Origin of the sequence: Gordonia caeni (assembly GCF_039537105.1) — a bacterium.
Classification (GTDB): Bacteria; Actinomycetota; Actinomycetes; order Mycobacteriales; family Mycobacteriaceae; genus Gordonia; species Gordonia caeni.
Genome location: NZ_BAAAZW010000004.1, coordinates 225248 through 280696 on the forward strand (window position 1 = coordinate 225248; position 55449 = coordinate 280696).

Below are 55449 nucleotides of genomic sequence, written 5' to 3' on the forward strand. Positions count from 1 at the left end.
CCCGGTTGGCTTCCCCGTAGGTGAGCGTCTCCCCCTCGAACCGGACGAACGGGCGGTCGGGATGCTTGGCGGCGAGGTTCTCGAAGATGCTGCCGATGGTCTTCTTGGCATCCGGGGACCGCAGCACCAGCCCCGGGGCGTGACGGGCCATCGAGAGGGCGTCCGGCGCCATCTGCGCGACCCCCTTGAGCAGGTCGGTGATGCCGACGCGGTTCCGCCCGAGAGCGGGGTTCGTGCTGTCCGTCTGGGCCATAGTCTGGCTCACTCCTTGTCGATGCAGTGAATCGTGTCGCTACCTTACCGTCGAGTCAGCTACCGCTACCGCCGCACCCAGATCTCCCACCACCTGCAGTCTCGCCAGCGCGTGCGGGGCGACGAACCCGCGGCTCGCCAGATCTTCGAGCCAGCCGAGCATCGGGTCGTAGAAACCGTCGTGATTCAGCAGTGCGATCGGCTTCTCGTGCACTCCCAGGAATCCCCCGGTCCAGGTCTCGAAGAGCTCCTCGAGGGTGCCGATTCCGCCCGGGAGGGTGATGAAGCCGTCGGCGAGCTCGTCCATCAGCCGTTTCCGCTCGCGCATGCTGTCGGTGACGATCAGTTCGTGCGAGTCGGTGTCGGCCACCTCGGCGGCCATCAGGTGCTCGGGGATGATCCCGATGGTGTAGCCGCCTGCGGCCCGGGCACCACGCACCAGCGCACCCATCATCCCGACGTTGCCGCCACCGGAGACCAGGCTGTGGCCGGCCTCGGCGATCGCGGCGCCGGTCTGCGCGGCCAGGTCCAGGTAGGACTCGTCGACCCGGCCCGAGGCGCAGTAGACGCAGATCGCGCTCATCGGATCCCGGAGGCGCGCACCACGTCGACCGCCTCTTCGGGGGTGTCCACCATCGTGATCAGCCCCATGTCTTCGGGACTGATCATCTGGGCCTCCAGCAGCGCGTCCCGGAGCCAGTCCAGCAGCGGACCCCAGTACGTCTTCCCGATCACGACGATCGGGAAGCGGGTCACCTTGCCGGTCTGCACCAGGGTGACCGCCTCGAACAGCTCGTCCAGGGTGCCGACGCCCCCGGGCAGACAGACGAAGGCCTGCGCGTACTTGACGAACATCGTCTTGCGGACGAAGAAGTAGCGGAAGTTCATCCCGAGGGTCAGGTACGGGTTCATGTGCTGCTCGAACGGCAACTCGATGTTGAGGCCGATCGACTCCCCGCCCGCCTCGTAGGCACCCTTGTTGGTGGCCTCCATGGCTCCCGGACCGCCGCCGGTGATCACCGCGTAGCCGGCATCGGCCAGTTGCCGGCCCAGTTCCACCCCCATCTCGTAGGCTTCGCTGCCCGGCGCCACGCGAGCAGAGCCGAAGACGGTCACCGCCTCGGTGACTTTGTCCAGGGCATCGAAGCCCGCCACGAACTCGGACTGGATGCGCAGCACCCGCCAGGAGTCGCGGACGGTGCGCTCGAGCATGAGGGCCCGGTCGCGGGGGTCGACCCATTCGAGCAGCGTCTCGTCGCTGGTGACGTACTCCTCGCCCTCGGGAACACGGAGCTGGGCGGCACCGGCGTACCGGACCTCCGAGTCGTTCACGGGCACATCGTCGTCGAGCGGCTCGGGTGTCACGTCGGTCATGCGATCACGCTAGCAATCCCCCGGCCCCGCCTCCCGGTCACGCGGTGAGATAGGTGCGCAGGAGTTCGGTCACCTCGTGGATCTGGGCCACCGGCACGCGCTCGTCGGCCCGGTGGGCCAGGCTCGGATCGCCCGGTCCCAGATTCACCGCGGGTACGCCGAGCGCAGCGAAGCGCGACACATCGGTCCAGCCGTACTTGGCCCGGAAGCGGCCGCCTGCGGCGTCGACGAGAGCCGCGGCCGCCGGATGGGACAGCCCCGGCAGCGCGCCCGCCGCGGAGTCGGTGATCTCGGCCGTCAGCGAGCCGTCGGCCAGGTCGGCGCCGAAGACCTCCTGCACGTGCTCGAAGGCCTGCTCGGGGCTGCGGTCGGGGGCGAAGCGGAAGTTGACGTCGAGCTGGGCCGCGTCGGGCACCACGTTGCCGGCCACGCCGCCGCCGACCGCGACCGCCGACAGGCCCTCCCGGTATTCGCAGCCGTCGATGTCGACGCGGCGCGGAACATACTCGCCGAGCGTGGTGAGCACCCGGCCCAGTTTGTGAATGGCGTTGTCGCCCATCCACGCCCGCGCCGAGTGGGCACGCGTCCCACCGGCGGTCAGCCGCACCCGCAGCGTGCCCTGGCAGCCGGCTTCGATCAGTCCACCGGTCGGTTCGCCGAGGATCGCGACATCGCCCCGCAGCCACTCGGGATGTTCGCGTTCGATCACCCCGAGGCCGTTGTACTCGGCGGCGATCTCCTCGCAGTCGTAGAAGATCAGCGTGAGGTCGTGTGCGGGATCGGCCAGGGTGGCCGCCAGGTGCAGGAAGACCGCCAGGCCCGACTTCATGTCGACGGTGCCACAGCCGTGCAGCACCTCGCCCTCCTCGGCGGTGTCGGTGCGCCACGACGGGACGTTGCCCGCGATCGGCACGGTGTCCAGGTGCCCGGCCAGAATCACTCTGGTCGGCTTGTCCCGGTCGGTGCGCGCCACCACCCGGTTGCCCACCCGCCCGATCGCGAAGCCGCGGGTCTGCGCGCGCAGCGCGGCCTCCACGGCATCGGCGATGAGCGATTCGTCGTGACTCACGCTCGGCAGGTCCACCAGCGCGGCGGTCAGTTCGGCGGGGTCGGCGGACAGGTTCAAATCGGGGACGCTCACCCGCCCCACTCTAGTGTCCGGGGACGGCGGGGGCGCCGCTGCCGGCAACGGTGGCGGCGGCGTCGCCCGAACGGGTGATTCAGCACCTCGGGCTTGTCGGAGCGGGACGTCACGGGTGACGATGCAGCCCATGCCGAGCGACGAGGGGAACTCACCGGAGGGCGACTCTCCCGGGGGGAATTCCCCGGGCAGCCCAGACCTGCCCTCGAAGTACCACCAGCACGCGGGCGGTTCGGCGAACTACGACCCCGATGCGGTGCATCCGCAGCGTCCGGCCGGCACCCCGCCGCCGACGAAGAAGAAGCATCGCACGCGCAATCTGATCTTCAGCGCCTGCGGCGCGGTCCTGGCACTGGCGGTGGTGATCGGCGTGATCGCCGCCTACGCCGGTGGCACCGGCAGCAGCTCGCCGCAGAGCGCCCCGTCGAGCACCGGGTACCAGTTGCCTCCCCGGCCCGCCGACTGCACCGACGGGGTCCCCGGGGGACGCCACCGCGCCGACGGCCTGGAGTCGGGCGGCGTGCAGGTCCCGGCGGCCGCGCTGCCGAAGGGCTGGCGCACCACCGACGAAGCGCTGCCGCTGGCCGCACGCGCGCAGCTGGTCGCCCCCCGGGCGGCCGAGGCCACCGGCACGGCGCCGGTGTTCGGCCTGATCACCCTCCCGAAGGGCGCCGGCACCGACCTGCGCGCCATCGGCGACACCTTTCTGCGCTGCCTGACCTACCTGCCGCGCTACGACGGCACCGACCCGCTACCGCCGGTGGTGACCAATGCGCAGAACGAGGTCACCGAGAACGACGTGAAGTACGTGCACCTGGCCGCCCGCCTCTCCACCGGCATGGGCGCCGACCGGGGCGGCGACGCGGTGTACCTGGTGGTACTCGGCACCGCACCCACCACGATCGCCGTGGGCATCGCGCCGCTCGACGATGAGAACGGCCAGAAGCAACTGCAGAAGGCCCTGTCGGGCATTCAAGTCCGCGCACCGCGGTGAGCCGGTGCCGCCGGTCAGGCGAGCGCCCACCGCGGCCGGGGCGACGATAGAATCACGGCCGTGACTACTCAAGGTGCTGCTGCCATCGGAATCGCCACGCTGACCGACGACGACGTCGTCCTGGACACCTGGTACCCCAACCCCGAACTGACCACGGACACCGGTGCGACCACCGGCACCACCGTGCTGAGCGACGTGGACACGCCGGCCGAGCTGATCGACGCCGTCGGCATCGACGGCGCCCGCGGCGTCAAGACGGTCGCCGTGCGCACCGTGATCGCCAATCTGAACGACGACCCGATCGACACGCACGACGTCTACCTGCGGCTGCACCTGCTCTCGCATCGCCTGGTCCGCCCGCACGGGCAGAACCTCAACGGCATGTTCGGGCTGCTGACCAACGTCGTCTGGACCAACTTCGGCCCGTGCGCCGTCGACGGCTTCGAGGCCACCCGCGCACGCCTGCGCCCCCGCGGTCAGGTCACCGTCTACTCGGTGGACAAGTTCCCGCGGATGGTCGACTACGTGATCCCCGGCGGCGTGCGCATCGGCGACGCCGACCGCGTGCGGCTCGGCGCCCACCTGGCGCCGGGCACCACCGTGATGCACGAGGGCTTCGTCAACTTCAACGCCGGCACCCTGGGCACCTCCATGGTGGAGGGCCGGATCTCGGCGGGCGTGGTGATCGGCGACGGCTCCGACATCGGCGGCGGCGCATCGACCATGGGCACCCTGTCCGGTGGTGGCAAGGAGATCATCTCGATCGGCCGGCGCTGCCTGCTCGGCGCCAACGCCGGCTGCGGTATCCCGCTCGGCGACGACTGCGTCGTCGAGGCCGGCCTCTACATCACCGCGGGCACCAAGGTGACCGGCCCGGACGGCACCGTGGTCAAGGCCCGCGAGCTGGCCGGCCGCAACAATCTGCTGTTCCGCCGCAACTCGGTGAGCGGGCGCGTCGAGGTGACCGCTTCCCAGGGCGACGGCATCGCCCTCAACGAGGCGCTGCACGCCAACGACTGACGCCTTCGCAGCGCTCCCTGCCGGTCGTGGCGGTCACCGGGTGACGGCCACGACCGGCAGCGCGCTGAGCAGGGCGGAATTCGGAATGCGGTGCGGTATCACCGATTTCAGGCATTGCACACCGTGGTGTGTAGGGCGTTCAATGTTGACGAAAGCGCCTACCATGTCGAATCCGTATCCACCTGTGCCGCCGCCGGGAAGACCTGGGCGATACCGCTCCAGAATGCCCCCGCCACGACCTCCCCTCCAGCAGCCCTTCCGGCCGCAGGGCAGGCCTCCGATGCCACCGCCACAGCGAGTCGGCACCCCACCGCCGACAGGCCGACGGCCGCCCAGCCTCCCCGTAGGGGGCCCACCGAAGTCGCCGCCCCTGTGGTGGAAGTCCCCTCCGTTCCTCACCGCTGCGGCGATCGCACTCGGAATCAGCTTGATTCTGATGATCGTCCTGATTGCCGGCAGCGGTTCTGGAGGCAGCAGCCTGGCCGCCGAAGACACACCGAGTTCGGAAGTATCGTTCGAGGACGCACTCGATGCCGTCTGCAAGCCCGGAACGTACCGAAGCCCGAACCCAAGCTCCCATCTGCCGAACGCCGATACAACGGCCTGGTGCACATCCAGGTTGACGGGGGGCGCGCCTATCAACATCGGCACATATGACAGTACCTACGCGGCCAAGAACGACACGGCGTTGCCTTATGTCGGCGCCTACGCAACGACCACCCTGTCCGGGGGAGACGTGGCAGTCTTCATGGTCGGGAAGCATTCGCGGGCCGCAGCCATCCTAGAACCACTCGGCGACATGGGATTTCAGGTCCGTTCGCGCTAGCCCGATTCCCCGAGGGCAATGTGCACAGCACGCACTAAGACGCTGCGCTGTCGAGACCGCCGGCCAGCCACCGTCGTTCCAATGGGGACAGCGCCTCAGGCCAGGCGCTCGACGGCGGTGTCGACACGTTCGTCGGTGGCGGTGAAGGCCATCCGGATGTGCCGGGCGCCGCGCGGGCCGTAGAAGTCGCCGGGGGCCACCAGGATGCCGCGCTCGGCGAACCAGTCGAGGGTCGCCCGTGAGTCGTCACCCCGGGTGGCCCACAGGTACAGACCGGCTTCGGAGTCGTCGATGGCGAAACCGGCCGACTCCAGTGCGTTCTTGAGCTTCGCGCGGCGCAGGCGGTAGCGCTCACGCTGGGCATCGACGTGGACGTCGTCGTTCAGGGCGGCGATCATCGCGCCCTGCACTGGGAACGGCACGATCAGGCCGGCGTGCTTGCGGACCGCGAGGAGTTCGGCGATCAGGTCGCGGTCGCCGGCCAGGAAGCCTGCGCGGTACGACGCGAGGTTGGAGACCTTCGACAGCGAGTGCACCGCGATCAGGCCGGTGTGGTCGCCGTCGCAGACCGCCGGATCCAGGATCGAGACGGCCGGCTGGTCCCACGCCAGTCCCAGGTAGCACTCGTCGGACACCACCACGACACCGCGCTCGCGGGCCCAGGAGACCACCTTGCGCAGATGATCGACGGGCAGCACCTTGCCGGTGGGGTTCGACGGCGAGTTCAGGAACAGCAGCGCCGGCGCCTCGGGACCGATCGCGACCGTCGAGTCGGCACGCAGCACGCGGGCGCCGGCCAGCAGGGCACCGACCTCGTAGGTCGGATAGGCCACCTCCGGGATCACCACCAGCTCACCGGCGGGGACGCCCAGCTGCGAAGGCAGTCCCGCGATGGCCTCTTTGGTGCCGATGACGGGCAGGATCGCGTCCTGGTCGACGTCGTCGATCCCGAAGCGGCGGGCCAGGGTGGCGGCCGCGGCCTCGCGGAGTTCGGTGGTGCCGACAGTCGCCGGATAGCCCGGGAACTCCGATGCCTGCGCCAGGGCCTGCCGGATCACCGGGTCGACCGGATCCACCGGGGTGCCGACGGACAGGTCGACGATGCCGTCGGGATGTCCCGCGGCGCGGGCCTTGGCTTCGGCGATGGTGTCCCAGGGGAAGTCCGGCAAGCCGTCGCTGACCGGCTGCAGTCGCCGCGCGGTCACCTACTCCCCTTCGCCCATCGGCGGCAGGTTCTTCACGAACGGCGGGTCGTAGTCGGTCTTGCCGATCTTGCTGGCGCCGCCGGGCGAACCGAGCTCGTCGAAGAAGTCGACATTCGCGCTGACGTAGGGCTCCCACTCGTCGGGGACGTCGTCCTCGTAGAAGATGGCCTCCACCGGGCAGACCGGCTCGCAGGCGCCGCAGTCCACGCACTCGTCGGGCTGGATGTAGAGCATCCGGCCGCCCTCGTAGATGCAGTCGACCGGGCATTCCTCCACGCATGCCCTGTCCAGCACATCGACGCAGGGTTCCGCGATGATGTAAGTCACGACTCTCTCCTTCGCACGCGTCAGGTCTCCGGGGCGTGGGCTGATCGCACCGGGGACATCGCTGACAGACCAGTACAGCCTATCTGCCCACTACCTGGCGCGCCGAACCCGGCGGCGCACGGCACCGGCCACCTGAGTCCGCGACCGGCCCAGACTTTTACGCAGCCTGAGGAAAAGCAGCGTGCGAGGGCTCCGCGCAACTCCGTATACCCCCTAGGGTATATTGTCGGTGTGAAGGAGGCACCATGAGAATTGTCGTGATCGGCGGCGTCGCCGGCGGAATGAGCGCGGCGGCCCGGGCCCGACGCCTGGACGAGGACGCGGAGATCGTCGTCTTCGAACGTGGCGACCACCCGTCGTTCGCCAACTGCGGCCTGCCCTACTACGTCAGCGGCGAGATCACCGAGCGCGAGGACCTGCTGGTGCAGACCCCGCAATCGCTGCGCGAGACGCTCGACATCGACGTCCGCGTCCGCCACGAGGTGGTGGCCGTGGACCCCCACGCCAAGACCGTTGCGGTCCGCAGCGACGGCGGCGAGGAGACGGTCACCTACGACGCCCTGGTCCTCTCCCCCGGCGCGAAGGCGGTGCGACCACCTCTGCCGGGCCTGGATTCACCTCGCGTGCAGACGCTGCGGACCGTCGGCGACGCGGTGACGCTGCGCGAGCGGATCGACCGCGGCGCGCGCCGGGCCGTCGTGCTCGGAGCCGGATTCATCGGCCTCGAGGCCGCGGAAGGACTGCGCATGCAGGGCCTGGCGGTCGACGTCGTCGAACTGGCCCCGCACGTCCTGCCGCCCCTGGAACGCGAGATCGCCTGGCACGTGGCCGCCGAACTGCGCGCGCTGGGCATCACCGTGCACGACGGCGTGGGGGCCACCGCGATCGAGCCCGGCGACCGCGAAGACCTCGTCGTCCTGAGCGACGGGACGGCGATTGCCGCGGATGCGGTGGTGCTGTCGGTGGGCGTCACGCCGGACACCGACGTGTTCGCCGACGCGGGAGTGCAGTGCGAGCGCGGCGCCATCGTCGTCGACCAGCACGGACGCACCAGCGTGAAGGACATCTGGGCGGTCGGCGATGCCGTCCTGTCCACCGACCGAGTGACCGGCCTGCGGCGCCCGGCGCCGTTGGCGGGCCCGGCGAATCGCGCGGGCCGGTTGGTGGCCGACCACATCCTGACCCCTGGCACCGCTCGGCCGATTCCACACCCGGTGGGCACAGCGATCGTGCGCGCGGGGTCGCTGACGGCGGCGCTCACCGGCGCGAATCGCGCGGCACTGGAGGCGGCGGGTATCGACTATCACACGGTGCACCTGCACCCGGACGATCACGCCGGTTACTTCCCCGGCGCCGAGCGGATCCATCTGCTGGTCCACGTGCGCGCCGCCGACGGCCTGATCCTCGGGGCGCAGGCGGTCGGACGTGCCGGCGTGGACAAGCGGATCGATGTGCTGGCCACCGCCATCGCGAACCGGATGACCGGACCGGATCTGATCGACCTGGACCTGGCCTATGCACCGCCGTTCGGGTCGGCCAAGGATCCGGTGAACCTGGCCGGCATGATCATCGAGAACGTGCTCCGGGGCGATCTGGAGCTCTGGTATGCCGATCAGTCGGACGAGCCCGGCCACCTGCTGCTCGACGTGCGCGGCCCCGACGAGTTCGCCGAGGACCACCTGCCCGGTGCCCTGCTGGTGCCGCACGGTGAGGTGCGCGAGCGCCTCGACGAGATCCGCACGGCCGCAGCGGGACGTGGAATCCGGGTGTACTGCGCCAGCGGCAAGCGAAGCTACCTTGCGTACCGGATCCTGCGGGCCGCCGGCCTGAGTGCCGCGAACCTGTCCGGCGGGCTGCTCACCCTGCGCTCGACGGTCCCTGCCGCGCCCGCGCCGATCCGCCTCGTGAACCCATCCCTGTGAAGGAGACCCCATGTGTCAGCAAACGACCTGCAAGACCTGCGGAAAGATCACCTGGCACGGCTGCGGCCAGCACGTCGATCAGGTGATGCGGGGCGTCCCCGCCGCCCGCCGCTGTCCCGGCCATCCGAAACAGCCCGGGCGCCTGAGCCGGATCTTCGGCGCCCGGTAGCCCGCGCCCACCGCCCGCTGACCGGCTCCGCGGAGGCGCCGGTCAGTCGGCCAGCAGGCTGAGCGGGGTCCGTGCGGCGACGGGAGCCTCGACGCGACCGTACTCGGTGGTGCGCTGGCGCGGGGTCCGGCCGATGCCCTCCACGATCTCGTGGAGCTCGGCGACGGTCTTCTCCGAGCCGTGCTGGGAACCGGCCATCCGCGAGATGGTCTCCTCCATCAGGGTGCCGCCGAGGTCGTCGGCGCCGCCGCGCAGCATCGCACGGGTCCCCTCCACCCCCAGCTTCACCCAGCTGGTCTGGATGTGGTCGATCCGCCCGTGCAGCATGATCCGCGCCAGCGCGTGCACGGCCCGGTTGTCGCGCCGCGTGGGCCCCGGGCGCGAGGCCCCGGCCAGGTACAGCGGCGAGGACTGGTGCACGAAGGGCAGGGGAACGAACTCGGTGAATCCACCGGTGCGGTCCTGGATCCCGCGCAGCACGTTCAGATGCCCGACCCAGTGCCGCGGCGAGTCGACGTGCCCGTACATCATGGTCGAGCTGGACCGCAGCCCCACCTCGTGCGCGGTGGTGATCACCTCGATCCACGACGCGGTGGGCAACTTGCCCTTGGTGAGCACCCAGCGCACCTCGTCGTCGAGGATCTCGGCGGCAGTGCCGGGGATGGTGTCCAGACCGGCCTCCCGCAAGCCGGTCAACCAGTCGCGGATGGATCCGCCCGACCGGGCGGCACCGTTGACCACCTCCATCGGACTGAACGCGTGCACGTGCATCGACGGGACGCGGGCTTTGACCGCGCGCACGATGTCGGCGTATCCGGTCGCCGGCAGCTCCGGATCGATGCCGCCCTGCATGCACACCTCGGTGGCCCCGGCGAGGTGGGCCTGGAAGGCACGGTCGGCCACCTCGTCGGTCGACAGGGTGAACGCGTCCTCGTCGCCCTTACGCTGGGCGAAGGCGCAGAACCGGCACCCGGTATAGCAGATGTTGGTGAAGTTGATGTTCCGGTTCACCACGTAGGTGACGTCGTCACCGACCACGTCGGCGCGAATCGAATCCGCCAGCGCGGCAAGGGCTTCCAGCCCGTCACCGTCGGCCGTGGCGAGCGCCAGGTACTCGTCGTCGGAGAGCCCGGCGGGATCGTTCTCGGCGCGGGCCAGGGCGGCGCGCACCTCGGAGTCGAGGCGGCGCGGCACGGACTGGTCGCCCAGCGCGAGCACCTGCTCCCGGATGGTGTCCCAGTCGCCGAAGGCACTGCCCAGGTCGCTGCGGGTCTCGGTGTTGCGGCCGTCGACGTCGATCTCGCTGCCCAGTTCGACGCGGCCGGACGACGTCCAGTCCTCGTCCGGTTCCTGCCACGGCAGGCCCGTCGGCCGTACATCGCGCGCCAGGCCGGTCACCGGATCGGCGAGCGCCGCGACGTGCCCGGCGATCCGCGGATCGATCCAGGGCTGTCCGGCGAGTACGTAGCGCGGCTGGGCGGCCACCCGTTCGGTCAGTGTGAAGCCGGCCGAGGCGGTGATGCGGTCCAGGTCGTCGAGGTTCGGCCACGGCCGTTCGGGGTTGACGTGGTCGGGCGTCAGCGGCGACACCCCGCCCCAGTCGTCGATGCCCGCGGCGATCAGCGCGTGGCATTCGTTCTCCGACACCAGGTTCGGCGGCGCCTGGATCCGCATGCCCGGCCCCAGCAACAGTCGGGCCACCGCGATCGAGGCCAGGAACTCGCTCATCTCCGCGTCGGGCACCTTGCCCATCGCGGTGTCCGGCTTGGCGCGGAAGTTCTGCACGATCACTTCCTGCACGTGACCGAAAGCCTTGTGTACCTTGCGGATCTCTACGATCGAATCGGCCCGCTCGGCGCGGGTCTCCCCGATACCGACCAGGATTCCGGTGGTGAACGGCACCGACAGCCGCCCGGCGTCGGTGAGCACCCGCTTGCGCACCTCGGGATCCTTGTCGGGGCTGCCGTAATGGCACTCGCCCTTGTCGGTGAACAGCCGGCGGGCGGTGGTCTCGAGCATCATGCCCATCGACGGCGCCACCGGCTTGAGCCGGTTGATCTCCTCCCAGCTCATCACGCCCGGATTCAGGTGCGGCAGCAGACCGGTCTCTTCGAGCACCCGGATGGAGGCCGCGCGCACATAGTCGAGCGTCGAATCGTAGCCGCGTTCGTCGAGCCACTGAGCCGCTTGCGGCCAGCGGTCCTCGGGGCGGTCGCCGAGGGTGAACAGCGCCTCCTTGCAGCCCAGTTCGGCCCCGCGGCGGGCCAGCGCGACCACTTCGTCGAGTTCCAGGAAGGCACCCTGCCCGTCGCGGGCCAGTTTGCCCGGCACGGTCACGAAGGTGCAGTAATGGCAGCGGTCGCGGCACAGCCGGGTGAGCGGAATGAAGACCTTGCGGGAATAGCTGACCTGGCCGGCTCGCCCGTCGGCCGCCAGTCCCGCGTCGCGCACCCGGGCCGCCGCCTCGCAGAGCGCCGTCAGGTCGTCCCCGCGCGCGGCCATCAGCACCGCGGCTTCGTCCTGGTTGAGGGTGACGCCGTCGCGGGCCCGGCGGAGAGCGCGCCGCAGCGCCGAAGGTGCCGGATCGGCTTCTACAGTCACGCACCCCACTGTAGACACGCCGCGGCGATCAGCGCGGCCGGGCGGCGACCGACGCCGGAACGCCCAGGCCGAACAGCAGGATCAGGATCAGCGGCAGGCCGGTGATCCAGGCGGACGAACCACCGAGCCCGGGCACCATCGCGATCACGATCACCAGCGCCGACGCCGCCAGTGGCGCGAACCGCCACGGCGACGACGTGTACTGCGCCGCCAGCCACAGAAAGCCGAGGTTGGCCGCACCGGCGATCAGCGCGGTGATCGGGAACGGCACCGCACCGAGGGAGATCATCAGGAAGGCACAGCACAGCACCGTCAGGACTGCATCGGCCACCACCAGCAGCGCCAGTTCGACACCGTCGGCCGCGGTCACGGCAGCCCCGCGAACAGGTCGGTCTCCCGCCCGCCGTCGGCGTCCACGCGCAGGAAGTGCTCGGTCGGCAGGATCGGCTGAATGATGTCGTTGCTCAGGGCGAACTCGGTGCCGGAGGGCGCGACGGTGATCTGGGTGGCGTGCGCGGCCAGCGCGTCGACCTTCCGGCGGTACACGCCGGAGACGTCCAGTTCGGCGCTCACCTGCTCGTCCGGGTAGCTCGGCAGTTCGCCGGGTTCGGGGCGGCGCCAGCCGGCGGGCACGTCGCCGATGGCGGCCAGGCCGGCCTCGAGTGCACTGCGGCCGGTCACCGACTCGTACACCTTGAAATCGTGTCCCAGGCGCTCGGCGGCCTGCGGGACGGCCAGCCGCGAGATCTCGTGGACGCGCCGGTGGTCGGGGTGGCCGTAGGTGCCTGCCGCGTCGTAGGTGACGATCACCTGCGGATCGAAGTCGACGATCTCCTCGGTCAGTGCGGCGGCCAGATCCGCGGCCGCGGCCTGCGCCAGCGCCCGCGGGTGCTCGGCCGACGGGGTTCCGGCCATGCCGGAGTCGCGCCAGCGGCCGGCACCGCCGAGGAAACGCGGGGCCGGCGGCTCACGGCCCGGCGGGGTGAGGGCAGCGAGTGCCGTCGTCAGCTCGGCGATCCGGTAGCCGCCGAGCTGGTCGGCCTCGTCGGCGATCAGGTGGGCCCAGCGTTCACCGATCACCTCGCCCTCCTCGCCGAGGGTGAAGGTGAGCACCCGCACGTCGGCGCCGTCGGCCAGGTACCGGGCGATGGTGCCCCCGGTCATGATCGACTCGTCGTCCGGGTGGGCGTGCAGGACGAGGAGACGCCGACCGCTCACGACTGGTTCCACTGGGCCGCGTCGCCGAAGATCCCGACCTGCACCGGGCCGGTCAGCGGTACCCCGGTGACCTTGTCGGTGACCCCGATGAAGACGTTGTCCTGATAGATCGGCAGGTAGACCGCCTGCGCCGCGAGCAGCGACTCCGCCTCGGTCAGCGTCTGCTCGGGGTCGGTCTCGGTCATCGCCCGCGCCGCCAGGGCGATCAGCTGCGGATCGCACAGCCCGGAGGTGTTGCCGATGTAGGCGGCGTCCACGTCGGACCGGTCGGGCGCACCACTCTCCGGGGGTGCGGTGGGATCGCTGGTGCCCGTCGGGGTCGGGAGGACGCTGTGATCGACGGCCGGGTCGGTCTCTGGCTCGACGGTGTGGGCGCCGGCCTCGGTGCCCTCAGGCGGTGCCTGGCAGCCCACCTGGGAGGCCAGTGCCGTCGCCGGATCGATGCCCGCTGAGTTCCAGCCGACCACGAGGTCGACGGCGGCCCCGCTCAGGGCCTGGCCGTAGAGCTCGGTGTTGGTCAGCGGGCGCACCACCGCGCGCACTCCCTGGCCGCGCAACTGGTCGGCGATGTTCTCGGCCGCCGACATGGTGCGCTGGTCGGTATTGGTGGCGCCGATCCGGACCACCAGCGGAACACCGTCCTTCACGTACGGCGCGACCCCGTAAGGCAGTTCCGGCACGTCCTTGACCTCGCTGGTCGGCGCCGGAGTCGGGGTGGTGGCCGACTCAGACGGCACCTCCGAGCTTCCCGAGACGCTGGGCACGGGCGTGGCCCGTTCGCGGGGAGTGCCCCGCGTGTATCCGGAGGCGGTCAGCCACTGGCCGATCTGCTCGGGCGTCGGACGCGCCCGGTTGACCGGGAAGTAGTCCCGATCCGATGGCATGTAGACGGTGTTGGCGAACCGGGTCACCACGTCGTCGCCGGCGGCGGCGGCGCTGATCACATCGGCGTTGAGCATGCCGAGCACGGCCTGGCGCACCTGCAGTTCGGTCATCACCCCGGCGCGGGTGTTCAGGTTCACCGCCAGCGCCCGGGTGGACGGCATGCGATCGCTGCGCACCCCCGGCACGGCCGCGACCTCGGCGGCACTCGCCGGGCCGGCGGTGAGCGCGACCACCCCGGTGTCGCCGTTGCGGACTGTCTGGGCCATCTGCGGGAGTGTTCCGGCGCGGCGCAGCACCACCTGGTCGAGCTGCGGCGGGGTCCGCCAGTAGCGGTCGTTGCGGATCAGGCGCACCTCGTCGCGGGCCCGGTCGATCGAGTAGACCGCGAACGGTCCCGCGGTGACCGGCTTGCCCTTGTCCATGCCGGTCTGGAATCCGGTCGGATCCGACCGCAGCTTGTGGCTGGGCAGCAGGTTGGCGAACAGTTCTCGCCACGCGGGGTACTCGTCGTCGAAGGTGACCGTCACCACCTTGCCGCCGCCGGAGGTCTGGACCTGGGTGATGGCGCGGTAGCCGGCCTGGCCGACCACATTGGGCTGCCGGGCCATCTGCTGCCACAGGTACGCGAAGTCGTCACCGGTGACGGGCAGCCCGTCGGACCACTGCGCGTCGTCCACCAGGTGGTAGGTGACGGTGAACGGATCGCGGCTGGTCACCTCCGCCGAAGTCACCAGCGCGTCGTTGGGCCGCCAGACCTCCCCCTCCGGGGTGCGCATCGGCACGAACGGGCTCGGCAGCGTCATCGCCGCGATCGCGGTGGTGACGGTGCTCTGGTCCGCACCCAGATGCGGGTTGAATCCGGCACCGATGGGGTCGGTGGCCAGATAGACCGTCCGTTCGTCCGGGTACTCGTTGGGTGTCGGAGTCGGAAGCGTCTCCCGGACCGGCGGCGGTGGATCGCTCATGCAGGCGGTCGCCGTCAGGGCGACCAGCCCGGCCACCGCGAGGGCAGTGCAGCGCCGGCCGAATCGGCTCCTCATCCACACTCCTGTTCGTCAGACGTTCGCGTCGCGTGCCTTCGCGCGCGAACGCTCGCGGGCGCGGGTCGAACTGTCCAGATGCACCTTACGCACGCGGCACACCTCGGGCGTCACCTCGACACACTCGTCGACGGCGCAGAATTCCATCGCGCCTTCCAGATCGAGCTGCATCGGCTTGGCGAGCGTCTCCATCACGTCGGCGGAGGACTGCCGCATGTTGGTGAGCTTCTTCTCGCGGGTGACGTTGATGTCGAGGTCTTCCAGGCGCGGATTGATCCCGACCACGTGGCCCTCGTAGGTGTCGTCACCCGGGTGAACGAAGAAGGTGCCGCGGTCGGACAGCTGGATCATCGCGAACGGAGTCACCGAGCCGGCGCGGTCGGACACCAGCGAACCGGTGTGACGGGCACGGATCTCCCCGGCCCACGGCCCGTACTCGGCGAAGACGGCATTGGCGATGCCGGTGCCGCGGGTCTCGGTCATGAAGTCGGTGCGGAAACCGATCAGGCCGCGCGAGGGAATGGTGAACTCCATGCGCACCCAGCCGGTGCCGTGGTTGTTCATCTGGTCCATGCGGCCCTTGCGAGCGGCCAGCAGCTGAGTGACCGCGCCCAGGTACTCCTCGGGCACGTCGATGGTGAGGTACTCGAAGGGCTCGTGCATCTTGCCGTCGACCTGCTTGGTGACCACCTGCGGCTTGCCGACGGTCAACTCGAAGCCTTCGCGGCGCATCTGCTCGACGAGGATGGCCAGCGCCAGCTCACCGCGGCCCTGCACCTCCCAGGCGTCCGGCCGGCCGATGTCCATCACACGCAGCGAGACGTTGCCGATCAGCTCCGACTCCAGGCGGTCCTTGACCATGCGGGCGGTCAGCTTGTGACCCTTGACCTTGCCGGCCAGCGGGGAGCTGTTGGTGCCGATGGTGACGGCGATGGCGGGCTCGTCGACGGTGATCCGCGGCAGCGGCACCGGGTTGTCGGCGTCGGCCAGGGTGTCGCCGATCATGATCTCGGGCATGCCGGCCACCGCCACGATGTCGCCGGCTTCGGCGGACTCGGCGGGCGCGCGGTCCATGCCGACGGTCTGCAGCAGTTCGGTGATCTTGGCCTTCTGAATCACCGGCTCGCCGTCGACCTCGCGACACCAGCTGACGGTCTGTCCCTTGCGCAGGGTGCCGTTGTGAATGCGCACCAGCGCCAGACGCCCCAGGAACGGCGAAGCGTCGAGGTTGGTGACGTGTGCCTGCAGCGGCGCCTCGGCGTCGCCCTTCGGGGCCGGGACGTTGTTGATGAGGACGTCGAACAGCGGATCCAGGTTGTCCCCGGGCGGCACCTCGCCGTTGGCGGGCTGCTCAGTGCTGGCGACACCGGCGCGGCCGGAGGCGAACAGCACCGGGAGGTCCAGGGCCAGTTCGGCGGCCTCGGCGGCCTCGGAGTCCAGGTCGGACGCCAGGTCGAGCAGCAGGTCCTGGGCCTCGGTGACGATCTCCCCGATCCGGGCGTCCGGGCGGTCGGTCTTGTTGACCACCAGGATCACCGGCAGCGACGCGGCCAGAGCCTTGCGCAGCACGAAGCGGGTCTGCGGCAGCGGCCCCTCGGAGGAGTCCACCAGCAGCACCACGCCGTCGACCATCGACAGCGCGCGCTCCACCTCGCCGCCGAAGTCGGCGTGCCCGGGGGTGTCGATCACGTTGATGACGTAATCGGTGCCGTCGGGCTGGCGGCGGTGCACGGCGGTGTTCTTCGCGAGGATGGTGATGCCCTTCTCGCGCTCGAGGTCACCGGAGTCCATGACGCGGTCGACCAGTTCGGCGCGTTCGCCGAAGACCCCCGACTGGCGCAGCATCGCGTCGACCAGGGTGGTCTTGCCGTGGTCGACGTGCGCCACGATCGCGACGTTGCGGAAGTTGGTGTCAGCGCTCACTGAAGATCTCTCTCGCTCTCTTTGTTTTCACGCACGCCTCGGCGCCCCTCGGGAGCCCGTGGTGAAAATGAACCTCATCAGGGTAGCGGCAACGCCCCCGATTGCGCGATTGGACGGACACCGCTGCTGGTCAGGCCAGCGTAGTCTGGGGGGATGGGGAAACCGGACCCGGCGAAGGTCGTACGACTCAAGCCGAAGAAGAAGTGCTGCAAGAAGAAGACCCGGTGTCTCCGCTGCCCGGTGGTGATCCACCGGATGAAGAAGCTCGACCTGGAGACGATGACGCCGAAGCAGGCGCGCAAGGAACTCAAGAAGGCGCGGAAGAACCCGGCCCGCGTCGGGAGGTGAGCACGTCCGGGCTGACCGACCTCTCCGGACGCCTCACTTCAGAGCGCCTGCGACCGGTCCGACAGACCATCATCCGCGCAGGTCAACACGGCTCTTCGAGGCAGTCCTGCCGGCCGCTCGCAGCGCCGGACCGCCGTCCGACCGGACGTGCCCGGGGGTACACCCGCGGCCCGTGGTGACCACCGCGCCGCCCGGCCCCGGCCCCTCGGAACTTCGGCGCTTTGAGCGACCTCCAGGGTCACTCAAAGCGCCCGAGTTCGCGGACCGCCCTCGTTGTCGCCCGACTCTGGCCCACACAGCCACGTCCTCCACAGCCCGCGCCGTGGAGGACGCCGCATCCGCAGCGCCAAGGCAGCCCGACGGCGCGGAGCCTCGTGCTCCGGCTACGACGAACCTCACACTCGCCAACCGGGCTCAGGCGTACTCGTTGATCCATCGCTGACCCGACAACACGACGATGCTCTGCATCAGCTGGTCGGTCGCTGCGCGGATCTCGGTCTCGGAGAAGTCGATGAGCAGCGGACGTCCGACCACCACCTCGACGCGCCCCGGCCGCAGCCGCCGTGATCCGCAGGGGTTGATGCGCTCAGTGCCTCGGAGGCCGACCGGCAGCACCGACGCTCCAGTGCGGGCGGCGACGCGCATGACTCCGGTACGACCGCGCCGCGCAACCCGGTCCCGCGACCGCGTGCCCTCCGGATGAATGGCCCAAACGCCGCCCGCCGCCAAGATGGCGCAGGCGGTGTCGAGCGCTTCGTCGGCCACCGCGGCACCGGCGCGGTCGATCGGAACTTGCCCGGCCGCCGTGAAGAACCACCGCTGCAGTGCACCGATGAGTCCCGGCCGCTCGAAGTACTCGCGCTTGGCCACGAAACCGAGGCGGCGCGGTAGCACCAGGCACAGGATCAACGAGTCGATCACCGCGAGATGATTCGCGGCGACGATCACCGGACCGGAGGACGGGAGATGCTCGAGGCCGACGACTCGCGGTCGCGCGATCACCCGCAAGAACGGACCGACGAGCACGTATTTGAAGATCCAGTACCACACGGGCGCCCGCATTCCTCTCCACGCCGAGGCAGTAGACACTGTCTACTGCCTCGATGGTAGACACTGTCACCATGAACCCGCCCAGCGGATCCGCCGACACCCGGGAACGCCTCATCCGCGCAGGCGTCGAGCTCCTCGGCGAGGGGGGCGGTCTCGAATCACTCGGACTGCGATCGATCGCCCGCCGGGCCGGCGTTTCGCACGGAGCGCCGCGACGGCACTTCCCCACCCACCGCGCGCTCGTCGCCGCCGTCGCCGCGGCCGGGCTCGCCGACCTCGCGGAGGAGGTTCGCGGCCCCCTTACCGTCCCCGGTCGTCCGCCCGCGGATCGACTGACCGCTGCCGGAGTCGCCTACGTCACCTTCGCCGCCCGTCGCCGGGACATGTTCGAACTGATCTTCCGGCACGACCTGCTGCGGGGCGCAGGCGCCGATCTCCGAGCGACGACGCTCCCACTGCTCAGCGACCTGCATGCGACTCTCACCGCCGCCCTCGCGCCGACCGGAGGGGACGCAGCGGAAACCGAACCATCGAGTACGGGGACGAGCGGTCGAGCGGCCTGGGGGCCGACGATCCGGGTGTGGACCGCCGTCCACGGGATCGCAGTCCTCTACGGCAACCAGGTGTTCGACCTGCTCGGCGACGCCGCAACCGAACCCGGCTCGCTGGTCGCCGCCGCGGTCGATTCAGTCGTCGCGGAGCACGGCCGCTAGCTCGGGAACCCAGACCTCGTCCGCCGGAACCAGCTCTCCGGTCCGCGCCATCCGCTCGAGGTCGTCCGGTCCGACCCATCGCAGGCCTCGGTGCTCGACGGCGTGTGGTGTCCCGCGAAGGATCCGCGCCCACCTCGCCAGCATGGTGAGGTCGTCGCGCAAGACCACGCGCTCCGCGAGCCCGGCCCCCACCTCGACGGTGATCTCGAGTTCTTCGAGCAGTTCCCGCCGCAGTGCGTCGGCGAGGTCCTCGCCGTCTTCGGCCTTGCCGCCCGGCAGCTCCCAGAGGCCGGCGACGGCCTCCGGATAGGACCGCTGGGCCAGCAGGAGTTCGGTGGTGCCGCCCCGCTCGCGGAGCACGGCGCCGGCGACGACGTATCTCACAGTCCGATCACCGCCACATGCGCCGGATCCATGCGCAACCGCACCGTGGCGCCGACGGCCGGATCTTCGGCGGTGACCGCATCCACCTCGCCGAGACCGGCGGTGGCCACCCGCAGCCTGCGGCCTGCAGGCAGCGCCGCCGAATGGGTCACCACCCCTTCCCGGCCGCCCTCGGCGGGCCCGGATCCCCGGGAGTCGGCCAGTAAGGATTCGGCCAGTAAGGATTCGGGGCGCAGGGCCAGCCGGCACGGTCCGGCTGGAAGTCCGCCCGCCAGCGCGGCCGTCGGCACCGCGCCGAACGGGGTCTGCAAACTCGCTCCGTCGACCTCGGCGTCCACCAGGAGGGTGGCGCCGAGGAAGTCGGCGACCCAGTCGTCGGCGGGCCGCTGCCACAGGTGCGCCGGCGGCGCGGTCTGCACGATCGCCCCGTCTCGCATCACCGAGACCTCGTCGGCCAGCAGCGCGGCCTCGGCGCGGTCGTGCGTCACCACGACCGTGGGGGTGTCCGCGGCCCGGACGATGTCGCCGATCGCGAATGCGAGTTCTTCGCGCAGCCGGGCGTCGAGCGCGGCGAGCGGCTCGTCGAGCAGCAGCAACCGTGGACGCGGTGCCAGCGCACGCGCCAGTGCGACCCGCTGCGCCTGGCCGCCGGACAGGTCGGTCACCCGGCGGTCGGCGCTGCCGGGCAGCTGCACCAGCTCGAGCATGTCGGCGACCCGGGCGGCGATGGCGGCGCGCGGCCATCGGCGCAGCCGCAGACCGTAGGCGATGTTCTGGCCGACGGTGCGCCCGGAGAACAGCTGACCGTCTTGGAAGACCACCCCGAAGTCGCGCCGGTGGACCGGGACGTGGGACAGGTCGTGGCCGTCCCATTCGACGGTGCCCGCGATCAGCGGCTCCAGGCCGGCGATCGCGCGCAGCAGGGTCGATTTGCCGCATCCGGACGGGCCGAGCAGCGCGGTGACGGGGCTGCGGGTGGTGCCCACCGCCCAGTCGAGGTGGTCGATCACCGTGGTCGAGCCGTAGCCGACGGTGACGCCGCGCAGTTGCAGAATTCCCATCAGCGCGCCCCCGCCGCGGCCTGCGCACCGCGCGGCGCCGCCAGTTCCACGAACAGGACCACCAGTGCGCTCACGCCGACCAACAGTACGGAGGCGGCCATCGCCGCGGCGAGATTGTCCGCGCCCGGCCTGCCCATCAGCGCGCCGATGAGTACCGGGAGCGTGGTGGTGTTCGCACGCGCCAGGAAGGTGGTGGCACCGAACTCACCCATCGCCATCACGAAGGCGAAACCGGCTGCGGCGCAGAGGGATCGGCCGATCATCGGCAAGTCGACGCTGCAGAACACCCGGACCGGCCCGGCACCGAGGGCGGCGGCGGCATCGCGGCGGCGCGGCGGTACCTCCGCGAGCGCCGGCACCGTCATGCCGATCACCACCGGAATCGCGATGAGCGCCTGCACCGCCGGGATCAGCAGCGGCGACATCCCCACCTCGCGCGGCAGCAGCGTGGTCAGCACCACGTAGCCGAAGCCCAGAGTCACCGCGCTGACGCCGAGCGGAAGGATCGACAGCGCGGCACCGGTCTTGGCCACCAGGTCGCGCCGCCGGGTCATGGCGACCGCCGCGGTCAGCCCGATCATCACCGCGATCAGCATCGCCGCGAGCGCACTGGTCACCGAGTACCGGATCGAATCGGCGACCGACGTCCCGGACTCGGCATCGAACAGCAGCCGGTAGCCGGCGATCGACCAGCTTCCGCCGGGCCGCAGCGAGCGCACCACCAGCGAGCCGATCGGCACCAGCAGCCACGCCGCCGTCCAGATCAGGACCGCGGCGACGGGCAGCCAGCCGAGTCCACGCGGCCGGCGGCGACGTGCGCCCCGGTCGCTGGTCGCCGGCGTCCGCCGGCCCAGCACACGGGCGAGGATCAGCGCCCCGACCACCAGCAGAATCTGCAGGAACGAGAGCGCCACGGCTTCGGGAATGCGGAAGTAGCCGACGCCCTGCTGGTAGATCTCGGTCTCCAGGGTCCGCACCCGGCCGTCGCCGAGAATCACGATCACGCCGAAGCTGGTGGAGCAGAACAAGAACACCAGCGCCGCGGCGGCGGCCACCGCCGGCAGCAGCCGCGGCAGCACCACGTCGGCGAAGGCCCGCCACGGCGAGGCGCCGAGAGTGCGGGCCGCGGCCACGGCTTGCGGGTCGATCTGCTGCCAGACCGCCGACACCACCCGCACCACCACGGCGACGTTGAGGAACACGTGCGCGGCCAGGATCGCCCCGAGACCGGAGTCCATGCCGAGACCGTCGAGCAGGCCCGTGCCGAGGGCCCGGAAGGCGACGCCGACGACGACGGTCGGGAGCACGAAGGGCAGCGTCACCACCACGCGGAGCAGCAGGGCACCCGGGAAGTCGACGGTGGCGACCAGCCAGACGATCGGCGCGGCGACGAGGACGGCGAGGACCGCGGAGGCGGCCGCCTGGCCGACCGTCATGCCGAGCAGCCCGAGGGCTTCGGTGCGCCGCCACGCTTCCAGCGGCGAGACGGCATCGGCGTCGTCGATCGCCCGCTTGACCAGCGCGGCCAGCGGTGCGATGAACAGTGCCCCGACGAACAGCAGCGGGATCAGCGCCGCCAGGGCGCCGAGCCCTCTTCGGCTCAGCGCCGGACGGTCTCGCGCCAATCCTTCAGCCATTCCTCACGGTTGCTGTTGATGTACTGCGGGGACATGGTGACGGTGTACTGCGGCGCCGGCGCGCGGTGCTGCCATTCCGGCGGAAGCGGGGTTCCTTCGGTCACCGGGTACACGAACATCGACGTCGGCAGGGCGGCCTGCACCTGCGGCCCGAGCATCCAGTCGATCACCTTGCGAGCGCCGTCGACGTTGGCTGCGCCCCGCAGGACTCCGATGTACTCGATCTGGGCGAAGCACCCCGACAGGATGGCGCTCGTTCCCGGCGTCGCGGCCGGCGAACTGGCGTAGGAGACCACGATCGGTTTGGTGCCGTGCCCCTCCCCCGCGCTGAAGAGCTGGTTGTAGGCGATCTCCCAGCCGGAGACCACCTGCGCACCGTTGTCCATCAGTGCGCGCCAGTACTCGGGCGCCTTGTCCTGGTAGGTGCCGATGGTGGCGAGCAGGAAGCTCATTCCCGGCGACGACGTCGCCGGATCGAGCAGCACGGCCTGACCGGCGTACCGGGGGTCCTTCAGGTCGTCGAGGCTACTGGGGGCCGACACTCCCTCCCTGTCGTACCAGGCGTCGTCGACGTTGATGCACACGTCGCCGTGGTCGATGGCGGTGAGTTCGTTGTTCGAGTCGGGTACCGCGTACTGATCGGCGCCGCCGGCGGCCAGCGGCGAGACGTACGGTTCCAGCGCTCCGGCCTCGATCGGCCGGGCGGCGAAGGTGTTGTCGATGCCGAAGACCGCGTCCCCCTTCGGCTTGCCCGCGCTCAGCGAGACCACCGACGACAGCTGACCGGCATCGCCGGACTTGACGAACTTCACCGTCAGTCCGGACTCGGCGGCGAAGTCGTCGATCAGCTTCTGCGGAAGCGAGAAGGATTCGTGGGTGAGCACGGTGACCGTGTCGTCCGGGGACTCACCGGCACACGCGGTCACCGTCGCCAGCAGAGCTCCGACGGCGATCAGTGCCACCGGTGTGCGGCGGAACAGCTTCTTCACAAGGTCTCCTGCTGGGGATTCGAAACAACCGGATGCGATACAGCCGAGGAGAAATCTACCGAGCCGGCGGCCCCGGGGATACCCGAGAATCCTCAGGAGACTCCTGGGCCTCAGTAGATAACAATTGCAACACCAGGCTCAGTAGTTTCACAGATGTGTGGATACACTGCCTCGCAGACGACTGTCCACGATTGATAGGAACTCCGCCGTGCACTTTGCACGTTTCCGCCGGCCTCTGGTGACCACCGTGGCTCTGGCCGCCGCCGTCGCGCTCGCCGCTCCGGCCGCTCACGCCGAACCCGCCGCACCGGCTCCCCAGGCCGACCAGAGCCAGGGTCTTCCCATCCCCGATGCCGCGAACGCCCCCAAGGTCGACCGGCAGGTGCTGGATGCACTGGGCGCCTTCGCTCCGGCACTGATCGGCTCCGCGGCCACTCGCGACGAGAACGGCGAAGTGAACACCGACCTGCTCGCCGATGCCCGGAAGCTGGCCGACAATCCGCTGCTGCCGGCCGAGGCCGCGGACACTTACCGTCAGCTGATCGACTTCCTCGGCGAACCGGGCGCCCGCGAGGCCGCTCGGGTCCACGCCGCCGACGATGCCGCGTTGAGCACCCCGGCCGCGAAGAAGGACGAGGATGCGCCGAACATCCCGACCGGCCCCCGCAAGCCGCGGATCCAGCAGTTCCTCTACCCGACGATCGGCCTGGGCTGCATGCCCGGCAACGGCAATTCGGTGGGCATGGCACTGGCGACCGCGGGACCGCAGCAGGCTCCGGCCCCCGGCCCGAAGCGCGGCCAGGCCGGCTACGTCTACACCAGCCTCGGCACCGGCCCGGCGCAGAAGAACACCGCACGCTCACTGTGGGTGTCCTGGCTCAACGTCGACACCGGCCGCACGGGCCAGCAGCGGCTGCAGCCGAACCCGCGGATCAACGCGCAGAAGGGCCCCGGCACCTTCACCACGATCGCCAAGACCGGCCGCGGCCGGATCGTGTCGACGATCTACGGCGACGTGACCACCAAGACCAAGGGCAAGCGGGTCTCCTGCACCATCGCCCCGACCATCGGGACCGCGATCGTCTAATCCACCCCGCCGACTCGACCGCGGCCCCCGCACCCTCCGGTGCGGGGGCCGCAGCCGTCTCCGACGGTCTCCCGGCGGTCGCGATCGGATCACGGGACGGACTCGGCGACTTGCACAAAGACAACAACACTGTTGTTCTTTAACTTGAGCAACATCAGTCACATCCGTCCCAGACCCTTGTCAGGAGTCCTGTCGTGGCCACACGTCCTCGTCTCGCCGCTCGCACCGGCCTCATCGCTCTCGCCGTCGCGGTCGGCGCCGCCCTCGCCTCCCCGGCCCCCGCGCACGCCGAACCGGACCTGTCGACCCTCGGCGCCACCCTGGGCGGCGTCAGCTCTCTCGAATCGCTCTCCCTCGGGTCGATCCCCGGAGACGCCGAGCTGGCCGAGATCCTGCGGACACTCAAGTCCAGCGGCGGCGACCAGAAGCTGATCGAGACGCTCCAGACCATCCTGGGCGCCGAGGGCAGCCCGGACCTGGGATCCCTGACCCCCGGTGACGGCAACACCCCTGACTCGACCACTCCCGAGCCCACGACTCCGGACGCGACCACCACCCCGGACTCGGACAGCCCGGAATCGGCGACTCCGGACTCGGCGACCACTCCCGATTCGACGACCACATCCCCGGGCACCACCGATCCGGCGACGTCCGGCGCGCCGGGTGCCCCGGTGCCCTCGGCCGCGTCCGCCACCGAGGCCGCCGACCCGCTGACCAATGCCGCGACCGGCCTGGAGGCGTTCGAGAAGCTGACCGGCGCCAAGGTGCTGACCCCGGCGTTCGCTCCGTTCTGCGCTCCCACCACCGACGACAACCCGCTCGGGCTGGTCACCGCCCCCGCCGTCGGCGTGCCCGGGCCGTTCCCCAAGGTCGGCAACGAGAGTGTGCGCGACGCGCTCCAGACACTCCTCGACAGCCTGGGCATCGGCCAGCTCGGCGATCTCCTGGACGACGACGAGAACCTCAAGGAACTGACCGCGGCCCTGACCGCCGACCAGACCGCCTTCGCACTGGTCCCGCCGGCCGGGCACACCAACGACCGCTTCCAGGTGGCCTGGTTCAACACCGCCACCATGCAGGGCGGCATGGCCGATCTGAAGAAGCTCGCCGACGTCACCGACTCGCAGGCGCTGAAGGCGCTGGTCGGATCGGCGCCGCTCCGGCTGGCGCGCGTGGACACGGGCCAGGGCTCGATCCTGACCGCGGTCTTCGGCACCACCACCAACGCCGGCCGCACCTGCTACTTCCTCCCGGCCGTCGGCATCGTCGATACCCCGGCCAAGTAGCCCGCGGCACCCCATCTCACACCCAGCCCGTCACATCCAGCGAACAGAGACCGACCCATGACCACCCGGCATCCCCGACTGCGCACCACTCTGGCCGTGACCGCGGCCGCGGCCGTACTGGCCGCCGGCGGTGCGGTGACCGCCACGCGCGCCTTCGCCGCCCCCGAGTCCTCGCCGCAGTCCGCCTCGTCACCGGGGCAGACGCCGGGTGCGGTGTACGCCAATCAGGAACTGCCGGCCACCGGTCTGCCCGCGGCAGCCGCGTCCGGTCAGCGCTACAGCTACTGGACCACCGGCGTGGACGAGCGAGTCCACCTCGCCGTGGCGACCATGCTCGAGCCGGAGGGCAAGGCACCGGCCGGTGGCTGGCCCGTCGTGGTCAACGCGCCCGCCGGCTACGGGCTGGCCGACCGCTGCAACGCCTCGGTGAGCCCGGCCGCCGCTGACCGCGACACCGTCACCCGTCTGCTGCGGCGCGGCTTCGCGGTGATCACCCCGGATTACGGCGGCGTGGGCGCCACCGCCTCTCCCGAGTACATCGACCACTCGGTCACCGCGCGCAACGTGGTCGACGCCGTGCTGGCCGGGGTCGTCGTCGACGGCTCGGTGGCTCCGCGCTGGGCGGTTCTCGGCGATACCCAGGGCGCCGCCGCAGCGATCGAACTGGCCCGCAAGGCCACCGACTGGCAGGACGGCGACCTGGACTTCCGCGGCGCTGCCGCCACCAGCATCCCGGCCGGGCTCGACGATCTGATCAGCGGTCTCGGCCCGAACTCCCCCGCCGTCTCCGAGGCGGTGACCGCAGACGTGGTCTACGCGCTCGCCTCCCTGGACGCCGAGGACGTGAATCCCATCCTGTCCAAGTCCGGCAAGCAACTGGTGGCCAAGGCGAAGACGCAGTGCGCTCCGGACCTGCGCAAGTCGGTCCGCGGCACCGCTCTGGGCGATCTGGTGACCAAGCCGGTCAGTTCCGACTCGAAACTGGCCGCCTCCCTGCGCAAGTCGCTGGGCATCTCCCGCAGCGGATACAGCAGGCCGCTGCTGCTGAGCCAGACGCTGCAGGACGATTCGATCCAGCTGCACGAGGCGCTGCGTTTCCTCGCGGACGCACAGCTGGCCAGCAACCGGGTCCAGTCCCGCAGCTACCTGACCGGTGACGCCGCCGACGGCGTCCGCCAGGAGCAGACCGCCGTGCTGAACTTCCTCGACGACCTGTTCTGACGCGGGCCGGTCAGGCGGGGGCCGAACCGCGGCACGTGGAGTACTGCGGGTTCACCATCGGCACGAAGGCCATCGCACCGATCTTCTGCTTGATGGTGAAGTTCACCCGGCCGTGGCCGGGGTGCAGGACGGCCTGCCAGGTGACCAGCCGGGCCCGGGTGGGCACCCGCACCACTCCGCGCTTGCCGGTGGTGACGTTGCGCCAGGTGACCGTGGTCTCCATGGTGTAGGTCGCCATGTTCGGCAGCAGGCTCTGGGGCCGGGGACTGCTCGCGACCAGCTCGATCGCCGGTCCGGGCAGGCCGTCGGACGGGAACCTGACGTTGTTCCAGACCTCGACGCGGGTGGCGATCCGGGGACCGGGGAACGGGTCGGCCGTGCTGCAGCGAATGGTCTTCACGTAGTTCCGGAGCTCCGGCGCGGCCGCCGCCTGACCGGCGCTCACACCCCCGCCGACGGTGACGGCGGCCAGGGCCAGGACGATCGCGGATCGGGCGGTACGGGTGAGACTGCGCATGTCTGGACAGTCTGCCAGCCCCCATCGAGTGACGTGGCTGTTTAGCATGGCCTCATGGCCGATCTGCATCTGGCGATGGATCCCGTCGCCGACCGACTCATCTCCGACGACCCGTTCGCCCTTCTCATCGGCGGGCTGCTCGATCAGCAGTTCCCGATGGAGCGGGCCTTCGCCGGCCCCGCCAAGATCGTCGAACGCTTCGGCGGCCTCGATCCGGTCGCCATCGCCGACGCCGACCCCGAGGCTTTCGCCGAGCTGTGCGCCACCCCCCCGGCCATCCACCGCTACGGGCGCTCGATGGCCGGCCGGATCCAACAACTGGCCCGGGTGATCGTCGACGAGTACGACGGTCACGCCGACCGAGTGTGGACGCAGGCCGAGACCGGCCGGGACCTGGCACGCCGGCTGGAGGGCCTGCCCGGATACGGCAAAGCCAAGGTCAAGATGTTCGTGGCACTGCTCGCCAAGCAGCTGGACGTGCGGCCCGACGGCTGGGAGAAGATCGCCGGCGACTTCAGCCAGGACGGCTACCGGTCCATCGCCGACGTCGTCGACCAGGACTCGCTGCAGAAGGTCCGCGACCACAAGAAGAGCCTGAAGCGCCGGGCGGCGGCGAAGTAACCGGTGACTGTGACATCGAGTAACGGTAGGGTTCTCGGCTATGAGTGACCCGATGCCCGATCCGCGCGCCCTGGTGACCATGCCGATCCGTCTGGGGTTCGCCGCCACCGGCATCGCCTTCGGCACCGTCGAATCGGCGGTCAACATCGCCCGCGTCGCGGCCAACAGCATCGAGTCGGAGGTCAACAACGCTCTCGGACTCACCGGGGGCGGCGAGATCGCCAACGTCCGCGCTCCCCTGATGCTGCTGGCGCAGGTCGCCGATCTGCTGAGTCCGGAGCGCCCGTTCGGCCGCCTGCTAGCCAGCGGCGGCCCCCTCGACCGGCTGATCAAACCGGGCGGGGTGATCGACCGCCTCACCGCTCCCAACGGGCTGCTGGAGAAACTCACCGCGCACGGCGGTCTGCTGGACCAGATGACCGACGAGAACGGCGCCCTGATGCGCATCGCCGCCAAGGACGGCCCGATCGATCGCCTCACCCGGAGTGGCGGCCCCATCGATCAGTTCACCGAGCGCGACGGGATCCTGGACCGGCTGACCAAGCCGGGCGGTGCCATCGACCTGCTGACCGACGAGAACGGCGCCCTGATGCGCATCGCGGCCAAGGACGGCCCGCTGGACAGGCTCACCCGCCCCGGCGGGGTGATCGACCAGATCACCGAGAACGAGGGCATCCTGGAGCGGCTGACCACCGAGGGCGGCGTGGTCGACAAGCTGACCGCCCCCGACGGCGTGCTGGAGAAGCTGGCCCAGCCCGGCGGGGTCCTGGACCGCGCGGCGAGCGACGAGGGCCTGCTCGACCAGTTGGTCGGCGAGGGCGGAGCGCTGGAGCAGCTCATCGCCGCCGACGGTCCGCTCGACAAGTTCGCCGAGCTGTCGGACACGCTCGCGGCACTGCCCTCGAACCTGGCGGCCATGCAGGAGACCGTCGATCACCTCAACGAGGTGGTGGAACTGCTCAACCGGTCGGTCGCCCCGATCGGCGGGCTCGCCGATCGTCTCCCGAAGCGACTCACGCGCGGGAATCCGCGCGCCGTCACCGCCGCGACGGTCGACAACTACATCGAGTAGCCGCCGGCCCGTCGCGGGCTGCCGGTCACGACCCGGCGGTCAGGATTTGGCGATCCGACGAAGCCGCAGGTTCGCGAACTCGCCGAGGCCCCACTGCCCCAGTTCGCGACCGTAGCCGGAGGCCTTGACTCCGCCGAACGGCAGACCCGGCAGGGTGGTGCCGTGCTCGTTGACCATCGCCATGCCGACGTCGAGCCGGTCGGCGATCTCGGTGGCGCGCTCGACATCGGTGCTCCACACCGACCCCGACAGGCCGTAGTCGACGTCGTTGGCCAGGTCGACCGCCTCGTCGTCGTCGCTGACCGAGTAGACCATCGCGACCGGCCCGAAGACCTCCTCGCGATAGACGTCCATGTCCGGGGTGACACCGGTGAGCACGGTCGGCGCCAGGAAAGCGCCCGGGCGGTCGATCGCTTCGCCGCCGGTGTGCACGGTGGCCCCCTGCTCGACGGCCCGCTTCACCTGCTCGAGCACCTGATCCCGGGCGGCGACCGAGGACAGCGGTCCGATATTGGTGTCCGGGTCGGTCGGGTCGCCCACCGTCATCGCCTCCACGGCCGCGGTCAGGTTCTGGACGAAATCGTCGTACAGGTCCTGGTGCACGATGAAACGCTTCGGGGAGTTGCAGGCCTGCCCGCAGTTCATCATCCGGCCCGCCGCCGCTCCGGCGGCCGTCGCGGCCACGTCCGGGGTGTCGAGCAGGATGAACGCATCCGAACCGCCGAGCTCGAGCACCGACTTCTTCAGGTGCTGCGCGGCGGTCTGCGCCACGGCCGCTCCGGCGCGGCCGCTGCCGGTCAGCGAGACGCCCTGGATGCGCTTGTCGCCGATCATCGTGGCCGCCTGCTCATTGCTGGCGTAGACATTGATGTACGCATCCCGCGGCACCCCGGCCGCATGCGCGATCTCCTCCATCACCTGTGACGAGGCGGCACAGATGGGCGCATGCTTGAGCACGATCGTGTTGCCCAGCAACAGGTTCGGGGCCGCGAACCGGGCCACCTGGTAGTACGGGAAGTTCCACGGCATGATCCCCAGGAGCGGGCCGATCGGCTCGCGGCTGACCGTGGAGCTGGCCGCGCCCTGCGGATCGAGTTCCTCGGTCTCGAGCAGCGCCGGACCGTTCTCGGCGTACCAGTCGTAGATCATCGCGGTCAGTGCCAACTCGCCGAGCGCCTGCCGTACCGGCTTGCCCATCTCGCCGGACACCAGCACGGCCAGTTCGTCGGCGCGGTCGCGGTAGGCCTGCGCGGTGGCGCGCAGCATCCGGACGCGGTCGTCGATCGGCGTCTGCCGCCACTGCTGATAGGCCGCAGCGGACCGGCCGAGGACATCTTCGACGTCCGCGTCGCTCATGGTCTCGAAAGTCTGCTCGACGGTTCCGGTGGCTGGATTCTCGGTGACATAGCTCATGTCACGACACTACGGCCTAGTGCGCTCCGTAGCACTCGGACGAAGCGATCGGCGTCCACCGCCGCCGGATCGGTGGTGACCGAGATCGTGACCGTCCCGCCGAGACCGTGCACGCCGATCGTCATCGCGTGCACCGCCGACAGCGCCGGGAAGCCCGCGGTGAACAGCACGTCGCCGCCGGCCAGCCGGAAGTCGGCCGGCCCGCGGTTCACCGAGGAGACGACGGTGACGCCGGTGACCCGGTCCGGCGCAGGCGCGTTCGCCGCGACCCGGGCCGCGAAGGCGCGCAGCACCGGCGGCGTGACCGCTGCTGCACGCCGGTCGGCTCGCCGGGCCGGGGTCTCGTCGCGGCGCCGCGCATCGGTGATCTCGGCTGCGATCGCCTGCGCTCGCGCGTCCGGCGCCAGGTCCGGGTACAGCCGGACGCCGGCGGTGTGGAACCGGTTGCGGGCCACATCCGAGTGATCGAAGCCGTCGCTGCGGGCGAGGGTCAGTTCGACCGCGAGCGCGGGATCGGCGTCGGGAAGGAAGTCCGTGAGCACCTGGGCGAGCACCGCCAGGACCGAGACGGTGATCGACGCGTCGCCCAGCCGCAGCAACTCGGCGTCGGTAACGACCAGGTCGACCCGGCGCAACGGTCCCGGCCTCCGATTCAGCACCGTCGCCGGCAGCGGCTCCGGGCCCGATTCGGCCGGTTCGGGGCCGGCACGGCGCCACGCGACCAGTCCCAGCCCGAATGCGGCGACCAGGCGCAGCGGCACTTCCGCGGCGCCGACCATCGCGGCGACCGCGCCCGGCGGATCGCCGGGAACCGCCGCGGTCTCCGGAACAGTCCCGCCGAGCAGTGCCCGCGCCAGGTCGGAGGCGCCCCGGCCGTCGGCGAGGGCGTGCGAGATCTGAACCACCGCCACCGTCGCCGGGCCGGAGGCCCGCGGCGCACCGGTCACCGGGCCGAACAGGTGCACGCGCCAGGAGTGGACGGTGGGGTCGAGGCCCTCGGTGAGCAGATCGGCGACTGCCGCACGACACTCGTCCCAGGTGCGCGGCCCGCGGTGGTGGCGGAACTGACCGTCGCCGACCGCCGCGGTACACCAGCGCGGATACGCCAGGTCGCGCCAGACGGGGGCGACGCGCAGGTGGAGATCGGGGATCCGGTCCGCATGCCCACGCAGTTCCCGAATCAACCTGTCGATCGAGGTATCACTGTGCGCGGCAAAGCAATACAACAGGAACTGGTCAGATGCGCGACGCCGTGAACTCCAGAACATGTCCGCGTCGGCAGGCGCCAGGTCGGCCATCACACACCTCCGTCGTGGGTCACTGACCGCGGGGTAAGGTCCCCGATAGCCACCGTACGTAGGGAGTTCACGCATGCCTGAATCGAGCACGGTCACCGGTGCCGTCGACCCGGCGACGCCGGTCCTCGTGGGAGTCGGCCAGGCCGCCGAACGCCTCGACGACCCGGAGTACGCCGCTCTCGGTGAGGCCGATCTGGCGGCGCGCGCGGTGCTGGCGGCACTGGAGGACACCGGAGTTCCGACTGACCAGGTCGCCGCGGCGATCGACGTCGTCGCCGCGGTGCGCTCGTTCGAGAAGTCCAGCCCCGCCTCACACTCCCCGTTCGGGCGACCCGACAACATGCCGCGCGCGGTCGCCGGCCGTACCGGCCTGGATCCGCGACATGCCGTCGAGGAAGTGACCGGCGGGCAGAGCCCGCAGCATCTGGTCAACGAGTTCGGCGCCCAGATCGCCGCGGGCGCGGCCGAGGCCGTCGTGCTGTTCGGGGCCGAGGTGATGTCCACGGTCCGAAACGCGGTGACCTCCACCGACCCCAACCCCGACTACAGCGAACAGGTCGGCGGGCAGTTGGAGGACCGCGGCTTCGGCATCGCCGGAATGATCTCCGTGGAAGAGGTCAAGCACGGCGTCGTGCAACCCACTCCGCAGTACGCGCTGCTGGAGAATGCGCGCCGGCACCGGCTGGGACTGTCCCGCGGGGACTACGCGCGGCAGATGGGCGAACTGTTCGCCCCGATGACCGCGGTGGCCGCGCAGAACCCGTACGCCGCTGCGCCCCGCGAACACACCGCGGCCGAGTTGGCGCAGGCCGGCGCGGACAACCGCGTCGTGGCGGTGCCGTACACCCGGCGCCTGATCGCACGCGATCACGTGAACCAGGCGGCCGCGGTCGTGATGATGTCCGTGCGCGCCGCGACGGCCGCCGGAATCGATCCGGACCGTTGGGTGTTCCTGCACGGGCATGCCGACACCGTCGAGCAGCCGCTGATGGCCCGGCCCGAGTTGTCGCAGGCACCGTCGCAGGCGGCTGCCCTGTACGAAGCGCTGGCCATGGCGGGCATCGACATCGACGACGTCTCCGCCTTCGACCTCTACAGCTGCTTCCCGATCGCCGTGTCCACCGTGGCGGACGCCCTGGGCCTGGCCGCGGACGATCCGCGCGGCCTCACCGCGACCGGCGGCCTCCCCTACTTCGGCGGGCCCGGCAACAACTACTCGATGCACGGCATCGCCGAGATCGCGCAACGCGTGCGCCACGCCCCCGGCTCGTTCGGGATGGTGACCGCCAACGGCGGCATGCTGAGCAAGCTCTCGGTCGGCATCTACTCGACCACCCCGGTCCCGTGGCGCCCGTCGACGTCGGCGCGTGTGCAGGCCGAACTGGATCGGCGCGAACGCGTGGCGCTCTGCCGCTTCCCGGACGGTCCGGGCGTGATCGAAACGTTCACCGTGATCGATCCCGATCGAGACTCGCGGTCGGGCATCATCATCGGCCGCACCGCGGACGGTGCCCGGTTCATCGGCACCGCCGACCCGCAGGACCCGGTGCTGTTCGAGCGGTTGCTCGGTGAGGACGAGCCGATCGGCACGCAGGTCTGGGTCCGCTCCAGCGCGGAACGCAACATCGTCACCGCCGACGAGGCCACGATGGACCGGCTGCATCCGCGCCGTCCGGTCGGCTTCCGCGACTCCTATGACGACGTGCTCGTGCGCCGCGACGGTCGCATTCTGGAGATCGTCATCAACCGGCCGGATTCCCGGAACTCGCTGAGTCCCAGAACCAACCGCGAGCTCGACGAAATCTTCGACGCCTACTTCGCCGACCCGGATCTGTGGGTCGCGATTCTGACGGGGGCCGGTGACAAAGCCTTCTCGTCCGGCAACGACCTCGCGGCCGGTGCCGGCGGCGGCCTGGCGACGCCGGCCAACGGTTTCGGCGGTCTCACCTCGCGACGGGACAAGCCCAAGCCGATCATCGCCGCGGTCAACGGCTTCGCGCTCGGCGGCGGACTCGAGGTGGCGATGGCGTGCCACCTGATCGTCGCCGACGAGGAAGCGAGCTTCGGTCTGCCCGAGGTGAAGGTGGGGTTGGTGGCCGCCGCCGGTGGCCTGGTGCGGCTCCCGCGGGCCGTGCCCGAGGCTCTGGCTCGCGACATGATCCTGACCGGTCGACGCGTGAGCGCGGACGAGGCGCTCACCTACGGTCTGGTGTCGCGGGTCGCGCCACCCGGCGAGGTGCTCGCCCTGGCCCGCGAGGTGGCCGAGCAGGTGCTGGCCGCCTCCCCCACCGCCGTCCGCGCCTCGATCTCGGTGATGGCCGACTCCGACCCGAAGGCCGACACGGTGCAGGCCGTCCAGGACAGCCTGTCGGTTCTGGACCGGGTACTGGTCAGCTCCGACACCCGCGAAGGCATCATGGCATTCGCGGAGAAGCGGGAGCCGCGCTGGACCGGCCGCTGACCGCCGATCTCTGCACACCACAGCGAGGGCCGGGTAGCGTCGGAGGCACCACCTTCCGGTGGTCGACCCGCAAGGGCCGAACCGTGAAGCACACGAGGAGGACCGATGGGAATTTCCGACGACGCACAGAACAAGGCCGACGACCTGAAGGGCCGCGCCAAGGAGGCCGGCGGCGCGCTGACCGGTGACGAGGATCTGAAGCAGGAAGGCAAGGCCGATCAGGGGATCGCCGCCGCCCGCGAGAAGGTCACCGAGGCCGCCGATAAGGTCAAAGAAGGAATCGACTCGGTGAAGGACAAGCTCACCGGGCGCTGAGCAGGACCGGCCACGCTGCCCGTCCTTTCCGGAAGGAACTCCCATGACCGACAACGAGCCGTTCGGGCCCGGTGACGACGAGTTCGACCGCTTCGCCCGCGAAGTCGGCGACGGACTCAAGGATCTGATCGGGAAGTTCCTCGCCGGCCAGGGCGGGCAGATGGCGTGGTCGACGCTGTCCGATGCCGCGACCCGGCCCCGGCCCCGGCGCGAACCACAGCCGCGCCCCGAGTCGGTGGCGGTGAACGCCGACGCCACCAGCGGCGTGTGGGCGATCGTCATCTTCGACGCGTCCGGGCCGACGGTCGAGCAGATCTTCCCCACCGAACTCGAGGCGCTACGCGCCCACCAGCACAACACCGAGCCCGATCACCGCGTCCGTTTCCTGCCCTACGGGATCCCGGTCAGCGCCCTCGACAGTGACTGAGTGAGACGTGGAGTGGCACCTCGACGTGATCGCCAGCGGCAAGGGCCCACTGCTGCTGAGCTTCTGCGCCTTCGTGCTCACTTTCCTGATCACGCGCACCATCACCCGGCTGATCCGCGCCGGTAAAGGCCCGTTCCGCAACATGTCCGCGGGCGGCGTGCATCTGCATCATTCGACCCCGGGCCTGATCATGCTGATCATCGGCGCGTTCACCGCCCTCGGCGCCCCGCCGCACACGCCCTGGCCGTACGTGGCGGCCACCCTGATCGGCTCCGGCGCCTCCCTGGTGCTCGACGAGTTCGCCATGATCTTCCGCCTGCAGAACGTGTACTGGACGCAGGAGGGGCAGCTCTCGGTCAACATGGTGACCCTGGCAGCGGCCTGCATCGGGCTCGCCCTGGTCGGCTTCTCCCCGGCGCGAGTACCCGAGCTGAGCGATGCTGAGACCACGGCGCGCTGGGTGGTGGCGTGCGCGCTGGTGGTGCACTTCGGGGTCGTGGTGGTCACCGGACTCAAAGGCAAGTACGCGACGTTGATCATCGGCCTGTTCCTCAGCCCGGTCGCGTGGGTCGGGGCGCTCCGGCTGGCCCGTCCCACCTCGCCGTGGGCCCGCTGGTTCTACGACGGGCACCGGCAGGGCCGTGCTGAGGCTCGCGAGGACCGCTTCGACAGCCGCTGGGGCGGATTGCGCAGCCGCTGGGACGACTTCATCGGCGGCGCCCCCACCGGCGCTGCTCCCCTGGACGCCCCCGGCTCCGCACCGGACGCCGAGCCGGTGCCGCCGGTGTCCGATGCGTCCGCGGGATGACTGTCAGGCGAGTCCGGCGTCATGCATCAGGATGGCCACCTGCACGCGGTTGGCGACGTCGAGCTTGGTGAAGATGCGGGAGATGTGCGCCTTGACCGTCGGCACGCTCATGTAGAGCTCGCCGCCGATCTCCGCGTTCGACGCACCTCTGGCCAGGCAGACCGCGACCTCGCGTTCCCGGGCGGTGAGCGTCTCGACGGAGCGCCGGGCCGCGGTGGTGCGATCACTGTCGCGGCCGTCGACCACCTGCTTGATCAGTGCTGCGGTGACCGACGGACTCAGGGCGGGCCGGCCGTCCAGCACCGTCTCGATGGCGTCGACGATCTGCTCCGGCGGAGTGTCCTTGAGCAGGAACCCGTCGGCGCCGACCGCCAGGGCCCGCACCACGTAGTCGTCGGCGTCGAACGTGGTCAGCACGATCACCGCGGGAGCCCGCTCGGCCCCTTTGAGAGCGGCCGTCGCGTCGATTCCGTCCATCACCGGCATCCGCAGATCCATCAGCACCAGGTCGATCGGCGCCTCGGCGCATCGCTCCAGTGCTTCGCGGCCATTCGCGGCCTCGGCGGCTACCTCCAGGCCGCGATGACCGCCGAGGAGAAGTCGCAGACCTGAGCGGACCAGGGGATCGTCGTCGACGAGGAGCAGCCGTGCAGTCATAGGTGCCACGGTAGCCACACGTTGAGGGCGAATATGCCGTCGGCACCGACGCCCGCGGACTGCCTGCCACCACTGAGTTCCACTCGTTCGGCCAGCCCGACCAGACCGAAACCGCTGGCGGGAGGATCCACGGCCACCGCCGACCTGGGCGAGAGCCCGTTGCGCACGCGCAGGTTCACGCCCTCCTGGGGCTCCCCGGTCACCCGCACCCGCACGACAGCGGTGGGCGCATGCTTGCGCGCATTGGTGAGCCCTTCCTGAAGGCACCGGTAGAGGGTTCGCGCCAGCCCGGCGGGCAGCTCTGCCGGTGTCAGTTCGGCGTCGTACTCGATCCGCATTCCGGTGCGGCGGTTCTCCTCGACCAGCTCCCGCAGGTCCATCGCCGCCTGGGGCTGCTCGGGCGCCGCATCCCCGGGCCCCTCGCGCAGCACGCCGAGCACCTCACGCAGCTCGGTGAGCGCCTGCCGGGAGGTTTCTGCGATGACTCCCGCGGTCTCCCGCAGCTGCTCCGGCGTCAGATCGTCCCGATAGGTGAGTGCGCCCGCGTGCATGTTCACCGTCGAGATCCGGTGCGCGAGCACGTCGTGCATCTCCCGGGCGATTCGGGCGCGCTCCGCCGATCGGGCTTCGCCCACCTTGGCGTGCTGCTGTGCCTCGGCGAGACGAGCGCGCGCCTGCCAGCTGGCCAGCAGCTCACGCCGCGAACCGATGTACATGCCGAGCGCCACCATCAGGCAGATCAGGACGGCGATCATTCCGAGGTCGACGAGCGTGAACGGCGGCAGCTCCGGCTGCCGGAAGTAGCGCTCGGTGAACACCGCGACAGCGAACGCCAGCAGCGCCTGCGGGATGATCTCCACCCAGCGGCGGCGCGTGCACAGTGACACCATCGCCAGCATGGCCGGACCGGCCGAACTGAGCGAGATCAGCCCGGCCAGATTGGTCGCGGTGGCCACCACGACCGGATGGGTTCGCCGCCACCAGACGGCGATGCAACAGGCCAGCCCGACGGCCAGGTCGACGAAGAACCACCAGCGCACCTGATCGAACTGATGGCTCGCCCGGGTGCCCCAGACCATCGCCGAAACAGCGAGCACCAGCCCCAGCCGGTAGGCATGACCCCACCAGGAGATCGGGGGCTGATAGTCCTCGGGGCGCACCCTCCCACCGTAGGCGGCGCAGGGCCGTCGCACCTCGGCCGCTGGTCGGCGCCTGCCCCCTACTTTCGTAGGGGGTGATCGTCGACCCACGCCCGATGTGCGGGCATGGGTCGCGCCGCCATGATCATTGGCATGATCACCGTCGAGAACCTCACCAAACGCTACGGCGACTACACGGCTGTCGACGACGTCTCCTTCGTCTGCCGCCCCGGCCAGGTGACCGGCTTCCTCGGCCCGAACGGGGCGGGCAAGTCGACCACCATGCGGATCATCGCCGGGCTGACGCCGGAGACGTCCGGGACCGCACTGGTCGGCGGCCGCCGCTATCGGGACATCCCCAATCCCGCGACGCAGGTGGGGGTGTTGCTGGATGCCTCCGCACAGCACGCCGGCCGCACCGGTCGCGAGATCCTTCGGCTGAGCGCGATGACCATGGGCCTGCCGATGCGGCGCGTCGACGAAGCGCTGGCGATGGTGAGCCTGACCGACGAGGAGTCCGGGCGGCGGGTGCGCAACTACTCGCTCGGCATGCGCCAGCGCCTCGGCATTGCGAACGCCCTTCTCGGCGACCCGCAGATGCTGATCCTCGACGAACCCGCCAACGGACTCGATCCGGCCGGCATCCACTGGATGCGCACTCTGTTGCGCGACTACGCCGACCGCGGCGGCACCGTTCTGCTCTCGTCGCACCTGCTGCACGAGATCGAGATCGTCGCCGACGACATCGTCGTGATCGGGCACGGCCGGATCGTCGCTCAGGGCACCAAGCAAGAACTGCTCGCCGGTGCCGGGACTCGCGTGATCTCCACGAACGACGAGGCTCTCGGGCAGGCGCTCTACGAGGCCGGCCTGCATGCGGCGCCCGCCGCCGATGGCGGTTTCACCGTCGACGCCGCACCGGTCGATGTCGGCGCCGTGGCCCTGGAACGGCGAATTCAGCTGATCGAGCTCCGGCCCGGCGACGGCGCGCGACTCGAGGAGATGTTCCTTCAGCTCACCCAGCGAACCCAACGCGATCAGCGTCCCGCGCCGGACGCCCTGTCCTTCGGAGGCCAGTCATGACCGTTCTCACCGACAGCACCGCCAATCGGAACACCGATGCGCCACCCATCCCGCTGGAACGTCTCATCAAGGTGGAGTTGCGCAAGCTCGTCGACACCCGCGCCGGGTTCTGGCTCACCGCCTCGATCGCGCTCATCGCGGCGATCGTCATGGTGGTGATGCTGATCAGCGCCCGCAACCACCCCGAAGATCTGTCGTTCAGCGCGTTCTTCGGCTCGATGAACATCCCGACCGGGATCATTCTGCCGATCATGGCGATCCTGCTGGTCACCAGTGAATGGAGTCAGCGGAACGGGCTCACGACGTTCACCATGGAGCCCCGGCGCGACCGGATCATCCTGGCCAAGCTCGGAGCGTCACTGATCGCCGTGGTCGGCGCCGTCTTGGTGGCACTGCTGCTGGGCGCGGTCGGCACCGCGGTGGCCGGGCTGATCTACGGAGACCCGGCCGGCTCGTGGTCGTTCACCGGCGCGAATCTGGTGAACTCGCTGGTCCTGCAGGTCTTCGGGGTGCTGTTGGGCTTCGGCTTCGCCGCGCTGATCCTGAACACACCGGGCGCCATCGTCGCGTACTTCGCCTTGCCGTCGGCGCTCAGCCTGCTGGCCGGCCTGGTCCCGGCATTCGGCGATCACATCGGCGAGTGGATCGACACTGCACGCACGAACGAGGCGTTCATGTCATCGGAATGGGCCTCACCCGGTGAATGGGCGCGGCTACTGGTCTCCGGAGCCATCTGGATCGGGATTCCGCTCGGTCTCGGCATCCTCCGAATCCTGCGCGCCGAGGTCAAATAGCCTCAGCGCGCAACGCGAACGCCGCACCCCGCTTTCTCCCTCGGGGTGCGGCTTTCGCGGTTCTGCCGCTGTTTCTGGGGCTCAGCCGTGCAGCGAGGCCAGCGCCTTGTCGGCGTGCACCGACATGTTGGTCTCCGAGGCGATCACCTCGGCGACGGTGCCGTCGGCGCGAATCGCGAACGTGGTGCGCTTGGTCGGCATTCCCACCGCTTTCAGCAGCGAACCACGTTGCACGCCATAGGCTTTCGCGACCTCTCCGTCGACATCAGACAGAAGCGGATAATCCAGACCGTGCTCGTCGGTCCACCGTCCCTGCTTCTCCACGTCGTCGCGGCTGATGCCGATGCGCTGCACTCCGGCAGCAGCGAACTCGGCACCGAGGTCGCGGAAGTGACAGGCCTCCTTGGTGCAGCCGGGGGTGAACGCGGCCGGGTAGAAGAAGAGCACGACGGGGCCGTCGTTCAGCAGTTCGGAGAGACGGCGCGTCGTGCCCGTCTGGTCGGGAAGCGCGAAATCGGGGGCCTTGTCACCGGGTTTCATCCGTCCAGTCTGCCGTAGAATCGGGATATGAGCACTGACGCCAGCGGTCTGCAGCGAGTGCTGCGAAGTCCGGAGCTTTACTACCTGGCCGCGGCCGGACAGGCTGCCGATGCGGCCGCCTGTGTGAAGCCGATCGACTACATCCGCCGTTGCCTGGACGATGTGGGCTTCCCCGCGGAGGGGCGCTGGATCTTTCCCATCATCAAGGGCGCCTCGGCGGTCGGGCTGGCAAGTGCGCGCCTGTCTCCCGGCCTGGCCCGGCTGACCGCGGTGATGCTCACCCTGTATTTCTCGCTGGCAGTCGGCTCTCACCTGCGCGCCCGCGATCTGCGTCTCAACTTCGCCGCTGCAACCTCGCTGCTCGCCTTCTACAGCGCACTCGCGGTCACCGGTCCTCCCACACCGGCGAACGCTTCTCCAGGAACGCGGTGATCCCTTCCTGGGCATCGTGCATCACGGCGTTGGCGGCCATCGTGGTCGTCATCATCCGGTAGGCCTCGCGTTCGCTGACGTCGACCTGGTCGTAGAAGGCACGCTTGCCGATGGCGAGCGTCGCACTGCTGGAGGCCGCGATCGCACCGGCGAGCTCGGCGACCGTCTGGGCGAGTTCGTCGGCCGGCACCACGTCATTGATCAGTCCCCAGTCGGCGGCGGTCGCGGCGTCGATCATGTCGCCGGTGAGCAGCATCTTCATGGCCCGCTTGCGGCCGACGGCGCGCGTCAGGGGGACCATCGGTGTCGAGCAGAACAGGCCGATCTTGACGCCCGGAGTGCCGAATCTGGCGTCGTCGGCGGCGACGGCCAAGTCGCAGGTCGCCACCAGTTGACAGCCTGCGGCCAGTGCCATGCCCTGCACCTGTGCGATCACCGGCTGCCGGACCTCGTGCACGGTGGTCATCAGTTCCGAGCAGGCGGCGAAGACCACCTGTTCGTCCTCGAGGGTGGCACCGACGACTTCGGTGAGATCGTGCCCGGCCGAGAACGCCGGCCCTTCGGCGGCGATGACGATCACTCGCACCCGCGGGTCGTCGCTCATCTCGCGGAGGAGTCGGGTGATCTTCTGCATCGTCTTCCGCGAAAGCGGATTTCGGCGCTGTGCTTCGCGGAGAGTGATGGTGCCGATCGGCTCGATGATCTCCGCCGACACCGCGGTGATGGTTTCGCTCATGGGTCCATTGTCTCGCGATCGGACGCATTCAGGCGCCCGATTCGGCTATCGTCCCGCCCGGCAACACCGCGACAACGGCAAGGCGGCGGCCCACTATGAAATTCTCAAACAACGCACCGCACCGGACAGCGTGTCCGGCACGACTATTCGGTTGGTCTCACAGCGCCCGGATCCGTAGCGGTCCGGCAGTTCTCGTCAGGCGGTCAGGTGGCGGCAGGTCAGATCTGTAGAAGTCTCAGTGCTCAGGCGGCGGCGGTCGGCAGACAGGTCAGTGTTCGCCGCCCGTGCGAGCGCAACGGCTCACGGATCCGGTTCGGGTGCTCGGGGTCGACCGGAGGCAGGAACCAGGGGTGGCCGTCGCGTTCGATGAACACTTCCCATCCGCTGTGATGGATCAGCGTGTGATGGCGCCGGCACAACAACACCCCGTTGCCCAGACAGGTGTCGCCGCCGTGTTCCCAGTGCTCGACATGATGGGCATCGCACCACCCCACCGCCGCCCCGCACCCGGGAAACGCGCACCCGCGGTCCCGGATGGCCAGGGCTTTGCGGATCCCCACCGGAAACAACCGGTTGTCCCGTCCCACGCTCAACGGAACACCTTCCCCATCGATCAGAGCCGCGCACACCGAGGCGTCACACATCACCAACTCCGCGGTACGCGCCGAGACCGGCCCGGTGAACCCCAGCGCCGGCACCCGTGCCAACTCCGCCTCAAGGTCCACGGGCACCATCACCGTCGCCTCCCCGGCCTGTTCCCGGTCGAGGATCGGCCGGCCGTTCCGGGTCACCCACGCGGGCACCACCAGACTGACGTGCGGCAACACCCCTCCGGAGACGGGCCGCTCACTGCCGGCCAGATACGTGCGCACCATTTGCGCCAACGCGTCGGCACGGCGTCGTTCGGCCGACCTCCTGTCCGGGGATCCGTCGGGTTCGGGGACCGGGCGGCACAACGGATCCAGCGCCGCATGCAGTTCTTCTCCGGCCACGACGTCCAAGTCGACGGTGACGCTGACCCTCCCGTCCTCCCCCTGCACGACCGTCATCTCGTTCAAGTCAATGTTCTCGGCCACCGGCACCGCCTCGCCCTCGTCGTCGGGTTCTGCCGGGGTCAGGCGCAGGGCCCAGGCTCGGGCCTTCTCATCAACCTTCGCGGGAGTGGTCTGCACCATCAACGAGGCCAGCACCCGCGCCTGATCGGCTTCGGGTACGTCGATGCGGCGGGCCACGTACTCCAGACCGCGCACCACCGCATCACCGAGCTCGGCCGGCACCGCCCCATCCCGCATCCCCCGGGCCACCTGCGGCACCGCCGCCACTGCCCTGCCCAGCCGGACCACCCGGTGCGCCGACCCGGGCACCATCCCGAGCTCCATCAGCAGATTCGCGCCCGAGCGCACCCGCTTGCGCCCCGGCACTCCTGTCCGCTCCGCCGTCTCGATCCCGCGCACCAGGGCGTGGTCGACGATGTTTCGCAACCGGATCAAACCGGCCATCACCGCCAGAAGCTCCCGATCGTCGTCGACCGGACGCACCCCCTCCAGGAACGCAGCCAGCCCACCGCCGTCATCACCGTCATCCGGCGGGCTGGTGAGGTCATCGGCCAGCCGGTCGGCGAACGCGGTCAAGTGCTGTGAATTCACTTCTCGATCCCCCGAACGAGTCACTCGTGAACACCGTTCACGCTGGTCGAGCCCCAGATCCTCGCGGAACCGGCGACCACTCAGCCATTCGAACTGGTGTTCTATTCTTAATGTAACCCCGGCCTCCGACAAACCCTGATCCGGCGGCCGGGCCGGAGTCTTTATCGTGGGGAGCATGGCCACCACGACCCGGTTCCGCTGGTTGTGGTGGGTGGTCGCCTACGTGTCGCTGGGGCTCGGGCTGGTGGGGATCGTCGTGCCGGTTCTCCCGACGGTGCCGTTCATTCTGCTGGCCGCGTTCGCGGCGGCGCGGGGATCGGAGAAGCTGCATGCCCGGTTGCTCAGCGACTCCCGCCTGGGGCCGATGTTCCTCGAATGGCAAGAGCACGGCGCGATCAGCAGGCGCGCGAAGATCCTCGCCACCGTCATGATGGCCTTCTGCGCGATACTGCTGTTCGTGATCACGCCGAAACTGTGGGTGCCGATCGCGGTCACGGTGATCATGGCGACCGTGTGCACGTGGTTGTGGCTGCGGCCCGAACCGGACGGCCACTGACGTCACAGGGCGCGTTTGAGCCCCACGTGATCGGCGCCGTAGCCGAGTCGCCCGTAGAAGGCACGGGCCCGGTCGCGAGCTTCGTCGGTGGTCACCTGGGTGAGGGTCGCACCGTGGGCACGACCGTGGTCGTGCGCCCACTCCAGCATCGCGGTACCGAGCCCTCCGGACCGCTCACTCGCGGCCACCCGCAACCCCTCCACCTGAAGCCGCGTGGTTCCACTCCGCGTCAGCCCGGGGAGAACGGTCAACTGCATGGTGCCCACGATCCGGTCACCGTCGTCACGCACCACCGCCAGGTAGTGCGACCGGTCCCGGGCGACGACGTCGAACGCCGCCTCGTACGGCGCATACTCGTCCACTTCGCGGGTGCGGCCGATCTCGTCGTCGGCCAGCAACGCGACGATCGCCGGCACGTCGCCGCGCCGGGCCCGCTCGACGCGGAAGCTCCGCGCACCGACGGCCAACTGCGCCCCCACCGATGAGCGCGCCCCCGCCTGCAGCCGGGCGACCAGCAGATCCAGCCACGCTCCGACGTTGGCCCGGGCTTCGGCGGTGTCCGGATACCGGCAGCGCAGGTGCAGCCCCGTCCCGTCGAGGATGAACCACAGCATCACCCCGTCGGTCCGGATCGTCGCCCCCACGTACTGCGCATCCAGGCCCACCGCGTCGACCCGGACCGGGAGCCGGCGCAGATCCAGCCAGGAGATGGCGAACATTCCGGGCGCCTCAGGCATGCCTCCCCACGGCGCCAGTACGTCCTCGAGCGGCCACGACCCCAGATCCACCGCCTCCCGGACCGACGCGGCGGCCGCCACCGGATCCGGCGTCAACGACTCGAGCACCGAGTTGGTGATGAACCAGCCGACGGAGTCGTGCCAGGTGGCGTCGTAGCGGCTGTGCACCGGAAACACCGCCCGCAGCGGGGCGCAGGAGAGCTCGCGGGTCACGTCGGTCATCGCCGCCACCGCCAGTGCCAGTGTGGAGACGCCGTCCCCTCGCGCCTGCGCGGAGAACGCCGCGCTGTCGTCGACGTCGAACACGTCACGGATCTCGACCCGCTCCAGTTGCACCTCGGCCGCCCCCAACGGCAGCGGGAACCGCGGCATCACCCCACCGCTGTCGGCGAGGATCTCCGCCCACCGCGCGCGGACGCGGTCCGGCGCCGCCGGCCGGGCGACGAGTGCCCGAGTGTGGTCGGCGAAGGGCGGGACCGGGCCGGCCGTCGGAGTGCGGCCGGCGCGGACATCGTCCAGCGCCGCCAGCAGATCGCGCAGGATCACCAGCATCGACCACATGTCGACGTGCGAATGATCGGCCGCGACCACCACCGTCGGGCCGGCCGCCGTCTCCAGGACGCAGAGCCGATGCGCCGGAGCCGAGTACGGCGAGCAGGAGCCGTCCAGGACGTCCCGGAGCGCATCGTTGACCGCTTGTCCCGGGCCGATCGAATGCTCGCGCCACGCCCCCTCGGAGACCTCGATCGCCTGCAGGCGGGGCTCGCCGTCGTCACCCGGCGAGAAGGCCGAGCGGAGCGTACCGTGGCGTGCGATCACCGTCAGCCAAGCCCGGGCGAGGTGATCACGGGGCACCGGCTCGGACAGGTGGAACGAGAGCGCCATCCACGACCCCGGCCGTTCCCCGGCACCGACGTGCCGACGCTGATCGAACGAGATCGGCAACTGCTCATCGGCCGGAGACACGGCGAGGTCGTAGCCGTACAACCGGCCGAACGGGAGGCGCAGGTGCGCGACGTTGGTGAGCCGCATGGCGGTAATCTAGCGACCCCGAGTTTCCGTCCTGTTACGTAAGGAATCAGCGATGACGATGTTCCCGGTGCCCGACGCCGAACTCGCATGGGAACTGAGCGACGAGGGCGGTCACCCGGTGGTGCAGCTTCACGGGCTCACCTCCAGCCGCGACCGCGACCGTGTCCTGGATCTGGACCTCGGCGTGGGCCTGTCGGGAACCCGGCTGCTGCGCTACGACGCCCGCGGTCACGGCCGGTCGACCGGCCGCCCCGAGCCGAGCGACTATTGCTGGCCGTATCTGGCCGACGACCTGCTCCTGCTGTTGGCCGATCGGTTCCCCGGAGAGTCGGTCTACGGTGTCGGCACCTCTATGGGCTGCGGAACCCTTCTGCACGCGGCTGTCCGCCGGCCGGAACTGTTCAGCGGCCTGACCGTGCTGCTGCCGCCCACCGCCTGGGATTCGCGACGCGGCCAGTCGCAGACCTACCTGGCCAACGCAGACCTGATCGAGGAGCAGGGGCTCGGCGCCTTCCTGGCCGCCGGCGCGGACGCGCCCCAGCCCCCGGCCACCGTCGGGCGCCCGGAGACCATGCCGGAGGTCGCCGATGATCTGCTGCCGTCGGTGTTCCGTGGCGCGTCGAGAAGTGATCTGCCCGATCCGGCCGAGCTCGCACGGGTGGACGTCCCGGTCCGGATACTCGCCTGGGTGGACGACCCGTCACACCCGATGTCCACGGCCGAGGCTCTCGCCGAACTACTCCCCCAGGCCGCGCTGACCGTCGCGCACACCCCCGACGACGTCAGACGCTGGCCGGCGATGCTCCACGACGACGTCGTCCGCTTCGGCTGAGCCGCGCGGCGATCTGGCACTGTGAACCGATGAGCGCCCCACGGATCACGATCACCTACTGCACCCAGTGCAACTGGCTGCTACGCGCCTCGTGGATGGCAGGCGAACTGCTCAACACCTTCGGCACCGAGCTCGGTTCGGTCACCCTGGTGCCCGGCACCGGGGGCGTCTTCCACATCGACGTCGACGGCCAGCAGATCTGGGAGCGTAAGCGCGACAACGGCTTCCCGGATGCCGCGGCCCTCAAGCGCGTGGTCCGGGACGTCGCCTTCCCGGACTGGAACCTGGGCCACGCCGACCAGAGCGCACCCGAGTAGCGCCGGGCGCCGCGACGACTCTGCCGCCGGGCTCGGAGCCCGGCGGCAGAGGATCGTCGTTCGTCGCGGGTCAGCCGCGAGCCGAGGCGAGTGTCGAGTTGAGCGTCTCGCTCGGGCACATCACCTGCTGGAGCTTCTCGACGTCGGCCGCGTAGTAGCCGCCGAGGTCGACGGACTTGCCCTGCACCTCGGAGAGCTCGGTCAGGATCTCGTCCTCGTGCGCGGCCAGCTGCTCGGCGAGCGGCGCGAAGTGCGCCGCCAACTCGGCGTCCTCGGTCTGGGCGGCCAGCTCTTGCGCCCAGTACAGGGCCAGGTAGAACTGGCTGCCGCGGTTGTCGAGCTCGCCGGTCTTGCGCGACGGCGACTTCCGGTTCTCCAGGAGCTTGCCGGTGGCCGCGTCGAGCGTGTCACCGAGCACCTTGGCCTTGGGGTTCTGGTACTTGCGGCCCATGTCGTCCAGGCTCGCCGCCAGCGCGAGGAACTCGCCCAGCGAATCCCACCGCAGGTGGTTCTCCTCCACCAGCTGCTTGACGTGCTTGGGCGCCGAGCCGCCGGCACCGGTCTCGTACAGGCCGCCGCCGGCCATCAGCGGCACGATCGACAGCATCTTGGCGCTGGTGCCCAGTTCCAGGATCGGGAACAGGTCGGTCAGGTAGTCGCGCAGGATGTTGCCGGTCACCGAGATGGTGTCCAGGCCGCGCATGGCGCGCTCCAGCGTGTACCGCATGGCGCGGACCTGCGACATGATCTGGATGTCCAGACCCTCGGTGTCTTCGTCCGCAAGATACTCGCGCACCTTGGTGATCAGGTTGTTCTCGTGCGGGCGGTACGGGTCGAGCCAGAACACCGCAGGCATGCCCGAGGCGCGCGCCCGCGTCACGGCCAGCTTCACCCAATCGCGGATCGGCGCGTCCTTGACGATGCACATCCGCCAGATGTCACCGGCTTCGACGTCCTGGGACAGCAGCACCTCGCCGGTGGAGCAATCGACGATGTTGGCGACGCCGTCCTCCGGGACCTCGAAGGTCTTGTCGTGCGACCCGTACTCCTCGGCCTGCTGGGCCATCAGGCCGACGTTTGGCACGGTGCCCATGGTGGTGGGATCGAAGGCGCCGTTGGTCTTACAGAAGTTGATGATCTCCTGGTAGATCCGCGCGAAGGTCGACTCCGGCATCACGGCCTTGGTGTCCTTCTTGCGGCCGTCGGCGCCGTACATCTTGCCGCCGATGCGGATCATGGCCGGCATCGAGGCGTCGACGATCACATCGCTGGGCGAGTGGAAGTTCGAGATACCGCGCGCCGAATCGACCATCGCCAGCTCCGGACGGTTCTCGTGGCAGCGGTGCAGGTCCTCGACCACTTCTTCGCGCTTGGAGGCCGGCAGCGTGTCGATCTTCTCGTACAGGTCGGCCAGACCGTTGTTCACGTTGACGCCCAGCTCGTCGAACAGCTCGCCGTGCTTGGCGAAGGCGTCCTTGTAGAAGACCTTGACGCAGTGACCGAAGACGATCGGGTGCGAGACCTTCATCATGGTGGCCTTGACGTGCAGCGAGAACATGACACCGGTGTCGCGGGCGTCGTTGAGCTGCTCTTCGTAGAACTCCAGCAGCGCCTTCTTGCTCATGAACATGCTGTCGATGATGTCGCCGTCGTCGAGGGCGACCTTCTCCTTGAGCACGATGGTCTCGCCGCTCGCCGTGACGACCTCCATGCGCGCATCGCAGCCGTGGTCCAGGATCATCGACTTCTCGCCGGCGTAGAAGTCGCCCTCGACCATGTGCGCGACATGCGACTGCGAGGCCATCGACCACTTGCCCATGCTGTGCGGGTTCTGGCGGGCGTACTCCTTGACCGCCTTCGGCGCACGACGATCCGAGTTACCTTCGCGCAGAACGGGATTCACCGCGCTACCCAGGCATGCCGAGTAACGATCGCGGATCTCCTCTTCCTCCGGCGTCTTGGGATCCTGCGGATAGTCGGGAACGGCGTAGCCCTTCTGCTGCAGCTCGTGGATCGCGGCGTTCAGCTGCGGGACCGAGGCGCTGATGTTGGGCAGCTTGATGATGTTGGTGTCCGGAAGCTGAGTGAGCTTGCCGAGTTCGGCGAGGTTGTCGGGAACTCGCTGCTCCTCGGTCAGGTAGTCCGGGAAGGCGGCCAGGATCCGCGCGCTGACGGAGATGTCGCTGGTCTCGACATCGATACCCGCGGGCTCGGCGAAAGTGCGGACGATCGGCAGAAATGCAGACGTCGCAAGTCGCGGAGCCTCGTCGGTCAGCGTGTAGATGATCTTCTGGTTCTCGGAGGTCATATGGTGTCGACTCTTTCGGCTCGTCGGATCGCGTTCTTGTGGAACATCCGTGTCTAACTCGTCGCTGACATTCTCTCTCCACTTGTGACATTCCGCGAACCTACGTCGATATTGCGAGGTGACACACACGTCGTTTCGCCACTGACCTGGCCTGCTTGCTGTATGCAGCACCAAGGGCGTGTCGGGCGGGCCGCCCGACAGCGCCACGGAGACCTCCCGCGGCGGCTCACCCGGGCGAGTCCGGCGGCGGGCGGCGCGGCCGGCGACCTAGGATCAGCGACATGGCACGACGCACCCGGACGGCGGTGTACGCGCGGCGCAGGCGGCGCCGGATGTCCGCCGCCGACCACGACCTCACCCCGGCCCAGTGGACATCCCTGACCGTCGAATGGGGCGGTTGCGCCTACTGCGGGCAACCCGACGAGGCCCCACAGAAAGACTGCATCCTGCCGATCTCCCGGGGCGGCCGCTACACCGTGGACAACGTGGTGCCGGCGTGCCGCTCGTGCAACGCCAGCAAGTGCAATTCCGAAGTGACGCAATGGATGCGCCGCAAGAAGTTGGACGAGCACCGGTTCCTGGTGCGGCAGTTCCAGATCACCCGGGCGATCGCCGACGCCGCCGGCGAGAGCGATCAGGCGCCGTCGTAGTCCGATCGAAAGACGTGCACCAGCGCGTTCGCGTGACCGTGGCCCATGCCTTGCGCCTTGAGGACCTCGACCTGCAGGCCGTGCTTCTTCCCGGCGTGCGGCCGCAGTTCCTCGATCCATTCGTCGATCGACTTTCCGTACTTCGCCTCGATGGACGGGAAGTACGACCTCGGACCTTTCACCTGATCGGCCATGGTGACCACTCCTCGATTCAGCTGGTTCGAGCGTAACCGCCGCCGCTACGTCGGCTCGCGCAGCACACCGAAGTGCCGCACCGTGCCGGACAGGCCCGGCAGTTCCTTCACCGGCGACCAGGTGTTCATGCCGTCGCTGCTGTCGGAGTAGAGGTACTTGCCGTCCTTGTAGGCGTCCAGATAGAGCCTCCAGTCCCCGTTCGGCAGCTGAGTCACGGCCGGTCCCTCGACCAGAGTTCCCCAATCACCCGGCGGCACAAACGAGTACGGCCCCCGCAGTGCGGGAGCGACCGCGTGCTCGATCACCTTCTTGGTCTCGTTCTTGGTGAACGCGTGGTAGGTCGATCCGAGCTTGACCACCGTGGTGTCGATGCGGTCGGCACCCAGCCCGTCCAGCGGCACCGGCCAGCTCCAGCGCTGGAGCGACGAGTCCAGCGCGGTCAGCAGATACGGCACGAAGCCGCCCCCTGTCGACATCGACATGATGATGTGGACGCGGCCGCCGTCGACGAACCATTCCGGCGCCCACGCCTTGGTGGTGAACGGCGACAGCGACGGTCCGTCCTTGAATCCCGCGGAGCCGTTGATGCCGAGTGGGTTCACCGGCCCCTTGCCGTCACCGGTACCCGGCAGGAAGGCACAGCACAACGGCACCGGCCAACTCGCCATCGGCGTCCAGGTGATGCGGTCGCTGCTGCGGGCGAAGCCGATGTTCGCGCCGTCTGCGGTCGTGTGGGTGACGTAGTACTGCCCGTCGGTGTGCCGGAAGATGCTCGGGTCACGCACGAACCCCGACGGCGGCCGATAGGCCGACTTCTTGACGGGCTGGAAATCGGTGCCGTCGGTCGAGGAGTACACATCCATGTCGCGGGCGCTGGCGTTGCTGAACGCCACCATCGTGTACCGCGATTCGGTCGGGGCGGCTGCGCTGCCGCCCGGGGCGGCGACGACCAGCAATCCCACGACAGCCAGCACTACCGCCGCTACGACGGCACGCCCGGTGCGCCTGGTGAGTCTCACGAGTGGAGTATCGATGACAACACACACATCATCTGCACCATCAGTCACATGGGTGCCGAACTGTTACACCGCCGCGGTTGGCGGTAGAGGACACGATCAGTCCGCTTCCGCGGGCAGAATGACAGCATGGCGGACACCTCCTCGCGCGTGCTGACCCTGCTGTCGCTCCTGCAGGTACCTCGGGCGTGGCCGGGACCGATGCTGGCCGAGCGACTCGACGTCACGACGCGCACCGTGCGCCGCGACGTCGATCGGCTTCGCGAACTGGGGTATCGCATCCATGCCGACAAGGGACCGGAAGGCGGGTACCGCCTGGAAGCAGGCACCGAACTGCCCCCGCTGCGCTTCGACGACGAACAGGCCATCGCCATCGCCATCGCCCTGCGCAACTCCTCCGCCACCGGGGTGGAGATCGACGAAGCTGCACAGCGGGCGCTGGCGACGATCCGTCAGGTGCTGCCCTCGCGGCTGCGCCACCGCGTCGACGGCGTGCACTTCACCAGCGGTGCCGCCGCAGTCTCCGTCACCCCCGAAACGCTGGAGACGGTCGGGACGGCCGTCCGCCAGCAGATGACGCTCCGCTTCGGCTACCGCGATCCCGACGGCCCGCCCCGGCGGGTACAACCGCACGGGCTCGTGTCACGGAACACCCGCTGGTACCTGGTGGGCTGGGATCTGGACAGGGAAGACTGGCGGACCTATCGCCTCGACCGGATGACGCTGCGCACCCCGACCGGTCCTGTTTTCGAACCGAGACCGATACCGACGGGCAATCCGGCGACGTTCTTGGCCGCCCGCTCGAAAGGTTCGGAATCGGTGGACGAATGGCCGTGCATCGGCGTCGTCGAGATCGACCTTCCCGCCCACGAGGTGGCCCAGTGGGTGCACGACGGTCAGGTGGAGGCGCTGACCGCACACACCACGCGATTGACGATGGGGTCCTGGTCGTGGACGGGGCTGCTCGCTTCGATCGCACGTTTCGACTCCGAGTTCCGGATCGTCGGCCCAGAGGGCCTGACGCGCGCAGCCCACCAACTGGAGCAGCGCCTCCACCAGGGGAGATCATGAGTGAGCAGGCGGCCGGTGCGGCACCGCTGATCCTGGCGGACGTCCGGCGATGGCGGGAATGGCTGACCGACCACGAGGACACCTCCGACGGCGTGTGGCTGCTCCTGGCCAAGAAGAACGTGGTCACCCCGACATCGATCACCTACCAGCAGGCACTCGAAGAGGCCCTGTGCAGCGGGTGGATCGACGGTCAGCGCAGGCGCTACGACGAGCACACTTTTCTGCAGCGGTTCACGCCGCGCCGTGCCCGCTCGGCCTGGTCTCAGCGCAACGTCGACATCGTGGCCCGGCTCGGCGCCGACGGCCGGCTTCGACCACGGGGGTCAGCCGAGATCGAGCGCGCCAGATCCGATGGGCGCTGGGATCGCGCGTACGCGGGTCCGTCGACGGCGACTCCACCGGCCGCATTGGACGCGGCACTCGATGCCGCGCCCGGAGCCCGGGCGGCATTCGAACGCCTGACTCGCACCGAGCGCTACAGTGCCCTCCACCCGCTGCTCACCGCACCGGACGATCACCTCCTCGCGCGACGCGTACAGCGCCTGGTCGACCGCCTCACTGCCCCCGACGACCAGACCGGAACGCGTTCAAGGAACTCGTCGCCCTGAAGCTGTCGGCGTGACGGTCAGCTGATCTGCGCCTGAATCTCGCGGATCGTCGAACCGAGAACGCCGCGGGACAGCAAGCCGGGGGCGAGGGGCCCGGATGAGTCGGCGCCCAGCGGGGGCAGCTGCTTCAGTGCTTCGCGCTGACTCGCGCTCAGATGCGCGATCTGCCACCTGATCTCGTCGGTGACCGCCTCCGGACGATCCGGGTTCGCCAGTGAGACCGCCTTCGCCGCATAGGCCGCCGTACCCAGGGCGTGAGCACCCATGTGCGCGACCGCGGAAGCCTGCGCCACGGCTCTGGCGGCCGCCGCACCGGCGAGAGTGGTCGCGGCCTTGGCCGCCTTCACCGCCACGAACCGTTTGCCGATCTCCTCGGCCGCGGTGCTCTCCCCCGCGCTGTACGCGCGTGTGCGGGCGACGGCGTCTCGGATCTGATCGGTCGCAACAGCCTCGCCGGCGTCGAACAGCGGGAGGACGCGTTCAGCGCAGTCCGCGGCCCACCGGGCGAGGATGCGCCGCTGCTCGTCGCTGAGGGTCTGCATCGACGACATTCCCGTACTCTCACCCGGCCCGATAGCGCAGATAGACCAGGCCGTCGCCGAAGACCCGGTGGCCGGCGAGCGTCAGGTCGAGGTCGACACCGTCCGGCAGGGCGCGCAGCCCGCCGCCCACGAGTTTCGGGACGACGAAGAGATGGAACTCGTCGACCATTCCGGCACGGATCGCGGGGGCGGCGAGGGTGGGACCGAAGATCTCCACGACGCCCGGTGCGGCGTCGACGATGCGCCGCAACTGGTCCAGATCCAGGTCCGGCACCAGGCGCACGCTGCCGGGTCCGAGTTCGCCGGGTGTCAGCGTCGACGACGCCACCACCTTGTCCACCGCCCGCCACCGGCGGGCGAACTCGCGTTCGGCGGGTGTCCCGTCGTCGTCGGGATAGTCGTCCCAATACCCCATCAGCGCATAGGTCCGCCGCCCCAGCACTTCCGTCGACACCTCGGCCATCCGCTCCACGTGGACGTCGAACACGTCGGAGGAGGGGCCCGTCCACTGGAAGTCGCCGTCGGCGTCGGCTGCGTAGCCGTCGAGCGACACCGTCACCGCGTATGCGAGGGTTCCCATGATCGTCAGTCCGGTCCCGGCTTCACGCCTCGCCGAACACGCCGAGGCGATTGCCGCTCGGATCGTGGAACTCGAATCGGCGGCCCCCGGGGAAGGAGTACGGTTCGGCGACGACGGTGCCGCCCGCCGTGCGCACGGCCTCGACGGTCGCGTCCAGGTCGTCGGAGTAGAGCAGCACCAAGGGGCCGCTCTGGCTCGGGGGTGCGCCCGGGTCGAGCCCACCGATCTCACCGTCGCCGTCGGGGGATCTGATCCCGCTGTAGGCGGGCCCGTAGTCGTTGAACTCCCATCCGAACACGGTCTCGTAGAAGTGCCGGGTAGCGGCGAGGTCGGTCACGCCGAACTCGATGTAGCTGACGGCGTGGTGGGTCGGCTGAGCCATCTCGGCACCTCCAGTTATCGGGGTTCTTTTCGACCGTAACGGATTCGGTCGCCTCGTCGGGATGAGCACGCCTCACAGACGGGCTACCCGGCCTTCTTCACCACGCTGGACTTGAGCTGCATGCGGCCGATGCCCGGCACGTTGGCGTCGATGTCGTGCCCGGCCGCGCCTCCGGGGTTCAGACGGATGTCGCGAACCTTGGTGCCCGCCTTGATGACTCCTCCGCCACCGCCTTTGATCTTGACCGTCTTCGTGACCGTGACCGTGTCGCCGTCGGCGAGCACGTTGCCCGCGGAGTCGACGATCTGGTCACCGGGGTCCGCCTCAGCTTCTTCGGCGGCGTCCGGCGCCGAAGCCCATTCGTGGCCGCACATCGGGCAGACGAACATGGCGCCTTGCTCGTAGGTGAACTCCGCGGCGCACTCCGGACAAGGCGGCAGTTCTGCATCAGACATGGGCGCTCCTCGCAACGTTCCTCGGCCGCCGCCGATTCCGCCGGCACGCCCTCGATAGCTCATCCTAGGACTCGGGGCTGCGCCGCTCACGCTGGTCGAGCCCGGCGTGCAGGTCGAGCGCAGTGGAAACCGCCAACGTCGTTTCGACACGAGCTCGGCTAACGCCTCGTCCGGCTCAACGAGCGAAACAACGAGCCCAGTCGGAACCAGTGTCGTTTCGACACGAGCTCGGCTAACGCCTCGTCCGGCTCAACGAGCGAAGCAACGAGCGAAGCAACGAGCGAAACAGGAACGCCTCGCCCGGCTCAATGAGCGAACAGCGGGATCGACTCAGCTACCACCGGTTGTGGACGTGTTCGGCGAAACCGACCAGGTCCTCGAACTCGATCAGCTCGACGCCGGTGTCGAAGGTTCCCGACCAGCGCCCGAAACACTGGTCCGTGGCCCCGGACAGCACACCGAGGTTGGTCCGGCTCCGCTTGTCGTGGAAGGGAATCAGCTCCGCGTCCAGGCCCCCGCCGTGGACGCGCCACGGGGCGAGGAAGTCGTCGGTCGAGTACTCCCAGCGCAGTTCCGCGCCGATCTTGTGCAGACGGCCGTCCACCACGACGCCGTTCTCGGTCACGCCGGTCCCGGCGGTCCACTTGCCGCCGACCTGCAGTCCGATGGTCCGTCCGTGCGACCGGCCGGATCCGGCGCCCCAGTTCCAGGTGATGTCGTAGGGCCAGCGGCCACGGCCGTGATCGAGCACCGCCCACGACTGCCCGTCGGGCAGGTGGTGCTCCACCTCTTCGACGGTCAGCGACCCCGACGCCGGCAAGGCGACGTCCTTCACCGTGTACTGGAAGCGGGTGTCGCTCCACGGCACCACGACGGCCAGACAGTCGTGGGCGGCGGGTCGGCTGACGACGACGTCGATCACCGCGTCGGGGATGGTGGCGCGCAGGCGAGTCCTGTCGTCGGACATCGGGGTGAAGTCGATCGCGAGGTTCTTGGTGCGAGCTCGGACCGGTCCGCCGCCGAGCGACCCCGGCAGCTCGACCCCGAACGGCGGGATGACCGTGGCCGACCGCCCGACCTCCTCACCGGTGACGCGATCGTAGATCCACACCTCGTGCACGGCGGCGTAGTCGATCGACGACACCGTCAGCGCCGCGATGTGCGTCGGGGTGATGACGTTCCAGTACTCCCAGCGCTTGTTGCGTCCGCGCCCGCGCAGGCCGCGGCCGATTCCGGTGGTTTCGACAAGGGGCCAGCGTGCGAAGCCGACGGCCGCCCGGTTCAACCGCCCCTCCGGATCGGTCAGGGAAACCCGCTCGGTGAGTTCGCGTTCACGGTTCGGCTGATCGTCGGGGTTCACGTCTCGGCCACCGCTGTCATGGCGACGAGTCTACGGACGTCACGACAGAGCCTGGGCGCGTCACCTCGCCCGCCGGCGACCGGCGCCGTCGACAATCTCATTGGCCAGATCATGCGGGTCCGGCGAGAATGGCGGTCATGGACGATCTGCTCATACCGCCGGGTCCCGGAGCGCCG

At 69.7% G+C, this 55449-nt stretch carries 59 protein-coding genes (2 of these 59 only partly in view); 26 read left to right on the plus strand and 33 right to left on the minus strand.

Features of this window, described 5'->3' with window-relative positions; all coding sequences use genetic code 11:
* The 4 genes in view from ABD732_RS08135 to dapE are tightly spaced (at most 39 nt apart) and all read right to left on the minus strand, a layout consistent with a single transcriptional unit that may run on beyond the window.
* On the minus strand, positions 1 to 253 hold the beginning of the coding sequence (locus tag ABD732_RS08135; RefSeq protein ID WP_344782440.1) for a long-chain-acyl-CoA synthetase. Its footprint begins 1541 nt before the window's first position; the window shows 253 of its 1794 coding nt (coding positions 1–253); it begins with the start codon at positions 251 to 253; the stop codon falls past the left edge of the window.
* A gap of 39 nt (positions 254 to 292) precedes the next feature.
* Entirely contained in the window at positions 293 to 835 is a 543-nt protein-coding gene (locus tag ABD732_RS08140; RefSeq protein ID WP_344782441.1) for an LOG family protein, read from the minus strand.
* Positions 832 to 1626: an LOG family protein gene (locus ABD732_RS08145; protein WP_344782442.1), complete on the minus strand. Its 795-nt coding sequence runs from the start codon at positions 1624 to 1626 to the stop codon at positions 832 to 834. Before ABD732_RS08145 ends, ABD732_RS08140 begins: the two co-directional genes overlap by 4 nt.
* A gap of 37 nt (positions 1627 to 1663) precedes the next feature.
* Positions 1664 to 2767, minus strand: a complete 1104-nt coding sequence (dapE, locus tag ABD732_RS08150) for a succinyl-diaminopimelate desuccinylase (RefSeq protein WP_344782444.1) — start codon at positions 2765 to 2767, stop codon at positions 1664 to 1666.
* Positions 2768 to 2897: 130 nt separating this feature from the next.
* Here dapE and ABD732_RS08155 point away from each other — a divergent pair, with 130 nt between their 5' ends.
* From ABD732_RS08155 to ABD732_RS08165, 3 genes are all read left to right on the plus strand, one after another.
* Positions 2898 to 3761 (plus strand): hypothetical protein, encoded by an 864-nt coding sequence (locus ABD732_RS08155; RefSeq protein ID WP_344782445.1) that lies wholly within the window; start codon positions 2898 to 2900, stop codon positions 3759 to 3761.
* 60 nt (positions 3762 to 3821) lie between these two features.
* Entirely contained in the window at positions 3822 to 4781 is a 960-nt protein-coding gene (gene dapD / locus ABD732_RS08160) for a 2,3,4,5-tetrahydropyridine-2,6-dicarboxylate N-succinyltransferase (protein WP_344782447.1), read from the plus strand.
* 436 nt (positions 4782 to 5217) lie between these two features.
* Entirely contained in the window at positions 5218 to 5607 is a 390-nt protein-coding gene (locus ABD732_RS08165) for a hypothetical protein (RefSeq protein ID WP_344782449.1), read from the plus strand.
* A 95-nt stretch (positions 5608 to 5702) separates the two neighbouring features.
* Here the strand turns inward: ABD732_RS08165 and dapC are convergent, their stop codons facing one another.
* Positions 5703 to 6812, minus strand: coding sequence for a succinyldiaminopimelate transaminase (gene dapC, locus ABD732_RS08170; RefSeq protein ID WP_344782451.1), 1110 nt, complete (start codon positions 6810 to 6812; stop codon positions 5703 to 5705).
* On the minus strand, positions 6813 to 7139 hold the full coding sequence (gene fdxA / locus ABD732_RS08175; protein ID WP_344782453.1) for a ferredoxin: 327 nt from the start codon (positions 7137 to 7139) through the stop codon (positions 6813 to 6815).
* 245 nt (positions 7140 to 7384) lie between these two features.
* Between fdxA and ABD732_RS08180 the strand changes: the two genes are divergently transcribed.
* Positions 7385 to 9061, plus strand: coding sequence for an FAD-dependent oxidoreductase (locus ABD732_RS08180; RefSeq protein WP_344782455.1), 1677 nt, complete (start codon positions 7385 to 7387; stop codon positions 9059 to 9061).
* Between the two features lie 10 nt (positions 9062 to 9071).
* Positions 9072 to 9230: a hypothetical protein gene (locus ABD732_RS08185; RefSeq protein ID WP_344782457.1), complete on the plus strand. Its 159-nt coding sequence runs from the start codon at positions 9072 to 9074 to the stop codon at positions 9228 to 9230.
* 42 nt (positions 9231 to 9272) lie between these two features.
* On the opposite strand, the gene ABD732_RS08190 is transcribed toward ABD732_RS08185, so the two are convergent.
* The 5 genes from ABD732_RS08190 to typA are packed head-to-tail and all read right to left on the minus strand — an operon-like array spanning position 9273 to position 16897.
* The gene (locus ABD732_RS08190; RefSeq protein WP_425553008.1) at positions 9273 to 11840 is read right to left on the minus strand and encodes a bifunctional FO biosynthesis protein CofGH; all 2568 of its coding nucleotides are present in this window, start codon (positions 11838 to 11840) and stop codon (positions 9273 to 9275) included.
* A 19-nt stretch (positions 11841 to 11859) separates the two neighbouring features.
* Positions 11860 to 12201, minus strand: a complete 342-nt coding sequence (locus ABD732_RS08195; protein ID WP_344782461.1) for a hypothetical protein — start codon at positions 12199 to 12201, stop codon at positions 11860 to 11862.
* Positions 12198 to 13049 (minus strand): N-acetyl-1-D-myo-inositol-2-amino-2-deoxy-alpha-D-glucopyranoside deacetylase, encoded by an 852-nt coding sequence (mshB, locus tag ABD732_RS08200; protein ID WP_344782463.1) that lies wholly within the window; start codon positions 13047 to 13049, stop codon positions 12198 to 12200. The genes ABD732_RS08195 and mshB overlap by 4 nt, the downstream gene beginning before the upstream one ends.
* Positions 13046 to 14974, minus strand: coding sequence for an ABC transporter family substrate-binding protein (locus ABD732_RS08205; protein ID WP_344782465.1), 1929 nt, complete (start codon positions 14972 to 14974; stop codon positions 13046 to 13048). The genes mshB and ABD732_RS08205 overlap by 4 nt, the downstream gene beginning before the upstream one ends.
* Positions 14975 to 14989: 15 nt before the next feature.
* The gene (gene typA, locus ABD732_RS08210; RefSeq protein WP_344782467.1) at positions 14990 to 16897 is read right to left on the minus strand and encodes a translational GTPase TypA; all 1908 of its coding nucleotides are present in this window, start codon (positions 16895 to 16897) and stop codon (positions 14990 to 14992) included.
* 153 nt (positions 16898 to 17050) lie between these two features.
* Between typA and ABD732_RS08215 the strand changes: the two genes are divergently transcribed.
* Positions 17051 to 17245 carry a hypothetical protein gene (locus tag ABD732_RS08215; protein ID WP_344782469.1) on the plus strand — a complete coding sequence of 65 codons (195 nt, stop codon included), beginning with the start codon at positions 17051 to 17053 and terminating at the stop codon, positions 17243 to 17245.
* A 414-nt stretch (positions 17246 to 17659) separates the two neighbouring features.
* Here the strand turns inward: ABD732_RS08215 and ABD732_RS08220 are convergent, their stop codons facing one another.
* Positions 17660 to 18295 carry a lysophospholipid acyltransferase family protein gene (locus ABD732_RS08220; protein WP_344782471.1) on the minus strand — a complete coding sequence of 212 codons (636 nt, stop codon included), beginning with the start codon at positions 18293 to 18295 and terminating at the stop codon, positions 17660 to 17662.
* A gap of 71 nt (positions 18296 to 18366) precedes the next feature.
* Between ABD732_RS08220 and ABD732_RS08225 the strand changes: the two genes are divergently transcribed.
* Positions 18367 to 19008, plus strand: a complete 642-nt coding sequence (locus tag ABD732_RS08225) for a TetR/AcrR family transcriptional regulator (protein WP_344782473.1) — start codon at positions 18367 to 18369, stop codon at positions 19006 to 19008.
* Here the strand turns inward: ABD732_RS08225 and ABD732_RS08230 are convergent.
* From ABD732_RS08230 to ABD732_RS08245, 4 genes are read right to left on the minus strand one after another with little or no spacing between them, the layout of a single operon-like run.
* Positions 18982 to 19392, minus strand: coding sequence for an NUDIX domain-containing protein (locus ABD732_RS08230; RefSeq protein WP_344782475.1), 411 nt, complete (start codon positions 19390 to 19392; stop codon positions 18982 to 18984). The genes ABD732_RS08225 and ABD732_RS08230 overlap by 27 nt on opposite strands.
* The gene (locus tag ABD732_RS08235) at positions 19389 to 20453 is read right to left on the minus strand and encodes an ABC transporter ATP-binding protein (protein WP_344782477.1); all 1065 of its coding nucleotides are present in this window, start codon (positions 20451 to 20453) and stop codon (positions 19389 to 19391) included. Before ABD732_RS08235 ends, ABD732_RS08230 begins: the two co-directional genes overlap by 4 nt.
* Positions 20453 to 22090, minus strand: coding sequence for an ABC transporter permease (locus ABD732_RS08240; RefSeq protein WP_344782479.1), 1638 nt, complete (start codon positions 22088 to 22090; stop codon positions 20453 to 20455). The genes ABD732_RS08235 and ABD732_RS08240 overlap by 1 nt, the downstream gene beginning before the upstream one ends.
* Positions 22054 to 23079 carry a thiamine ABC transporter substrate-binding protein gene (locus ABD732_RS08245; RefSeq protein ID WP_344782481.1) on the minus strand — a complete coding sequence of 342 codons (1026 nt, stop codon included), beginning with the start codon at positions 23077 to 23079 and terminating at the stop codon, positions 22054 to 22056. The genes ABD732_RS08240 and ABD732_RS08245 overlap by 37 nt, the downstream gene beginning before the upstream one ends.
* A 208-nt stretch (positions 23080 to 23287) precedes the next feature.
* Here ABD732_RS08245 and ABD732_RS08250 point away from each other — a divergent pair, with 208 nt between their 5' ends.
* The 3 genes from ABD732_RS08250 (at position 23288) to ABD732_RS08260 (ending at position 26673) form a co-directional block, all read left to right on the plus strand.
* Positions 23288 to 24166, plus strand: a complete 879-nt coding sequence (locus ABD732_RS08250) for an Rv1157c family protein (protein WP_344782483.1) — start codon at positions 23288 to 23290, stop codon at positions 24164 to 24166.
* Positions 24167 to 24360: 194 nt separating this feature from the next.
* Entirely contained in the window at positions 24361 to 25452 is a 1092-nt protein-coding gene (locus ABD732_RS08255) for a hypothetical protein (RefSeq protein ID WP_344782485.1), read from the plus strand.
* A gap of 57 nt (positions 25453 to 25509) precedes the next feature.
* Positions 25510 to 26673 carry an alpha/beta hydrolase family protein gene (locus ABD732_RS08260; protein ID WP_344782487.1) on the plus strand — a complete coding sequence of 388 codons (1164 nt, stop codon included), beginning with the start codon at positions 25510 to 25512 and terminating at the stop codon, positions 26671 to 26673.
* Between the two features lie 10 nt (positions 26674 to 26683).
* Here ABD732_RS08260 and ABD732_RS08265 read toward each other — a convergent pair whose 3' ends face one another.
* Positions 26684 to 27190, minus strand: a complete 507-nt coding sequence (locus ABD732_RS08265) for a hypothetical protein (RefSeq protein WP_344782489.1) — start codon at positions 27188 to 27190, stop codon at positions 26684 to 26686.
* 54 nt (positions 27191 to 27244) lie between these two features.
* Here ABD732_RS08265 and ABD732_RS08270 point away from each other — a divergent pair, with 54 nt between their 5' ends.
* On the plus strand, positions 27245 to 27811 hold the full coding sequence (locus ABD732_RS08270) for an HhH-GPD-type base excision DNA repair protein (RefSeq protein ID WP_344782491.1): 567 nt from the start codon (positions 27245 to 27247) through the stop codon (positions 27809 to 27811).
* Positions 27812 to 27851: 40 nt separating this feature from the next.
* Positions 27852 to 28883 (plus strand): hypothetical protein, encoded by a 1032-nt coding sequence (locus ABD732_RS08275; protein WP_344782493.1) that lies wholly within the window; start codon positions 27852 to 27854, stop codon positions 28881 to 28883.
* Between the two features lie 39 nt (positions 28884 to 28922).
* On the opposite strand, the gene ABD732_RS08280 is transcribed toward ABD732_RS08275, so the two are convergent.
* Both ABD732_RS08280 and ABD732_RS08285 read right to left on the minus strand, forming a co-directional pair.
* Positions 28923 to 30296 carry an NAD-dependent succinate-semialdehyde dehydrogenase gene (locus ABD732_RS08280; RefSeq protein WP_344782495.1) on the minus strand — a complete coding sequence of 458 codons (1374 nt, stop codon included), beginning with the start codon at positions 30294 to 30296 and terminating at the stop codon, positions 28923 to 28925.
* Complete coding sequence (locus ABD732_RS08285) at positions 30293 to 31480, minus strand: WS/DGAT/MGAT family O-acyltransferase (protein WP_344782497.1); 1188 nt, start codon at positions 31478 to 31480, stop codon at positions 30293 to 30295. The genes ABD732_RS08280 and ABD732_RS08285 overlap by 4 nt, the downstream gene beginning before the upstream one ends.
* A gap of 187 nt (positions 31481 to 31667) precedes the next feature.
* Here ABD732_RS08285 and ABD732_RS08290 point away from each other — a divergent pair, with 187 nt between their 5' ends.
* From ABD732_RS08290 to ABD732_RS08305, 4 genes are all read left to right on the plus strand, one after another.
* Positions 31668 to 34055, plus strand: a complete 2388-nt coding sequence (locus ABD732_RS08290; RefSeq protein ID WP_344782499.1) for an acetyl-CoA acetyltransferase — start codon at positions 31668 to 31670, stop codon at positions 34053 to 34055.
* A gap of 105 nt (positions 34056 to 34160) precedes the next feature.
* Positions 34161 to 34370 carry a CsbD family protein gene (locus ABD732_RS08295; RefSeq protein WP_344782501.1) on the plus strand — a complete coding sequence of 70 codons (210 nt, stop codon included), beginning with the start codon at positions 34161 to 34163 and terminating at the stop codon, positions 34368 to 34370.
* 43 nt (positions 34371 to 34413) lie between these two features.
* The gene (locus ABD732_RS08300) at positions 34414 to 34797 is read left to right on the plus strand and encodes a hypothetical protein (protein WP_344782503.1); all 384 of its coding nucleotides are present in this window, start codon (positions 34414 to 34416) and stop codon (positions 34795 to 34797) included.
* Between the two features lie 7 nt (positions 34798 to 34804).
* Entirely contained in the window at positions 34805 to 35605 is an 801-nt protein-coding gene (locus ABD732_RS08305) for a hypothetical protein (RefSeq protein ID WP_344782505.1), read from the plus strand.
* 3 nt (positions 35606 to 35608) lie between these two features.
* On the opposite strand, the gene ABD732_RS08310 is transcribed toward ABD732_RS08305, so the two are convergent.
* Complete coding sequence (locus tag ABD732_RS08310; RefSeq protein WP_344782507.1) at positions 35609 to 36262, minus strand: response regulator; 654 nt, start codon at positions 36260 to 36262, stop codon at positions 35609 to 35611.
* Complete coding sequence (locus tag ABD732_RS08315; RefSeq protein ID WP_344782509.1) at positions 36259 to 37422, minus strand: sensor histidine kinase; 1164 nt, start codon at positions 37420 to 37422, stop codon at positions 36259 to 36261. Before ABD732_RS08315 ends, ABD732_RS08310 begins: the two co-directional genes overlap by 4 nt.
* A gap of 132 nt (positions 37423 to 37554) precedes the next feature.
* On the opposite strand from ABD732_RS08315, the gene ABD732_RS08320 reads away from it, so the two are divergent.
* Entirely contained in the window at positions 37555 to 38484 is a 930-nt protein-coding gene (locus tag ABD732_RS08320) for an ABC transporter ATP-binding protein (RefSeq protein ID WP_344782511.1), read from the plus strand.
* On the plus strand, positions 38481 to 39278 hold the full coding sequence (locus ABD732_RS08325) for an ABC transporter permease (protein WP_344782513.1): 798 nt from the start codon (positions 38481 to 38483) through the stop codon (positions 39276 to 39278). Before ABD732_RS08320 ends, ABD732_RS08325 begins: the two co-directional genes overlap by 4 nt.
* An 81-nt stretch (positions 39279 to 39359) precedes the next feature.
* On the opposite strand, the gene ABD732_RS08330 is transcribed toward ABD732_RS08325, so the two are convergent.
* Positions 39360 to 39818, minus strand: a complete 459-nt coding sequence (locus ABD732_RS08330) for a peroxiredoxin (protein ID WP_344782515.1) — start codon at positions 39816 to 39818, stop codon at positions 39360 to 39362.
* 27 nt (positions 39819 to 39845) lie between these two features.
* On the opposite strand from ABD732_RS08330, the gene ABD732_RS08335 reads away from it, so the two are divergent.
* A complete protein-coding gene (locus tag ABD732_RS08335) occupies positions 39846 to 40250 on the plus strand; it encodes a DoxX family protein (protein ID WP_344782517.1) in 405 nt (134 codons plus the stop codon).
* Here the strand turns inward: ABD732_RS08335 and ABD732_RS08340 are convergent.
* Both ABD732_RS08340 and ABD732_RS08345 read right to left on the minus strand, forming a co-directional pair.
* The gene (locus tag ABD732_RS08340) at positions 40204 to 40986 is read right to left on the minus strand and encodes an enoyl-CoA hydratase (RefSeq protein ID WP_344782519.1); all 783 of its coding nucleotides are present in this window, start codon (positions 40984 to 40986) and stop codon (positions 40204 to 40206) included. The genes ABD732_RS08335 and ABD732_RS08340 overlap by 47 nt on opposite strands.
* A 242-nt stretch (positions 40987 to 41228) precedes the next feature.
* Positions 41229 to 42632: an HNH endonuclease signature motif containing protein gene (locus ABD732_RS08345; protein WP_344782521.1), complete on the minus strand. Its 1404-nt coding sequence runs from the start codon at positions 42630 to 42632 to the stop codon at positions 41229 to 41231.
* 175 nt (positions 42633 to 42807) lie between these two features.
* Here ABD732_RS08345 and ABD732_RS08350 point away from each other — a divergent pair, with 175 nt between their 5' ends.
* The gene (locus ABD732_RS08350) at positions 42808 to 43188 is read left to right on the plus strand and encodes a YbaN family protein (RefSeq protein WP_344782523.1); all 381 of its coding nucleotides are present in this window, start codon (positions 42808 to 42810) and stop codon (positions 43186 to 43188) included.
* Positions 43189 to 43190: 2 nt separating this feature from the next.
* Here the strand turns inward: ABD732_RS08350 and ABD732_RS08355 are convergent, their stop codons facing one another.
* Entirely contained in the window at positions 43191 to 44957 is a 1767-nt protein-coding gene (locus ABD732_RS08355; protein WP_344782525.1) for a GNAT family N-acetyltransferase, read from the minus strand.
* Between the two features lie 52 nt (positions 44958 to 45009).
* Between ABD732_RS08355 and ABD732_RS08360 the strand changes: the two genes are divergently transcribed.
* Both ABD732_RS08360 and ABD732_RS08365 read left to right on the plus strand, forming a co-directional pair.
* Entirely contained in the window at positions 45010 to 45789 is a 780-nt protein-coding gene (locus tag ABD732_RS08360; protein WP_344782527.1) for an alpha/beta fold hydrolase, read from the plus strand.
* A gap of 29 nt (positions 45790 to 45818) precedes the next feature.
* On the plus strand, positions 45819 to 46106 hold the full coding sequence (locus ABD732_RS08365) for an Rdx family protein (protein ID WP_344782528.1): 288 nt from the start codon (positions 45819 to 45821) through the stop codon (positions 46104 to 46106).
* Positions 46107 to 46176: 70 nt separating this feature from the next.
* Here the strand turns inward: ABD732_RS08365 and ABD732_RS08370 are convergent, their stop codons facing one another.
* Complete coding sequence (locus tag ABD732_RS08370) at positions 46177 to 48414, minus strand: NADP-dependent isocitrate dehydrogenase (RefSeq protein WP_344782529.1); 2238 nt, start codon at positions 48412 to 48414, stop codon at positions 46177 to 46179.
* A gap of 281 nt (positions 48415 to 48695) precedes the next feature.
* Between ABD732_RS08370 and ABD732_RS08375 the strand changes: the two genes are divergently transcribed.
* The gene (locus ABD732_RS08375; RefSeq protein WP_344782531.1) at positions 48696 to 49064 is read left to right on the plus strand and encodes an HNH endonuclease; all 369 of its coding nucleotides are present in this window, start codon (positions 48696 to 48698) and stop codon (positions 49062 to 49064) included.
* Here the strand turns inward: ABD732_RS08375 and ABD732_RS08380 are convergent.
* Both ABD732_RS08380 and ABD732_RS08385 read right to left on the minus strand, forming a co-directional pair.
* Positions 49049 to 49258 carry a DUF4287 domain-containing protein gene (locus ABD732_RS08380; RefSeq protein WP_344782533.1) on the minus strand — a complete coding sequence of 70 codons (210 nt, stop codon included), beginning with the start codon at positions 49256 to 49258 and terminating at the stop codon, positions 49049 to 49051. The two genes, ABD732_RS08375 and ABD732_RS08380, sit on opposite strands and share 16 nt — an antisense overlap.
* 45 nt (positions 49259 to 49303) lie before the next feature.
* On the minus strand, positions 49304 to 50278 hold the full coding sequence (locus ABD732_RS08385; protein ID WP_344782535.1) for a glycoside hydrolase family protein: 975 nt from the start codon (positions 50276 to 50278) through the stop codon (positions 49304 to 49306).
* A gap of 126 nt (positions 50279 to 50404) precedes the next feature.
* On the opposite strand from ABD732_RS08385, the gene ABD732_RS08390 reads away from it, so the two are divergent.
* On the plus strand, positions 50405 to 51346 hold the full coding sequence (locus ABD732_RS08390) for a helix-turn-helix transcriptional regulator (protein ID WP_344782537.1): 942 nt from the start codon (positions 50405 to 50407) through the stop codon (positions 51344 to 51346).
* Positions 51343 to 51954, plus strand: coding sequence for a YdeI/OmpD-associated family protein (locus ABD732_RS08395; RefSeq protein WP_344782539.1), 612 nt, complete (start codon positions 51343 to 51345; stop codon positions 51952 to 51954). Before ABD732_RS08390 ends, ABD732_RS08395 begins: the two co-directional genes overlap by 4 nt.
* 17 nt (positions 51955 to 51971) lie before the next feature.
* On the opposite strand, the gene ABD732_RS08400 is transcribed toward ABD732_RS08395, so the two are convergent.
* From ABD732_RS08400 to ABD732_RS08420, 5 genes are all read right to left on the minus strand, one after another.
* The gene (locus ABD732_RS08400) at positions 51972 to 52505 is read right to left on the minus strand and encodes a putative immunity protein (protein WP_344782541.1); all 534 of its coding nucleotides are present in this window, start codon (positions 52503 to 52505) and stop codon (positions 51972 to 51974) included.
* Between the two features lie 10 nt (positions 52506 to 52515).
* Entirely contained in the window at positions 52516 to 53076 is a 561-nt protein-coding gene (locus ABD732_RS08405; RefSeq protein ID WP_344782543.1) for a dihydrofolate reductase family protein, read from the minus strand.
* A 22-nt stretch (positions 53077 to 53098) separates the two neighbouring features.
* Complete coding sequence (locus ABD732_RS08410) at positions 53099 to 53458, minus strand: VOC family protein (protein ID WP_344782545.1); 360 nt, start codon at positions 53456 to 53458, stop codon at positions 53099 to 53101.
* Positions 53459 to 53541: 83 nt separating this feature from the next.
* A complete protein-coding gene (locus ABD732_RS08415; RefSeq protein ID WP_344782547.1) occupies positions 53542 to 53913 on the minus strand; it encodes a zinc ribbon domain-containing protein YjdM in 372 nt (123 codons plus the stop codon).
* Between the two features lie 334 nt (positions 53914 to 54247).
* Positions 54248 to 55273, minus strand: coding sequence for a DUF2804 domain-containing protein (locus ABD732_RS08420; protein WP_344782549.1), 1026 nt, complete (start codon positions 55271 to 55273; stop codon positions 54248 to 54250).
* A 137-nt stretch (positions 55274 to 55410) separates the two neighbouring features.
* On the opposite strand from ABD732_RS08420, the gene arfB reads away from it, so the two are divergent.
* Positions 55411 to 55449, plus strand: partial view of an alternative ribosome rescue aminoacyl-tRNA hydrolase ArfB gene (arfB, locus tag ABD732_RS08425; protein WP_344782551.1) — the beginning only. The gene runs 402 nt beyond the window's last position; only the first 39 of its 441 coding nucleotides appear in the window; its start codon is at positions 55411 to 55413; its stop codon lies beyond the right edge, outside the window.

Excerpts from the sequence above, each read along its gene's own strand:
- ABD732_RS08140 (WP_344782441.1), bottom strand. The coding sequence starts at position 835 with ATGAGCGCGATCTGCGTCTACTGCGCCTCGGGCCGGGTCGACGAGTCC.
- ABD732_RS08145 (WP_344782442.1), bottom strand. The coding sequence starts at position 1,626 with ATGACCGACGTGACACCCGAGCCGCTCGACGACGATGTGCCCGTGAAC.
- ABD732_RS08155 (WP_344782445.1), top strand. The coding sequence starts at position 2,898 with ATGCCGAGCGACGAGGGGAACTCACCGGAGGGCGACTCTCCCGGGGGG.
- ABD732_RS08165 (WP_344782449.1), top strand. The coding sequence starts at position 5,218 with ATGATCGTCCTGATTGCCGGCAGCGGTTCTGGAGGCAGCAGCCTGGCC.
- ABD732_RS08180 (WP_344782455.1), top strand. The coding sequence starts at position 7,385 with ATGAGAATTGTCGTGATCGGCGGCGTCGCCGGCGGAATGAGCGCGGCG.
- ABD732_RS08185 (WP_344782457.1), top strand. The coding sequence starts at position 9,072 with ATGTGTCAGCAAACGACCTGCAAGACCTGCGGAAAGATCACCTGGCAC.
- ABD732_RS08205 (WP_344782465.1), bottom strand. The coding sequence starts at position 14,974 with ATGAGGAGCCGATTCGGCCGGCGCTGCACTGCCCTCGCGGTGGCCGGG.
- ABD732_RS08215 (WP_344782469.1), top strand. The coding sequence starts at position 17,051 with ATGGGGAAACCGGACCCGGCGAAGGTCGTACGACTCAAGCCGAAGAAG.
- ABD732_RS08225 (WP_344782473.1), top strand. The coding sequence starts at position 18,367 with ATGAACCCGCCCAGCGGATCCGCCGACACCCGGGAACGCCTCATCCGC.
- ABD732_RS08235 (WP_344782477.1), bottom strand. The coding sequence starts at position 20,453 with ATGGGAATTCTGCAACTGCGCGGCGTCACCGTCGGCTACGGCTCGACC.
- ABD732_RS08240 (WP_344782479.1), bottom strand. The coding sequence starts at position 22,090 with ATGGCTGAAGGATTGGCGCGAGACCGTCCGGCGCTGAGCCGAAGAGGG.
- ABD732_RS08260 (WP_344782487.1), top strand. The coding sequence starts at position 25,510 with ATGACCACCCGGCATCCCCGACTGCGCACCACTCTGGCCGTGACCGCG.
- ABD732_RS08265 (WP_344782489.1), bottom strand. The coding sequence starts at position 27,190 with ATGCGCAGTCTCACCCGTACCGCCCGATCCGCGATCGTCCTGGCCCTG.
- ABD732_RS08270 (WP_344782491.1), top strand. The coding sequence starts at position 27,245 with ATGGCCGATCTGCATCTGGCGATGGATCCCGTCGCCGACCGACTCATC.
- ABD732_RS08275 (WP_344782493.1), top strand. The coding sequence starts at position 27,852 with ATGAGTGACCCGATGCCCGATCCGCGCGCCCTGGTGACCATGCCGATC.
- ABD732_RS08280 (WP_344782495.1), bottom strand. The coding sequence starts at position 30,296 with ATGAGCTATGTCACCGAGAATCCAGCCACCGGAACCGTCGAGCAGACT.
- ABD732_RS08290 (WP_344782499.1), top strand. The coding sequence starts at position 31,668 with ATGCCTGAATCGAGCACGGTCACCGGTGCCGTCGACCCGGCGACGCCG.
- ABD732_RS08295 (WP_344782501.1), top strand. The coding sequence starts at position 34,161 with ATGGGAATTTCCGACGACGCACAGAACAAGGCCGACGACCTGAAGGGC.
- ABD732_RS08300 (WP_344782503.1), top strand. The coding sequence starts at position 34,414 with ATGACCGACAACGAGCCGTTCGGGCCCGGTGACGACGAGTTCGACCGC.
- ABD732_RS08310 (WP_344782507.1), bottom strand. The coding sequence starts at position 36,262 with ATGACTGCACGGCTGCTCCTCGTCGACGACGATCCCCTGGTCCGCTCA.
- ABD732_RS08320 (WP_344782511.1), top strand. The coding sequence starts at position 37,555 with ATGATCACCGTCGAGAACCTCACCAAACGCTACGGCGACTACACGGCT.
- ABD732_RS08325 (WP_344782513.1), top strand. The coding sequence starts at position 38,481 with ATGACCGTTCTCACCGACAGCACCGCCAATCGGAACACCGATGCGCCA.
- ABD732_RS08330 (WP_344782515.1), bottom strand. The coding sequence starts at position 39,818 with ATGAAACCCGGTGACAAGGCCCCCGATTTCGCGCTTCCCGACCAGACG.
- ABD732_RS08335 (WP_344782517.1), top strand. The coding sequence starts at position 39,846 with ATGAGCACTGACGCCAGCGGTCTGCAGCGAGTGCTGCGAAGTCCGGAG.
- ABD732_RS08340 (WP_344782519.1), bottom strand. The coding sequence starts at position 40,986 with ATGAGCGAAACCATCACCGCGGTGTCGGCGGAGATCATCGAGCCGATC.
- ABD732_RS08350 (WP_344782523.1), top strand. The coding sequence starts at position 42,808 with ATGGCCACCACGACCCGGTTCCGCTGGTTGTGGTGGGTGGTCGCCTAC.
- ABD732_RS08355 (WP_344782525.1), bottom strand. The coding sequence starts at position 44,957 with ATGCGGCTCACCAACGTCGCGCACCTGCGCCTCCCGTTCGGCCGGTTG.
- ABD732_RS08360 (WP_344782527.1), top strand. The coding sequence starts at position 45,010 with ATGACGATGTTCCCGGTGCCCGACGCCGAACTCGCATGGGAACTGAGC.
- ABD732_RS08365 (WP_344782528.1), top strand. The coding sequence starts at position 45,819 with ATGAGCGCCCCACGGATCACGATCACCTACTGCACCCAGTGCAACTGG.
- ABD732_RS08370 (WP_344782529.1), bottom strand. The coding sequence starts at position 48,414 with ATGACCTCCGAGAACCAGAAGATCATCTACACGCTGACCGACGAGGCT.
- ABD732_RS08375 (WP_344782531.1), top strand. The coding sequence starts at position 48,696 with ATGGCACGACGCACCCGGACGGCGGTGTACGCGCGGCGCAGGCGGCGC.
- ABD732_RS08380 (WP_344782533.1), bottom strand. The coding sequence starts at position 49,258 with ATGGCCGATCAGGTGAAAGGTCCGAGGTCGTACTTCCCGTCCATCGAG.
- ABD732_RS08390 (WP_344782537.1), top strand. The coding sequence starts at position 50,405 with ATGGCGGACACCTCCTCGCGCGTGCTGACCCTGCTGTCGCTCCTGCAG.
- ABD732_RS08395 (WP_344782539.1), top strand. The coding sequence starts at position 51,343 with ATGAGTGAGCAGGCGGCCGGTGCGGCACCGCTGATCCTGGCGGACGTC.
- ABD732_RS08400 (WP_344782541.1), bottom strand. The coding sequence starts at position 52,505 with ATGTCGTCGATGCAGACCCTCAGCGACGAGCAGCGGCGCATCCTCGCC.
- ABD732_RS08405 (WP_344782543.1), bottom strand. The coding sequence starts at position 53,076 with ATGGGAACCCTCGCATACGCGGTGACGGTGTCGCTCGACGGCTACGCA.
- ABD732_RS08410 (WP_344782545.1), bottom strand. The coding sequence starts at position 53,458 with ATGGCTCAGCCGACCCACCACGCCGTCAGCTACATCGAGTTCGGCGTG.
- ABD732_RS08415 (WP_344782547.1), bottom strand. The coding sequence starts at position 53,913 with ATGTCTGATGCAGAACTGCCGCCTTGTCCGGAGTGCGCCGCGGAGTTC.